Here is a 56,392-nt window from a genome sequence, read left to right as displayed (position 1 = left end):
CGCACTTTGGCACCGCCTTTGCATTCATAATCCCGCCAGCGTGTCACGCGTCAAGCGGATGGCGCTCTCACAAAAAATGAAACGCTGCCGGAAATGGACATCCCAGCGGCGAAAATAAGGTCACAAGGCAGTATGCGAATCTCAAATACGACACCTCCGCGCAGCGCGCGCGTGCCACGGGGAAGGCTGTGCCTGGCACTGGCGCTGGTTTTGCAGGGCCACGCCGCCATGGCGGCGGCCCCCGCCACGCAACGCGATGCCCTCATGGCCCAGGTCCGGGATGAGCGTGCCCAGGGGCACCGGGTGGACGCGCTGCGGCACCTTCAGGCCCTGCTCGACCAGTGGCCGGATGATCGCGAAGCGCGCGAGATGAATGTCACCTTGTTGTCCGAACTCGGCGCGACTACCCGCGCCAGGGAACTGGCGCCGGCCCTCCAGCCAACCCCGTCGAAGGCAGACCTGGCCCGGCTCGACGCCGACCACGCCGCCCATGAGATCCGCTGGGCCAACGGCGAACCGGCCAACCCGGCCATGCCCTACGCCGAAGCCGACCAGTCGGTGACCGACGCACGCCGGATCGCCGACGACCCCACGTTGCCGGCCGACCTGCGCCGCCGGGCGACCTTCGACCTGCTCGTCGCGCTCGACCAGGCCGGCAAGCCCGATGAAGCCATCCAGCGTTACGAAGCCTTGAAGAAGGACGGCGTGGACGTGCCCGCCTATGCCGAACGCGGCGTAGCCGACGCACTGCTGATCCGCCGCCGGCCCGCGGAGTCCGCCGAGGTTTACGAAGACAGCATCCGCAAAGACCCTGGCCCCTACGTAGCCACGGACAGCGAGCCGCGCATCGGCCTCATGTACGCGTACCAGGAATCGGGCCAGACCACGAAGGCGTTTGCGACCATCGACGAACTGGCTGCGAAGGAACAGCCGTGGGTGCGCGTGCCGGGCATCCGCCTGCCGATCCAGAACCCGCGCAAGCTCGACGCCGACCTCAATGCGGCCGTGCTGCGTAACTCCGTCGGCATGCCGCGCTCGGCCTACGACCAGCTCTCGGCGATGACCCGCGAAGCGCCGGCGAATTCCCAGATCCGCCGTGAGCTGGGCAACACCGAGCTGGCCCGTGGCTGGCCGCGCCGTGCCCTCGATGAATTCCACATCGCCAGCACGCTCGACGCCCGCGATGTGGATGCCCTCGTCGGCGAAGCCGAGGCCTACCGGGCGCTCTACGACTACGAACAGGTCGACGAGACCCTCGCCCAGGCCGAGGCCATCGCCGACCGTAACGGCCGCGTCGACCGCGCCGAGCGCTCCTGGGATCGCGAGAAAGGCTGGCAGTTCGACCTGAGCACCGAACAGGGCAAGGGCTCGAGCCCCGACTACGGCGACCGCGACGGCACCACCCAGGCCACCATCGCCAGCCCGCTGATCGCCGACCACTGGCGCGTCCTCGCGCTGGGGCGCTATTCCACGGCCGACCTGCCGGAAGGCGACGTGCGCCGTACGCGCGCCGGCGTGGGCATCCGCGGTTATCTGGAGGGCTTCACCGCCTACGTGCAGGCCCTGCCCTCGATGGATCGCTACGTCGGCAAGACCGCGCTGGAAACCGGCTTCGACTGGGCGCTTACCGACCACTGGGCGATCGCCGCGGATTACAGCACCGCCGGCGAAGACACCCCGCTGCGCGCGCAGTACTACGGCATCTCGGCAAAGACCCTGGATACCACGGTGACCTGGCGCGCCAGTGAACTCACCGAGGCCCGCCTCGGCGTGTCCCGCGACAAGTTCAGCGATGGCAACACGCGCACGGGCTGGCTCGGCTCCGTGATCCAGCGCCTGCACACCCAGCCCAACCTCACGATCGATGGCGGCGTGGAACTGGGTGGCTCGATGAATACCGATACCGACCGCCCGTACTTCAACCCGCGCCGCGACAACAGCTATGCCCTGACCGGTCGGCTGGAAAACGTGCTGGGCCAGTACTACGAGCGCGCCGTCACCGAGCGCATCGACGTGGCCGTGGGCCAGTACGCCGAGAAGGGCTACGCCACCGACTGGATGGCCACGGTGCGCTACGGCCAGACGATCCAGGCCCGCGAGGGGCTCCGCTTCGGCTGGGCCATCGGCTGGCACAACCAACCTTACGATGGCCGCCGCGAACACCGCGTCGTCCTCGACCTGACGCTCCATTGGGGAGAATGAAGTCCATGCGTCCGCTGTTGTCCAAGCTAGCCCTCGCCGGGCTGGCGCTGCTTGCGCCGGCCACCGCCGTGTTCGCGCAGGCGATCACCCCGGTGCACCCCAACCTCATCGTGCTGGCGTACCACGATGTCCGCGACGATGTTGGCCAGCTGGCTGACAAGGATCCGGACGCGACCAGCACCGACCACCTGGTGGCGCATTTCGAATGGCTGAAGGCGAACGGTTACCACCTGGTCTCCTTCGACCAGGTGCGCGATGCCGCGAAGAGCGGGAAGCCGCTGCCGCCCGACGCGGTGCTGCTCACCTTCGATGACAGCCTCGAGAGCTTCTACACGCGCGTCTATCCGCTGCTGCGTGCCTATAACTACCCTGCCCTCCAGGCGGTGGTCGGCTCGTGGATCGACATGCCCGAAGGCAAACGCATGCCGTACAACGGCAGCGACTGCGACCGCTCCTGCTTCCTCACCTGGGACCAGGTCGCGGAAATGCAGAAGTCGGGCCTGGTGGAAATCGCCTCGCACTCGTGGGGCCTGCACCAGGGCACCAACGGCAACCCGCAGGGCAACCAGATGCCCGCGGCCGCTTACCTCCAGTACGACAACGCGACAAACCGTTACGAAACCGAAGCCGAGTACGCCGCGCGCGTGCGGGCCGACCTGGCCAAGAGCGCCGATGAAATCGCAGCGCACACCGGCGTGCGCCCGCGCGCCATCGCCTGGCCGTACGGTTCGTTCACCCACGTCGGCCAGGATGTGGCCGCCAGTCTCGGCATGGATATCTCCTTCAGCCTGGGCGATGCCGTGCCATCGCTGGGCTCGGGCGGTACGATCCCGCGCCTGCTGGTGAGCGACAACGTCACGGCGAACCGCCTGGGCTGGCTCATGCGCCACCAGGCGCGTGTCGACCCCACGCGCGCCGTGCAGGTCGATCTCGATTACGTCTACGACGCCGACCCGGCCCAGCAGGATCGCAACCTCTCGAAGCTGCTTGACCGGATCAAGCGCATGCATCCCAGCCAGGTCTGGTTGCAGGCGTACGCCGACCCGGATGGCGACGGCGTGGCCAATGCCGTGTACTTCCCCAATCGCCACCTGCCGGTGCGCTCCGACCTGTTCTCGCGCGTGTCGTGGCAGCTACGCACCCGCGCCGGTGTCCGCGTCTACGCATGGATGCCGGTGCTGGCGTTCCGCTTCCCCGCCGGCAAGGACCTGCCGTCACTAGCCGGCGAGCCCGCCGCCGGTGGCGACCCGTTCCGTCTCGCACCGTACGATCCGAAGGTGCGCCAGATGATCGGTGATGTGTACGAAGACCTCGCGATGCACAGCAGCGAGGCCGGCGTGCTCTTCTCCGACGATGCCTTTATGCGCGATACCGACCGGCTCGGCCCGTGGGCGAAGAACAGCCCCGCGCAGAACACGCAGGCGCTGATCGATTTCACCCAGTACCTCGCCGCGCGCATGAAGAAGTGGCGCCCGCAGCTGCAGACCGCGCGCAACATCTATGCCCGCCCGGTCCTGCAGCCGAACGCCGAAGCATGGACGGCACAGAGCCTGCCCGCCTTCATCAAGGCCTATGACATGACCGCGATCATGGCCATGCCGCAGCTCGACCAGCAGACGGACCGCATCGGCTGGTACCGGAACCTGGTGGCGAAGGTGTTGGCCGAACCAGGCGCTACCGACCGCACGCTGTTCGAGTTCGCCACCTTCAACTGGCGCACGAAGAAGCGGATCGATGTCCGCGATATCAACGACCGCATCCGTGCGGTGCAGGCGGCGGGCGGGCGGCACCTCGGCTACTACCCCGACGATTTCCTGCACAACCATCCCGACCTGGAAGCGATCCGGCCGTACATCTCAGCGTCCGACTACCCCTATCCGGAGCCCGCCCGATGAACAACGGGGTCCTGCACTTCCTGTTGGAGTTCGCGTTCTACTACCCGCTGGCGATGTCGCTGGTGTGGATGAGCGGCGGCATCATCTATTACTTCCGCTGGGAGCGGAACGAGCCCTTGCGGATCAAGCCGCCGGAGCTCGCCGAATATCCGATGGTGACGCTGATCGTGCCCTGCCATAACGAGGGCGAGCAGGTGCGCGAGACGATCGCCCATCTCGCCTCGCAGCAGTGGCCGAACTTCGAGATCATCGCCATCAACGATGGCTCGACCGACGATACCGGCGCCCAGCTCGACCAGTTGCTCGACCAGTATCCGAAGCTGCGCGTCATCCATATGGCTTCGAACCAGGGCAAGGCCATGGGCTTGCGTGCCGCCGCGCTCGCCTCGAACGCCGATTTCCTGGTGTGCGTGGATGGCGATGCGCTGCTCGATGACTACGCCACGCACTGGATGGTCTCGCACATGCTGGATAGCCCGCGCGTGGCCGCGGTCACCGGCAATCCGCGCATCCGCAACCGCTCCACCCTGCTGGGCAAGCTGCAGGTCGGCGAGTTCTCGTCGATCATCGGCCTGATCAAGCGCGCGCAACGCGTGTACGGGCGCATCTTCACCGTGTCGGGCGTCATCGCCTGCTTCCGCAAGAGTGCCCTGCACGATGTCGGCTACTGGAGCACCGACATGGTCACGGAAGACATCGACGTGAGCTGGCGCCTGCAGATGCGTCATTGGGAAATCCGCTACGAGCCGAACGCCCTTTGCTGGATCCTGATGCCGGAAACCCTGCGTGGCCTGTGGAAGCAGCGCCTGCGCTGGGCCCAGGGCGGCTCGGAGGTCTTGCTGCGCTACACGAAGAAGCTGTTCAAGTGGCGCCAGCGTCGCATGTGGCCGGTGGCTTTCGAGTACTTCACCAGCCTGCTCTGGTCGTACACGATGGGCACCATCGTCACACTGTGGGCGTTGGGCCATTTCATCGAACTGCCGCGCTCGCTGTACATCGACACCTTGCTGCCGCAGTGGCATGGCGTGGTGCTCGGCATCATCTGCCTGCTGCAGTTCGGGATCAGCCTGCTGGTCGATCGGCGCTACGAGACGCGCATCGGCCGTAACTATTACTGGATGATCTGGTACCCGCTGGTGTACTGGGTCCTGAATACCGCCACGTCCATCGTGGCGCTGCCCAAGGCGATCATGAAGCGCAAGGGCACGCGCGCGGTGTGGGTCAGCCCGGATCGGGGACTGCGATGAAAGCCGAAGCCATTGTTATCCAGCGCCCGGAGCGGCAGAGCCACGCGCAAAAGGCCGTTTTCGGTGTGGTTACCGTCACGCTGTGGGTACTGTGGGCCTGCCTCTGGCTGCCCCTGGTCACGCTTGGCGCATGGGCGTACGGCATCCGTGATGCGCTCACCCATCTGCATCTCATGGACCCGATCACCGACGGCGGCGATATCCACATCGTGCTGATCGTCGCCATCGCCACGGCAGCGATCTTCAGCTCGTGGTCGGGCTATAACTACGCCCGCTTCGTCGGCAAGCAGAAGCGCCGGGGCAACAATCCAGTCGGCGTCGCCGAAACGGCGGCGAAGATTGGCGCGCATACCGAGGAAGCGATCCGCTTGCAGGGTAGCCGCCGCGCCGTCGTCAGCGTGGCCGACGATGGTTTCATGAGCCTGAAAGACGCTCGCTGAGCCACCACAGTTACATGACAGCGCGGTGCGACGAGATACCGTCGCACCGCGAACCGGGTCAGACCGCGGCGAGCAGGAATACGCCGAAGGCGGGGGCTTCCGAGATCCACTGCTGTTCAACCGACCACCCCGCCCGCGCCGCCAGCGCGGCGAACGACTCGGGCGTGAACTTGTGCGAGTTCTCGGTGTGGATCGTTTCACCGGCTTCAAAGGTGAAACGCTGGCCCGACACCGTCACCGTCTGCGCCACGCGGCTCTCCAGGTGCATCTCGATGCGTGATTTCTCCGCATTCCAGATCGCGCGGTGCTCGAAGGCGCCCACGTCGAAATCGCCGCCTAGCTCGCGGTTGATACGCACCAGGACATTCCGGTTGAACGCCGCCGTGATGCCCTCGGCATCGTCATAGGCCGCCAGCAAGGTATCGACCGGCTTGACCTGGTCGGCTCCCACGATGAAACGCGAGCCCGGGCCCAGCCGGCGACGTACCGCACGCAGCAAGGCCACGGCTTCGTCGGCCTCGAAGTTGCCGATCGTCGAACCAGGGAAGAAGGCGACGACCGGCTTATCCGCCAGTGCAACCGGTACCTCGATGCCGCGCGTGAAATCCGCTACCACCGGCACGATCGAGAGCGACGGATACGCCGCGCGCAACCGCTCTGCCGCGCCTTGCAAGGCATCGGGGCTGATATCAACGGGCACATAGGCAGACAGGCCCGGCGCCGCATCCAGCAGCAGGCGCGTCTTTTCGCTTGCACCACTGCCCAGCTCAAGCAGGACGGCGCCTTCCGGGATCGCCCCGGCGAGTGCCGGCGCAATCGAAGTAAGCAGCGCGGTCTCCGTACGCGTCGGGTAATACTCCTGCGTCTCGCAGATCGCCTCGAACAGCGCAGAGCCAGCGCCGTCGTAGAAGTACTTCGGTGAGAACGTTTTGCGCGGCGCGCCCAGGCCAGCGAGCGTATCGCGCAGGAAGGCCTGGCGCTCGTCATCGTCGTCCAGCGCGAGATCGCGCGCCAGGCGCAGGCCAGCAAACATCCAGCGCTGCCCAGGGCGGTAGAAATTACGGTATGACGGACGCGAATGCCCCGGCGGGGTCACCGACGCACCGCCGCGCAGCACCATCTGCCCGCTCATGAATTTACCGTTGTACTCGCCCACCGCATCGTCGCTCGCCTTGAAGCCCGGGTACGCCGTGTAGGCGCTGGCGGTCCACTGCCACGCGGTGTCGTACACCTGCTCGAGGTCATGCCGCGTGCGTACCGCATGTTCCCACTCGGCCTCGGTGGGCAAGCGAGCGCCGGCCCAGCGGGCGTAGGCGTCCGCTTCGTAGTAGCTCACGTGCACCACGGCGGCATCGGGATCCACCGGCTTCCAGCCACCGGGCGTCATGTGAAACCACGTATCGTCGTCGCGCTGCCAGTACAGCGGTGCCTCCCAGCCCTCGGCCTGGCACTGTGCCCAACCGTCGGAGAGCCACAGCTCGGCACGGCGGTAACCGCCCAGGGCCATGAACGCCAGCCACTGGCCATTGGTGACCAGCCGGTCAGCAAGCTGGAACGGCTCGAGCCATGCCGTGTGCCGTGGGCCCTCGTTATCGAACGCGAAGGGCTCATCGGTCGCGCCGATACGCACCGGGCCACCCGCGACATGCCGGTAGCGGCCTGCGGGACCGGCCTCGGCCGCAGGCCACGCCGGATCGAAGGCAGGCTTGAGCGGCGATTGCGCGAACAGGTGCTGCACATCCATCACCAGCAGTTCCTGATGTTGCTCCTCGTGGGCGAACCCAAGCTGCAGCAGCGCCTCGTGCTCGGCATCGAGCCCCGAAGCGATCAGGCGGCGCATATGCGTATCCACGTGGCGGCGGTAGGCGCGCACGCCCTCGATGCCCGGACGCGTCACGAGACCACGCGTGGGGCGCGGATGCCGGGGCCCCACGGCCTCGTAGTACGAGTTGAACAGGTAGCCGTAGACCGGATCGAACACGCTGTAGCCGGGCACGTTCGGCCCCAGCAGGAAGGTTTCGAAGAACCACGTGGTATGCGCGAGGTGCCATTTGGCCGGGCTGGCATCCGGCATGGACTGCACCTGCATGTCTTCGGGCTCAAGCGCGGCCACGAGGGCGTCGGTGCGCGCGCGGACCGCGTCATAGCGCTCGGCGAGGGTCTGCGCCGGCGCGCTCGTACAGGTCGCGATGGCCGCGGCGTTATCCGCGGCCAGGGATTCAAAAATGGCTTGCATGGGCAATGAACTCCGGTGGCTTAGTCGGGCGTGTGCTCGATCGTCACGCGGTCGGGGTAGAAGGCCAGGTGGCCCTCGATGGAGGCGACGTGCTCGCTGGGCGTCTCATACGTCCAGATCGCATTGATCGCGGCTTCGCTGTTGCCAGGCAGGCTGTAATACGAGGCCTCGCCCTTGTACGGACACCAGGTGGTGTGCTCGCTGCGGCGGAGGCTGGCCATGCTGGCGTCCCCACGCGGGATGTAGAGCACCGCGGGGTAGCTGGCCTCTTTCAGGCTCAGCGCATGGCGTGTATCGGCGATCACCTGGTCGCCAAAACGCACCACCACCCGGCCCTGGGCCGGCGTGATGGTGATCGGGTGGTCGGGGCCGGGGATCCTGACGGGACGGGAGGACATGTCACTCTCCTTCGTTGCGGATGGTACAGACAGACGATCGTGGGACCGCCGGCCGCCCATGCCAAGCCAACAGGCTGGAAAAGGTGAAATGTCTCGCAGGCACAGATGGCAGGATTGGACATTCCTGTCCCATGCGTAGCCCCTTTGCCCCGGGGTTTACGGCACTGGCCGGGTGAACCGATAGTGCGCCACGAGCCACTCCTGGCCACCGGCATAGCCAAACAGCTCGGCGCAGGCCATCCAGAACATGCGCCAGCGCTGGAACCACAGGCCTGCGGCGGACCCGTAGGCCTCGGCCAGCACGGCCATCACCGCGTCGCGCTGGCTATCCTGCCGGGCCAGCCAGTGGTTCGCGGTCCGCTGGTAGTGCGTGCCATCGAGCAGCCAGCGCCGCTCGATGCGCAGATCGTCCTGGAACCATAGCAGCGTATCCGCCGCCGGCATCAGGCCGCCCGTGAAGAAGTGCCGGGCCATCCAGTCGTTGTCGCCATTGGTATCGAACGGATACATCAGGGTGCGGTGGGCGAAGATATGCACGAACAGCTTGCCGCCCGGCTTCAACCAGTGGCTGATCCGGCCCAGCAGCGTCGCGTAGTTGCGCATGTGCTCGAACATTTCCACGGACACACAGCGATCGAAGTCCCCTTCGAGCAGGGCGAGCGTGTTCACGTCGGCGGTGATGACATGGACGTTGGTGATGTTCAACGCCGCGCAACGCGCCTCGATATGCCGCCGCTGCGGCGCGGAGTTCGATACCGCCGTGATCCGGGCCCGTGGAAAGCGCTGCGCCATCCACAGCGTGAGCGAACCCCAGCCGCAGCCCAGCTCAAGGATCGATTGCCCATCGGCGAGCTCCGCGCGCTCACCGTACAGCGCAAGCATCGCCTCTTCCGCCTCGTCCAGGCTCATGCCCGGCCGCGGGTAGTAGCAACTCGAATATTTCAGGCGGCTGCCAAGACAGAGGGTGAAGAATGCCGGTGGCAGCTCGTAATGCTGGCCATTGGCCGCGTCGGTATGCAGCGCGACCTCGCTGTGGCGCAGCTCATCGATCAACGCATGGAAGCGCGTGGCGGTGACCTCACCGCCGCCACGCCGTTCGTGCGCAAGCCGTTCCGCGCACAAGCCGCGGATGCCCATGCGCAACACGGCATCCGGCAACCAGCCGCGCTCGGCGAGGCCAAGCATGCCGGTGGCCGCGGTATTTTCCCGGGCATACGTGGCGTTATCTGCGATCGTCGTCATGCGTCCTCACGAGCTTGCCTTGGGGAACCACGGGAAAAACACCGGCGTATCGCGCTGGTAGCGGCGGTACTCCTCGCCGCGAGAGCGCAATGCCTGCGCCTCGGTGAGTGGCACGCCACTCACGTAACGTACGAACAGGTACATCAACAGCGGCCCCACCAGCGCCAGCCACACCAGGGCCGAGCCCGCCGCCAGGAACACGTAGGTGAACCAGTGCAGCCACTCGAAGAAGTAGTTGGGATGGCGTGAGTAACGCCACAAGCCCTCGCGGCAGGTCTTGCCCTTGTGGGCGGGGTCCGCCCGGAAACGCGAGAGCTGCCGGTCCGCCAGCGCTTCACCGCCCACGCTGACCAACCAGGTGACGACGGCCGCGATCGCCCACGCACCGGCGCCTTCGTCATTTGCCGCCACGGCGATGAACGGCACGGCGCAAAGCGCGACGAGAAACGCCTGGAACTGGAAGAATCCGAAGAACTTGCCCTGGTGCCCGCGCCAGTGCGCACGCAACTGCTGGTAACGCCCATCCTCCGGCTCGCCGCGCACGCGGCGCCATAGATGCAGCGCCAGGCGCAAACCCCACGCCCCGCCAAGCACGGCGAGCAGCACGCGGGTCGGCACCGAGCCCTGCCCCACCAGCGCCGTGAACACGGCGGCACCGGCCAAACCCGACGCCCATAACGCATCCACGATGCCTGCATTGCGCTCGCGCCGCTGCCAGGCCCAGCCACCCGCCATCACCCATGCGGCGGCCAGCCAGATGATGAGCAAGGTGTTCAGCGTGCTCATGGCGTCGCGCCCGGCTTGGCGAACAACAAGTGCGAGACGCCGATGGAGCGTTCCAGGAACCCGCCTTCGCAGTAGGCCAGATAGAACTCCCACAAGCGCAGGAAACGTTCGTCGAAGCCTTGCGCACGCACTTCACCGCGCGCGGCGAGAAAACGTTCGCGCCACGCGTGCAGGGTGCGCGCATACGACAGCCCGAAATCCTCCTGGCGCAGCAATGCCAGGTCGGTCGCCCGGGTCTTCGCTGCGAGCATGGCGTTGACCGACGGGATGAAGCTGCCCGGGAACACGTACCGCTTGATGAAATCGACCGCCTTCAGCGCCTGCGCGTAGCGGTGGTCTTCAATGGTGATCGCCTGCACCAGCGCCCGGCCACCCGGGCGCACCAGCGCGCCCAGCTTGGCGAACCAGGTATCGAGGTATTCAGCGCCGATCGCTTCCACCATCTCAATGGACACCAGCTTGTCGTACTGACCCTGCAGGTCGCGGTAATCCTCGAGCAGCAGCGTGATGCGATCGCCCAGCCCGGCTTCCGCCACGCGGGCGCTCGCCAGCGCATGCTGTTCGCGGGAGATGGTCGTGGTGGTCACGTGGCAACCGTAGTGGCGCGCCGCATGCAGTGCGAAGCCGCCCCAACCGGTGCCGATCTCAACGACCCGGTCACCGGGGCCTAGCTCGAGCCACTGGCACACGCGATCCAGCTTGCGCCGGGAGGCCGCCTCCAGCGTATCGTCCTCGCCGTCCCATAGCGCGGACGAATACATCAGGTCATCCGACAGGAACAGCGAGAAGAAGGCATTGCCCAGGTCGTAATGCGCGGCGATGTTGCGCCGGCTACCCTCGCGCGTATTACGCCGCAAGGCTCCCCACGCCTGCATCAGCCAGCCGCCGACACGGGCCATGCCGCCTTCCATGCCGTCGAGCAGGTCGCGGTTGCGTACCAGCAGGCGAATGAGGCCCACGAGATCATCGCAGCGCCACTGGCCATCCATGAAGGCTTCCCCTGCCCCCACGCTGCCGTTCGTCGCCACGGCGCGATAGAAGGCCAGATCGTTCACCGTGACGTGCACCGCGGCGGCATGCCCGGCTTCACCAAGCTCCACTCGCCCCAGCGCATCGGCCAGCACCAGGCGGCCGTGGCGCATGCCAGCCATGCGCGCCAGCAACTGCGCACGAAGGAAACGCAGGCCCCGCGTCGCCGCGACGGCCGTGGAATCAGGAACGACGACGCTCATGAAGACCCTTTGGCAAGGTGCCGGGATGATCGTGGACGGGATTGCGCTTTAGCCACAGACGCAACGCTTCAAGATGGATCGCGCCGACGACCTTCGCGGTCATCAGCGGGTAACGCCATAGCACGCGCGCCAGCGATGCCGCCGACAGCGGAAGACGTGCCAGGGCGAGGTGCGCATCGAACTCACGCTCGCCATCGCGCAGTACGTCCATATGCACGGCAAGCCGCTCACCGGGCGAGGTGAAGCGCCAGCGGTAGGTGCGATCCATCGGCATGAAGGGCGAGACGTGGAAGGTTTTCGGGAACTGCGCGTCGACCGCATGGGTCGCCCCCTCCGCAGCCGGCACGACATACGCGTGCCGCTCGCGCCACGGCGTGTTGGTGATCTCGGCAAGCACGGCCGCCAGGGTTTCCCCATCCGCCTCGTAGCAGTAGTAAAAGCTCACCGGGTTGAACACAAACCCGGCATAACGCAGATGGGTAAGCAGGCGCACCGGCCCCGCGGGACGGCGACCTAGCGACAACGCCACGCGGTCACGCACGGCATCGGCGAGGGGCACCTCGGGTGATCCGAAATAATCGGCACGGCGGAACTCGGCGAGGTTGCGCCCCCGCGACGACCAGAGCCAGCGCCCTTCAAACACCGCATCCAGCTCGTCAAGATCCAACCACAGCTGCGCCATGCGGTAGCGAAACGCATGCGGGTGCGGCGCGTGCCGGCTGTGGGTCACGACGCCTTCGTACACCGCGCTGGCGAAGCGCTCGCTCATGCCATCACCCCGCGCCGCACGGCGACACGATCGAAGTCGGCCGCCAGTTCCACGGCACTACGCATGCCATCCTCGTGGAAACCCCAGCCCCAGTAGGCGCCAGCGAACCAGGTACGGCGCACCCCCTGGATCTCCGCCCGGCGCGCCTGCGCGGCCACCGAAGCGTGCGAATACACCGGGTGGGCGTAATGTAGGCGACGCAACACTTTCGCCGGATCGATGGCGTGCGTGCGGTTCAACGTCACCACGAACGGCTCGGGCGAGCGGATGCCCTGTAGCAGGTTCATGCAGTAACTCACCGTGCAGGCCTCGCCGGGAGCGGCCGGCACCCACGCGTTCCACGCGGCCCAGGCCTTGCGCGAGCGCGGCAGCAACGTGGCGTCGGTGTGCAAGACGGTTTCGTTCGGCTGGTATGCCATGGCGCCCAGGATCTCGCGCTCGCGCGGATGCGCATCGCCCAGCAGCGCCAGGGCCTGGTCAGCGTGGCATGCCAGTACCACCTCGTCGAAGTGTTCGACGCCGCGATGGGTGGCGACATCGACCCTGTCGCCGTGCCGGTCGACCGAGAGCACGGGGGTGCCGAAGCATTCACGCACGCGCCCCTGCCAGCGGGCGCGTAGCGCGTCGACGTAGCGCGCGGAGCCACCGGCGACCACGCGCCACTCCGGCCGACCGGAGACCTGCAGCATGTGGTGGTTGGCCATGAAGCGCACGAGGTACTTTGCCGGGAAACGCAGGATGCCGGCCGAGGCCGACGACCACAGGGCGCAAGCCATCGGTACGAGGTGCTCGTCGCGGAACATCGCACCGTAACGGCCTTCGTCGAGATACTCACCCAGCGTTGGACCCTCGCCCTGGAGCGCCAGCAACGCGGGGGCCTCGCGGTAGAAGCGAAACAGATCGCGCAACATGCCGTGGAAGCGCGGCGACAGCAGGTTGCGCCGCTGGCAGAACAGCGTATTCAGCGAGGTGGCGTTGTATTCCAGCCCGGAGGCTTCGCTGCGCACGGCGAAGCTCATGGTGGTCGGCTGCGTGGCCACTTCCAGTTCGTCGAACAACGCCGTGAGCAACGGATAGTGCACGGGGTTATGCACGATGAACCCGGTGTCCACGGAGTATTCGTGGCCTTGCAACGTGACCCGATGCGTATCGACGTGCCCGCCCGGCCGGTCCGCCGCTTCAAACAAGGTCACCTCGTGGCTACGCGACAGCAACCACGCCGAGGCCAGCCCCGCGATACCCGAACCGATGACCGCGACGCGCATGCGCTAGTGCTCCATCTTCGCCCGCACCCAGGCGGGGACGGGCTTGAGCTCACTCACCAGGCCCAACCGTGCCATGAGCCACAGGCCATAAAAGGTCAGGTCCACCTCCCACCAGCGAAAACCCTGGCGTACCGTGCCGGGGAAGAAGTGATGGTTGTTGTGCCAGCCTTCGCCAAAGGTCAGCAACGCCAGCCAGACGTTGTTACGGCTATCGTCGTGGGTGCTGAACCGGCGCCGGCCAAAGCGGTGCGCGAGCGAGTTGATTGTCACCGTGGCGTGGAACAGCACGGTGGTGGAGATGAAGAAACCCCACACCAGCATCTGCCAGCCCGTCGTGCCCAGCCCCGGCGCCACGTGTTGCAACAAGGTACCCAACCCGAACAGCGCGATGGCCAGCAGGACCGGCACGGCGGTGTCATAGCGATCCAGCCAGCGCAGTTCCGGGTACACCGCGAAATCCGGTACGCGATCGAGCTGGGTGCGGAAGCCGCGCGGCGTAAGGAACCAGCCCGCATGGCTCCAGAGGAAACCATGCACACCCGGCGAATGCGGATCGAGCGCGGTATCGGCATGACGGTGGTGGTGGCGATGGTGCGCGGCCCACCACAACGGCCCCCGTTGCACACAGGCGGCCCCGATGACGGCGAAGATGAACTGCACGGCGCGCGATGTGCGGAACGTGCGATGTGAGAAGTAGCGGTGGTAGAAGCCGGTCAACGCGAACATGCGGATCGCATACAACGCCACCGCCACGCCTACCGCGACCGCCGACGTACCCGTCCAGATCACCGCCACGCAGGCCAGGTGCATCGCGACGAAGGGTGCCGCGCGCAGCCAGTCGATCCGGTCGTCGCGCGCGGTCTCCGCTGGCGCGCCGTCGGCGGTATCGAACCAGCGGCGCAGTGCGTTTAGCCGGGCAAGGGGGGAACGCATGGCTCGGTCGGCTCCGTGGATGGTCCATGACGTATACGGGCGAACCCCGCGAACGGATGCACGGCCCCGGCACTCAGCTGGGACACTTGGTCGCCAGCGGCGCCTTCAGCGCGTCGTCCAGGGCGCTCGCGGGCAGGTCCATCGTCCGGCCCGACGGCGGGAAGTCGATACTCACATCGGAGCTCTTGCCGCTCGCGTTGCGCACCGTACCCTTGCCCTCGTAACGCAGGATGCGGTGGTCGCCCGCGCCGTACGCCATGGCGATGGTCGGCGCGGCAAAGGCGTACCAGGCATCCAGCTTCATCGCCAGGTGACGCTGGCCCTGGGTGGTCTTGCCCCCGGTGATCTTCACGTCGTAGAAGCGGAACCGGCTCGGGACGAGGTACGGCACCGAGACGCCGGCATCGAGCGCATCCCAGTGCGAGCGAATATAGGTATCGAAGCCCGCATCGATGACCGCGCCCTTCGGGACATCGATGGTACGGGCCTCTTCGGCCGCCCCCGCGCGCTTGACCCGGATCTCGATCTGGTTACCCACCGCGCGGACGCTCTCATGGAAACTTTCACGCGCGTCTTCATAGGACATATCGGGCCGCACCGGGTCACTGCCCGACTGCAGCAGCTTTCGCGCGAACGGCGTGCCATCGGGGCACTGGTAGCTCACCACCTGCCGCGGGCCGTCCACGTAATGGATCTCCCGATACAGCACGGGGCCGCCACCGCGCGGCATGGCATCGCCGGCGAAGCGTTCCGCCGCATGGGCGGCCGGCAAGCCAAGGGCCAGCATCGCAAGGGCCAGGCGTTTCGTCGTCACAGGAAAAATCCTTTGGCAGGCGTGTCGCCCAGGAAGGGTACGGGACCGAGGGTGGCCCGGCGGCGGTCGCGTTTCCGTGACGGCCAATCGTGTTATAGAACACGAACCCGCTCGTTTACGACAGGGATTCCACGGATGCCAGCTACCTCCCCCGCTGAGCGGGATGCGCTGAACGACCTGCTACGGCGCACTGGCGCGCGTGATGAGCAGGCGTTTGCTTCGTTGTACAAGGCCACGTCACCGCGCCTCTTCGGTGTGTGCATGCGCCTGGCAGGCGACCCCGCGGAAGCCGACGACATCCTGCAGGAAGCGTTCGTCACCGTCTGGCGGCGAGCGTCAACCTTCGATCCCTCCCTGTCGAGCGCGCTCACCTGGCTCGTCACCGTCGTGCGCAACAAGGCGATCGACCGCCTGCGCCAGCGCCCCTCGGCCGCACACATCAGCGATGTGGCCTGGGACGCGATCGTGGACGAGCGCCCGGGGCCGGCCGCCGAGGCGGAAGCCGGCGAGGCCTACGGCAAGCTGCACGCCTGCCTCGATGAACTCGACGCCCAACAGCGTCGTTCGATCCGTGAAGCTTTCTTCGGCGGCGCTACGTATAACGAACTGGCGGACCGCGCCAGCGTGCCGCTTGGCACCATGAAGAGCTGGATCCGTCGCGGTCTTTTGCAACTGCGGGCTTGCCTCGGCGCATGAACACTTCAACCGACAACGATAAAGACCACCTGCGCTACGCCGAGTACGTGCTCGGCCTGCTCGATGCCGACGCGCGTGCCGCCGTGGCGCGCGAGGTCGCCGAGCAGCCGGAAGCCGCGGCCGCCGTCGGCCGATGGCAAGCATGGCTGAACCCGTTAGCCGTCGAACTGCCCGCGGTGGCGCCGCCGGCGGCTGCCTGGGAGGGCATCCGTAGCCGTCTGGGGCTCGGTGCCCAGGCCCGGCCGGGCCTGTGGGAAAGCCTGGCGCTGTGGCGCTGGCTGGGCGTCGGTGCCACCGCGGTCGCGGCCTGCCTGCTCGTGCTCACGCTGACCCGCCCCGGTCTTCCGGCACCGCCGACGGCGACGACGCCCGCCGTGCTCATGGTTTCCACCATCGCGCGCGATGACGGCGTGGCCTCGTGGACGGCCACCATGGACCCCGAGCGCGGCGAGTTGTTGCTGGTGCCGGCCACCCCCGAGCCCCTGGCCTCGGGGCGCGATACCGAACTGTGGCTTATCCCCGAAGGCGCACCGCCCATCGCGGTCGGCGTCTTCCCCGCGGCGCAGGGCAAACGTTTCGCCCTGCCTCGCGCCCTGGTCGATCGCCTCGGGCCGACGGCGGCCCTGGCGGTCTCGGTTGAACCGGCTGGCGGCTCGCCCACCGGCCAGCCCACCGGCCCAGTCATCGCCAAGGGTGCGATCCGCGCCGCGTGAGCCGCCTTCACATTTGTCTAGAAAGCGTCCGTAAGATATTGAGCGGCGTGCTCAACTTTCCGGCGCGCCCGCCGATATGACCATAGCGTTGCAGGCAGGGGGATGAAGCACGCCATGAAACTCGTCATCGCCGCGGCGGCTATCGTCGCGGCCCACGCGATCGCGCTGATGGTGACGCCCGCGGGCGGCATGGCGATCTCGTACGCGTTTTTCTTTGCCGTGGCGGTGGCGGCCATGGCCAGCACGGTGCTTGCCTGGCACCGTTCCGGTACCCCGCGCGATAAGCGCTGGCTGCTCCTGCTGGGCAGCCTGATGCTGTGGACGGTCGGCATGTCGCTGTCCGCGCGGCAGAACTACGTGATGGACAACACCAACCCCGCGCCCGGCGACAGCATGTTCTTCTACATCCTGTACGTGCTGCCGGTGCTCATCGCCGTGTCGTCGGCACCGGTGGCCGCGCGCAAGAAGTGGGCGCTGGCGATCGACCTCGTGCTGGCCGCGCTGCTCGGCGTGTTGTTCTACGTGCGCACGTTCTCCATCGTGTCGCTGGAAGGCGCCATGGGCCCGCAGCAGGCCGTGGACGTGGCGCACATGCTCGATTTCGAAAATGTCTGCCTGGCCGTGGCGGCGCTGTTGCGCTTCCTCGCCACCGACCGCGCCGACGACCACTACTTCTTCCGCGCGGTCATGGCGTTCTTCGTCTGCTACGCGGTCTCCGGCTACGCCTATAACCACTACATCGCGCTCGGCGGGCATCCGGATTTCGGCGACTCGCCGTGGGATGCGCTGCTCGAAGTGCCGTTCCTGGCGCTGTGCATCGCGACACTTTCGCGCAAGCCGCAGCGCCACTGGCACCCACCCGTGTACCTCATCCGTTTCGTGCAGAGCGCCAGCCCCACCTTCCTCGCGATGAGCGTGCTGGGCTTCGGGCTCATGGTGATCCCCGGCTACCCGTCGCTCGGTATCACCGGCGCCATCGCCGCGGTGGTCGGCATTGGCCTGCGTGGCACGCTGGCCCAGGTCGATCTGGTGGAAGAAGAGTTCCGCCTGTCGCGCAGCCGCGATGAGCTCGAAGGGCTGGTCTTCGTCGACAGCCTGACCGGGCTGGCCAACCGCCGCGCCCTGGATGAGCGGCTGCTGCGTGAGTGGCACCGCCCCGGCCAGCGCGAGCCGATCGCGCTGCTGATGATCGATGTCGACTACTTCAAGGAATACAACGACCGCTACGGCCACCTGGCCGGCGATGACTGCCTGCGTGCACTCGCTGCCACGCTCATGGCCCGCGGCCTGCGCGCCGGTGATTTCCTGGCCCGCTTCGGCGGCGAGGAATTCGCGGTGGTGGCGCCGGGCACACGCATGCCCGAGGCCCTGGCGCTCGCGGACGACCTGCGCAGCCACGTCGAGGCCCAGGCCATCTCGCACCCGCGCAGCCCTTATGGCGTGCTGACCATCACCATCGGTGTGGCGGCCATCCAGCCCAGCGCGGCCAGCGGCCCGCTCGAGCTGCTGAACGCCGCCGACCGCGCCCTCTACCAGGCCAAGCACGGCGGGCGTAACCGCGTTGGCGGGCTCGGCGATGCACGGATTGAACCTGCGGCACGCGCTGGTTAACCCCGTTTGCCGGGTTGCCCCGTTTCATCTGCATGTCCCCAAGGAGGCCATGCACGATGACCACGTTACGCGCCCCACTCTCCCTGCTGTTCGCTGGCCTCGTGGCCGCCGCCGGTACCGTTGGCGCCGAGTCGCCGCCCGCGCGGCATAGCTCGCACTCACTCATGCCTGCCGACGGGCCGAACTGCACCGATGTGCAGCCCATGGTGTATGGCTACGCGCCAGCGCCGATGCCGCGCCGCCCCATGCCCATCTCGCAGCGCAAGGTCGCATCGCCACCGCCCGCGCTGCCGGCACCGCCGATGGGAATCATTGAAGAAGCCGCACCAGTAGCGGTGGCTCCCGCACCCGCACCTCCGGCCCCACCTGCGCCGCCCGCCGACGTCTCGCAGAACCGCGCCGTCCCGCAAGCGATGATGGCGCCGATGCCGGTCGGATATACCGGCGGCGTTTACCAGCAACCGGTCGATACCAGCCGCTATGCACACCGTGACACCAACCCGGTGCACGAAGCCGCGACCGATCCGGTTTCCACCTTCAGCATCGATGTGGACACCGGCTCGTACACGAACGTGCGCCACCTGTTGAACGAAGGCCAGCTGCCGCAGGCCGATGCCGTGCGCAGCGAAGAATTCATCAACTACTTCAACTACGGCTACGCCGCACCGAAGGATCGTTCACGCCCCTTCAGCGTGACCACGGAGTTCTCGCCCTCGCCGTGGAACGCGAACCGCCAGCTGCTCCTCGTCGGTATCCAGGGCTACACGGTGCCTGCCAGCGAGATCCCGGCGGCGAACCTGGTGTTCCTGGTTGATGTGTCGGGCTCCATGAACGAGCCGGCGAAACTGCCCCTGCTCAAGGCCTCGCTGAAGCAGATCGTGCCGAAGCTGCGCGCGCAGGATCGCATCTCGCTGGTGACCTACGCCGGTGCTACCTGCGTGGCATTGCCCGCCACCCCGGGCGACCAGCACGCGAAGATCAATGCCGCGATCGATGCGCTTGGCGCGGGCGGTTCTACCAACGGCGCCGCCGGTATCGACCTGGCCTATGCGCAGGCCGCAAAAGGCTTCATCAAGGGCGGCGTGAACCGCGTGATCCTGGCCACCGATGGCGACTTCAATGTTGGCACCGTCGGCGTGCAGCAGCTTAAGGACCGTATCGCCGACAAGCGCCGCAGCGGTATCGCACTCACCACGCTCGGCTTCGGCGAGGGCAACTACAACGACGAGATGGCCGTAACGCTTGCCGATTGCGGTAACGGCAGCCACCACTATATCGACAGCCTCGAGGAAGGCCGCCGCGTGCTCGTCGACGAGATGTCGGCCACGCTGATGACGATCGCGAAGGACGTGAAGATCCAGGTCGAGTTCAACCCGGGCGTCGTGGCCGAGTACCGCCTGATCGGTTACGAAAAGCGCATGCTGGCTCGCGAGGACTTCAACAACGACGCGGTCGATGCGGGTGAAATCGGTGCGGGCGCCAATGTCACGGCGCTGTACGAAATCACGCTGAAGGGTGCGAAGGGTGCCGCGGTGGACCCGCTGCGTTACGGCAGCACCGCGGATGCGTCACCGGCGAAGGGCAACGAACTCGCTTTCCTGCGCCTGCGCTACAAGGCGCCCGACGGTGGTGCGAGCCAGCTGATCGAGCAGCCGCTCGCCGCAACCGTCACGCCGGCCAGCGAACGCCTGCGCTTCGCCGCTGCCGTGGCTGCCTTCGCTGACAACCTGCGTGGCGGCAGCCATAGCGAAGGCTTCGGCTACGACAAGGTCGCCGCGCTCGCCCGCGGCGCACTGGGCAAGGATGAAGGTGGTTACCGCGCAAGCATGGCGCGCCTGGCCGATCTGGCAGGCGGCATGCAGACGCCCGTAGCCGCGGGTACGCGCTGACCCGGGCTGCCATGACGCCGCCTTATGCCGTAACCTCGTCGGCCATGGATGCTCCCCTGGCCGACGATGCCTCGCTGATGTCCGCCTGGGCGGGCGGAGACGCGGCTGCGTTCAAGGTGCTGTACGCGCGGCACAAGGGCCCGCTGTACCGGTTCCTGCTGAAGACGGCGAAGGATCGCGCCGTGGCGGATGAGCTGTTCCAGGAAACGTGGGCGCGCGTCATCGCGGCGCGCGACCGCTACCGCCCCGAGGCGAAGTTCAGCACGTGGCTACTGCAGATCGCGCACAACCTCGCGATTGATGGCTTTCGCAAGCTGAAGCCGCTGGCGAGCAGCGATGAAGCCGACGCGGTGTTCGCCATGCAGGCTGCGCCCGAGCGCGAACAGCCCGATCACGCCTTGTCCGATTTCGAAGCGCGCCGGCGCATGCAGCAGGCGATCGACAGCCTGCCCGACGACCAGCGCGAGACGTTTGTGTTGCGCATGGAGTACGAACTTTCCCTGGAGGATATCGCCGCCATCACCGGCGTCGGCCGTGAGACCGCCAAGTCACGCCTGCGCTACGCCATGGCACGCATCAAGCAGTGGTTTGCCTGACCCTATGAACCCGAACCTGCCACCACCGAGCGACGACGAACTGCCCGACGAGCGCGAGCTCGCGGCGCTGTACGCACGCTTGCCGAAGACCGAGCCCGACGCCGCGCTCGACGCCGCCGTACTGGCCGCCGCCGAGCGCGCCACGCGCAGCACGGCCACGCCCGCGCGTCGCCGTTCCCGCTGGCCCGTCGCCCTCGGCTCCGCCGCCGTCCTCGTCCTCGCGGTAGGCGTCGGCCTGCACGTCCGCGACATCCCCATCCGCGACCCGGCCGCCGAACGCGCCGCCCAGCGCACGCCCTCCGCACCCACTGACGCCGCAACGCCGACCGCCGCTCCCGCCGCGGCCGCCAAGGCAGACGCAAACGCCGCACCGAACACCGCCCCTGTAGAAGCGCGCTTGCACGCGCCCCCCGAAGACGCAACCTCCAACGCCCGCGCCGAACACACCAAACCCCCCGTAGGAGCCCACCCTGTGGGCGACGCCTCTCGCGACACCCCCCAAGGCTACGCGTCCCACCCCACGTTCCGACGCCAACAGAAACTCGCACCACCGCGAAGCGCCCCGCCGCCGAGCCCACCCATGCCGTTACCGGCACCGGCGCCGCCCGCCCCACCCGCGCCCCCGGCGCCGCCCGCCGACATCGCTGCGGCGCCCATCGAAGCCGCCCCGGTCGCACAGACGGCGCAGGAGCCCATGCGCGCACCGACGCCGATCCCGCCGGACGCGATCTACAGCAATCCCAACGCCGCGCGGCCCAGCAACGCACCGGTCACCTCCGCGGCACCCACGGTGCAGCCGGCGCCGATGGTGCAACCGGCACCCATGGCACCCGTGGCACCCGCTCCGCTGCCCGAGCAGCAGCCAGCCCCGGTCGCACCGGCGGCGCCACCCGAACAACAGCCCGCTCCGGTAGCGCCGGTGGCGCAGGGCCTGATCACGGCAAAGCCGGTACCTACGGGCTTGCCACCTGACGATCGCGTCGGCGAAATCCGCCGCCTGCTGGACAACGGCAACCGCGCCGAAGCGCTGCGCAAGCTCGCCGAACTCCGCCGCCTGTATCCTGCGTACGACGTACCGCAAGACCTCCGCGACCTGAAACCTTGAGCACGCCGTTAGCCACCCTCGCCGCTCCGTTCCGCCACGAGGAAGAGATCAAGAAGAGCCGGTTCATCGCGCAAGCCGCGCCGGTGACGGCACCCGCGGATGCCCTGGCTTTCTTCCAGTCCGTCGGCGACCCCGGCGCCACGCATAACTGCTGGGCGTACCGCATCGGCGATGCCTACCGCTTCAACGACGACGGCGAACCTGGCGGTACGGCCGGCCGCCCGATCCTCGCCGCGATCGACGGCCAGGGCTGCGATCGCGTGGCCGTGGTCGTCACGCGCTGGTACGGCGGCATCAAGCTCGGCGCGGGTGGCCTCGTGCGTGCCTACGGCGGCAGCGCCGCAGAATGCCTGCGCCTTGCGCCCCGCGTACCAATCATCGCCACCGGACAGCTCACCCTGCGCGTCGACTTCGCCGACCTGGCACTCGTCACCGCCCGTATCCGCGAACTCGACGGCACCATCGACGAAGAACATTTCCTCGCCGACGGCGCCACCCTCATCGTCTCCGCGCCAGTAGACCAACTCAACGCCATCACCGTCCGTCTCGTCGACGCGACCCGCGGCCGCACCACCCCCAAGCCTCTCGACGCCTGACATACCCGACACCTACCGCGCTCCTACAAGAGCCGGTCCAATCGCAGGCGGTCGCGGTCGTCAGTGAGGCGGCGAAGAACGAACCGCACCGAGAGAATCGAACCGAGGCCGGCACCACCCGCCAGCAACAACATCAACACGATCTGATACGTCGCTGCCTGCAACGGGTCCATCCCGGCAAGCACCTGCCCCGTCATGATCCCCGGCATCGTGATAATCCCCGCCGCACTCATCTGGTTGATCAGCGGCACCATCGCCCTGCGCACCGCGTTCCGCTCCAGCGACACCGTCGCCTCGTGGAACGTGTGCCCCAGCATTAGCCGGGCTTCGATGGCAGGCGCCTCCAGCGCAACGCCCTCGAGCACCGCCGCCATACCGATACTCACCGAGTTCAGCACGTTGCCCAGCAGGATGCCTGCAATGGGCACCACGTAGCGCGGCGAGCCGCCGGCATCTGCGGGAAGCATCGCCACGAGGGCGAAGACGCAGGTCAACAGTGCAGGCACAGCCACACTGGCAAGGCTGGTGAGGTAGTGCCCGCTGCGCAGGCGCTTTTGCGGCCGGGCCGCCGCCTCGCGCGCGGCCGCCAGGGTCATCACACACACCAGCGCGCCCGTAACCCACACGCTATCCAGTGCGAACACCGCGCGGAGAACAAAGCCCAGTACCACCAACTGCAGCAACATGCGCACCGACGCGATCGCCAGCGCGCGATGGATCTGCAGGCGCATCGCCACGGATAGCACGCCGTCCAGCAACAGCACTGTCGCGGCGATGGCGATATCCGGCGCGTTCAACGACACCGTACTCATGGCCGCGCACGCTTCATGCGGAAACAAGCCTGCCTTGCTCGAGCTGGTAGCGCTGGCTCGCCATGCGTGCCGCCTGGGCAGGGTCGTGCGTCACCAGCACGAGGCTCGTCTCCTGCTGGCCCTGCGCCTCTCTCAAGCACGCTTCCATGGCCGCCGCCGTCGCCGCGTCCAGGCCGCTGGTGGGTTCATCGAGGAGAAGCACGGCCGGCGACTGCACAAGCGCACGCACCAGCGCCAGTCGTTGCCGCTCGCCGGTCGAGAGCCCCGCCACCGGCCGCTCCAGCACGTCGCCGGGCAAGCGCATGGCCGTGCATAGGCGCGTCGCCTCCACGTTCGTGCCTGCGGCAAAATGCTCGGCAACCCGCGGCGCCCACCACCCCGACGCCGCTGGCACATAGGCCACGCGCCGCCGCCACGCCGCAGCGGGCACGGCATCGCGCGAAGCGCCATTGAGCGCCACCCGCCCTTCACCTGGATCGAGATCCGCAAGCAAGCGCAGCAGAACCGTCTTCCCCGCGCCCGACACTCCCATGACGGCCATGCACTCGCCCCTTTCCAGCGCGAACGACACCGGCCCCACCCGGGGGCTGCTCAGCTGCTCGACCTGGAAGTACGCGGGACTCATGCGGCCATCAGAATGGAGCGGGCGCCTTAGCGCAACCTTGTTGCCCCTGCCATGCTGCCTGGCGCAGGCGAAAGGGACGCGAAAGATGCACATTCCGAAACTCGCGCAACGCGACTGGCAACCTGCTGCTCGCGGGTCCACAGGGGAAATCATGAAGACAGCAAGGAATGGCGCCGCGCTCGCGGTCGCTCTGGCGCTGTGTGCGCCTGCCGCCGCCACGACGGTCTCGCTCGACCAGATCACCACTTACTGCGAAGGACGTGCGCATGCCAATGCCATGGCGTACGACGCTCGTGACAGAGGCATCCCGCTGGATTCGGTCCTGAAGCAGATCAAGGCTACGGTTGACGACCGGGCCACTCGTGCTGAAACCATCCAAATCACCCAGGATGCATACGCCGCCACGGAGTTGTCCTCGTACGTCAATTTCCATGACGTAGAAATGAAACGCTGCGTCGCACAGAAGAAGCCCGAGCTACCGATGGATGACGCGGCACCCACCGTCCTGTGGCGAACGCCCGTGCGGTTTCCCATCGGCCGGAACGGGAACCCCCACCTGGGCACGGTGACGGTGGCCGTTCATCTGGGCACCGATTCAACGGTGACGGAAGCAAAGGTCGCGCGAAGCAGCGGCTTCCAGGACCTCGACCGCGCGGCCCGCCAGCAAGCAGAGCGCTGGGAGTATCGGACACGCATCGCCGGCGGCCAGTTCTACGAGTCGGATATGCTGGTCCCGTTCACCTTTGGTGGCAGCGGCGTCAGCCAGCCCATTCCGATGGGTATCGGTGCGTCACCCTAAGGAGCCACAAAAATGGGCGACTGGAGGCCAGTCGCCCATGCTTTATCCCGCTACCTGCGTGTGCCGCGAAGCTTAGCGATTCACCCAATGGCACTGCTGCACGGTGTGGTAGTGATGGTGGTGGTCGTACACGCGATGCGGCTTACAGACCTTATGGCGCGTGACGTGGTGCGGCGGCGGCCGGTGGTTATCGGCGTTGGCGGCAAACGGCGCCATGAAGGCAGCTCCCAGCACCAGGAGGCCAAGGAGTCGGTGACGGCGATGGGTAGCGCCTTCGGCGATGTGGGTGCGCATGGTGTTCTCCTTGGTGTGGTGGGCGACAACGTCGCCTTTCCGCAACGGTGAGTCAATAGAAAATGCGAGATGCCTTCGCAAGCGTTCATCAACGTCCAGTAGACGCGAAAAACCGTAATTTCTTTCGGCAAACGCGCGTCTCGACCCACCCCGCAGATTGAATACTGCACTGCCCACCCCCACCCGTTAGCCAATATCCGGAGGCAGGACCAGGAATGAGCGGCGAACGCAGGGCGAAATCACGGAATATCAGCGCACTGCGCAACCTCTGGCCCTTCATGCGGCCCCACAAGAGCCTGGTGGTCGGCTGGCTGATCTTCCTCGGCCTGTCCTCGGGCGCGTCGCTGGCCCTGCCCCCGGCCCTGCGTCACATCATCGATCGCGGCTTCCTGGCATCGAATGTCGCGACCATCAACGGCACCTTCCTTGCCCTGTTCGGGGTGGCGGTGGTGCTGGCCGTGGCGACGGCGGGCCGCTATTACTGCATCGCGCTGCTCGGCGAACGCTCGCTGGCCGCCCTGCGCTCGGCGCTGTACCGCCATGTCATGGGCCTGGATGTGGGCTTCTACGAGAGTACCCGCGTCGGCGAGCTGACCTCGCGCCTGGGCACGGATACCGAGGTGGTGCAGACCCTCGTGGGCTCGGGTATCTCGGTGGCGCTGCGAAGCGCCGTGATGCTGATCGGCTCGGCCGTGGCCATGGCCTGGACGAGCCCGCATCTGGCTGGCCTGACCGCCCTCGTCATCCCGGCGGTGATGTTGCCCATCCTCATCTTTGGCCGACGCGTGCAGAAGCTGTCCCGGCACAGCCAGGACCGTATCGCCGATGCGGCGGCCATCGCGAACGAAACGCTGAATGCCGCGCAGGCGGTGAAGGCGTATAACCGCGAGCCGATCGAAAGCCGCCGCTACGCCGACGCTATCGCGCTGGCTCTCGCCACCGCGCGCCGCCGTATCGGCATGCGCTCGCTTCTGACCGCCGCCGTGATCGTGCTGATTTTCGGCGCGATCACCCTGGTGCTGTGGAGCGGCGCGCGTGATGTGATTGCCGGCACGCTGGAGCCGGGCGTGCTCAGCCAGTTCGTGCTCTATGCCATTTTCGCGGCTGGCTCCGTGGCTGGCTTGTCGGAAGTCTGGGGCGATGTGCTCAGCGCCGCGGGTGCCATGGAACGCATCGGCGAGCTGTTCGCCGAGCAGCCGGTCATCCGCACGCCCGAAGCCCCTGAGCCGCTGCCCGTTCCGGTCACTGGCTCGCTGCATTTCGATCACGTGGAGTTCCGTTATCCGTCGCGGCCCGACGTTGCGGCGCTTTCGGATTTCACCCTGGATATCGCGCCTGGCGAAACCGTTGCGCTCGTCGGCCCTTCGGGCGCAGGCAAGAGCACCGTGTTCGGCCTGCTGCTGCGCTTCTACGATCCTAAATCGGGCGCCATCCGTTTCGATGGCGTGGACCTGAAGGCGCTCGCCCTGCCCGACCTGCGCGGCTCGATCGCGCTGGTTCCACAGGAGACGATCATCTTTGGCGGCAGCGCGGCGAACAACATCCGCTTCGGCCGCGAAGATGCCTCGGACGACGAAGTACGCGAGGCCGCGCGCCTGGCCGAGGCCGATGGTTTCCTCTCGGCCCTGCCGGAAGGCTACGACGCGGCGCTCGGTGAACGCGGCGTGCGCCTCTCCGGTGGCCAGAAGCAGCGTATCGCCATCGCCCGGGCGATCCTGCGCGATGCGCCGCTGCTGCTGCTCGACGAAGCCACCTCAGCACTGGATGCGCAATCCGAAGCGGCGATCCAGCAGGCGCTGGAGCGGCTGGAAAAGGGTCGCACCACCCTCGTGATCGCCCATCGCCTCGCGACCGTGCAGCGCGCGGATCGTATCGTGGTGATGGAGGCCGGGCGGATCGTGGCGCAGGGTACGCATGAGGAGCTGTTGGCGCAGGGCGGCCTTTACGCTGAGTTGGCGCGGCTGCAGTTCGTGGCCTGAGGTACCGTCGGATCGCGCGCAAGCGCGCTCCTATGAGGGGCCCTTGCCACCTCCTTGACGCCCCACCGCCTAGCGTCAGGGCATGGATAGCGACCTGCTGCTACCGCGTCCCGAGGGTCTGTACTGCCCGGCGGGCGACTTCTTCATCGACCCGATGCTCCCCGTGGCACGGGCAGTGGTGACGCATGCGCATGGCGACCATGCGCGTGCGGGTAGCGCGCTGTACCACGTCGCCAGCGCGGGCGCGGGCCTTATGCGCGAACGGCTCGGCGCGACGGCGACGATCCGCGCGTACGACTACGGCGAACGCTTCACCCTCGGCGACACCACGCTAAGCCTCCACCCCTCCGGCCATGTGCTCGGCGCGGCTCAGGTGCGCATCGAAGGGCGTGGCAAGGTCGCCGTGGTGTCCGGTGATTACAAGCGCGATCCCGACCCGACTTGCGCGCCGTTCGAACCGGTGCCCTGCGACGTCTTCGTCACCGAATCCACTTTCGGCCTCCCGATCTATCGCTGGCCGCCGATGTCCTCGGTGATCGACGAGCTGATGGCATGGTGGGCCGACTGCGCGGCACGCGGCATCCCTGCCGTGCTGTTCTGCTACGCGCTGGGCAAGGCGCAGCGCATCCTGGCCGAACTCGCCACACGCACCGACCGCACGGTCTACCTCCACGGCGCCATGGTTCGCCTCGTCGAGGATTACCGCGAAGCGGGTGTGCGCATGGTGCCGACGGAGGCCGTAAGCGAGACGGCTAAGGGTCGGGACTTTGCGGGCGAGCTGATCCTCGCCCCACCCTCTGCCGCGGGCTCACCGTGGATGAAGCGATTCGCGAAAGCCTCCACCGGCTTCGCGTCCGGCTGGATGCAGGTGCGTGGCGCACGTCGCCGCCGCGGTTACGATCGCGGCTTCATCGTCTCCGACCATGCCGACTGGTCGGGCCTCGTCCGCAGCGTTGAAGATTCGCATGCGAAGCGCATCTACGTGACGCATGGCGATGGCGAAGCCCTGATCCGCTACCTTCGCGAACGCGGCCACGATGCGCGCGCCTTGCGCTCCCTTGGCGTGATGCCCGATGAGCGCGCGAGCGAGGAAGGCGACTGATGCGGCGCTTCGCGGCCCTTTACGAAACACTGGACCGCACGGCCTCGACCACGGCCAAACGCGACGCGATGGCGGCGTATTTTGCCGGCGCACCTGCGGAGGACGCCGCGTGGGCCATCTACGTGCTGGGCGGCGGCAAGCTGAAGCGCACCGCCAGCTCCACCGAACTTCGCGCTGCGCTGGCGGCCGAGACCGGCTTCGCCGAATGGCTTATCGACGATAGTTACGCGCACGTGGGCGACCTCGCCGAGACCATCGCGCTGATGCTGCCCAACCACGAAGCCCAAGGTGACGACACGCCATTGCACGTGTGGATGGAAGCACGCCTGCCCTCGCTCGCGCGCCTCGATACGCTCGAACGCGTGGCGCAGCTGCGCGAATGGTGGCGTGACCTCTCGCCAGGCCAGGTGTTCCTCGTGAACAAGCTGCTCACCGGCTCGCTGCGTGTCGGCGTATCGCACCGGCTCGTCGTGCAGGCGATCGCGCAGTGGACGGCCTTGCCGACGGACCTCATCGCGCACCGGCTCAGCGGCACCTGGAAACCTTCGGCCGAAGCCTTCCGCGCCCTGGCCGGCGAAGAACGGCCCGACGAGCACGCGGGCGAACGCCCCTACCCGTTCTTCCTCGCCTCGCCCCTGGAGCAACCGGTGGAGGCCCTCGGCGATATCAGCGAATGGCTCGCTGAATGGAAGTGGGATGGCATCCGCGCCCAGCTCATGCGCCGCGGCGAGCAGGCGATCCTGTGGTCGCGCGGTGAGGAACGGCTCGATGGGCGGTTTCCCGAACTGGAGGCGGCGGCACAGGCGTTGCCGGATGGGTGTGTCGTGGATGGGGAGATCCTGGCTTGGGGCGAGGGTGAAGCGCATCCGATGTTGTTCGCCGCGTTGCAGAAGCGGATTGGCAAGTTGAAGCCGGGGCCCAAGCTGCTCGCGGGGACGCCGGTCAGGCTCATGGCGTATGACCTGCTGGAGCTTGGGGGAAAGGATTTGCGTGAGTTGCCATTGTGGGAGCGACGGGGGGCGCTGGTGGGTCTTCTCGAAAGATGTCGCCCACAGGGTGGGCTCCTACAGGTTTCGCCGGGTGTTGAGGCGAGTGGCTGGGACGACCTTGCCAGGGTGCGCGAGGCATCGCGTGAACGGCGTACTGAAGGGTTGATGATTAAGCGGCTTGATTCGCCGTACCGGGTCGGGCGCAAGCGTGGGGACTGGTGGAAGTGGAAGGTCGACCCGTACACGATCGATGCCGTGCTGCTTTACGCGCAACCGGGACACGGGCGGCGCTCGGGACTCTTCACCGATTACACCTTTGGCGTATGGGATGGCGAGACGCTGGTACCGGTAGCGAAGGCCTACTCCGGGCTGGACGATGCCGAGATCGGGAAGCTCGACCGCTGGATCCGCGCCAACACCATCGACCGCTTCGGGCCCGTGCGCTCGGTGACACCGACCCACGTTTTTGAACTGGCCTTTGAAGCCATCCAGGCCTCCGGCCGCCACAAGGCCGGCGTGGCCGTCCGCTTTCCGCGCATCCTGCGCTGGCGTACCGACCTCGCGATCCATGATGCCGACCGCCTCGACGACCTCCGCCGCCTGGCGCCGGGCTGAAGCACGCCTGGTGGCGTGGTTCGCCGAACAGGGACGCCGGCCGGCGCCGTTCCAGCGTGCTGCGTGGAAACACTGGGCGGCCGGACACCATGGCCTCATCCACGCACCTACGGGCACCGGCAAGACCCTTGCGGCCGCGGGTGGCCCGCTGATCGATGGCGTGCTGAACCCTGGCACCGGCCTGCGCCTGCTGTGGATCACCCCGCTACGCTCGCTCGCCACCGACACCACACAACACCTCTCGGCGGCCGTCGGAGCGATGGGACTGCCATGGCGCGTCCTGCGTCGCACGGGCGACAGCGGCAGCGCCGAGCGCGCGCGGTTGCGTCGTGGCGCCTGCGAGCTACTGGTCACCACACCGGAAAGCCTGGCACTACTCCTGAGCTACCCCGATGCCCGTGAACGCTTCGCCCGGTTGAGCGGCGTGGTCGTCGACGAGTGGCATGAGCTGGTCGGCAACAAGCGCGGCACGCTGCTGCAGCTTGGCATTACACGGCTACGCCGGTGGCAGCCCTCGGCCAGGATCTGGGGGCTTTCGGCCACGCTGGGCAATCTCGATGAAGCGATGCACGCACTGGCGGGCGATGGCGTGCTGGTCGGCGCCACTTCGAAGAAGCAGACCATCATCGAGACCGCCTTGCCCGAGGGCGGCGAACGCTTCCCGTGGGCCGGCCACCTTGGCCTGACCCAGTTGCCGCGCGTACTCAAGGCGGTGATGGAGGCGCGCAGCAGCCTGGTCTTCGCCAACACGCGCTCGCAGGCGGAGCTCTGGCACGAAGCGCTCGCCGCCGTCTGGCCCGAAGCACCTGAGACACTCGCGCTGCATCACGGCTCCATCGATCCCAAACTGCGTTTCGCCACGGAAGAAAGCCTGCGGGTGGGCGCGCTTCGCTGCGTGGTTGCCACGTCGAGCCTCGACCTCGGCGTCGACTTTTCCAGCGTCGAGCGCGTTATCCAGGTCGGCAGCCCGAAGAGCGTGGCACGCCTGCTGCAACGCGCCGGCCGCAGCGGTCACCAGCCAGGCATGCCTTCGCGCATCCTGTGCGTACCGACGCACCTGCTCGAACTGGCCGAAGTAGATGCCGCGCGGCGCGCGCTGCACGAAGGCCACCTCGAACCACGCCACCCCATGCGCGGCTGCCTGGACGTGCTTGCCCAGCACCTGATGACGATGGCCCTTGGGGGAGGTTTCACGGCCGACGAGGCCTACGCGGAAATCACCTCCGCGCTGGCTTACGCGCACCTCCCGCGCGAGCGCTTCGACGCCGTGCTGGCGTACCTCTGCACCGGCGGCACGGCGCTGGCGAGCTATCCGGAATACCACAAGCTCGTGGAAACGGCCGGGCACTACAGCGTGGAAAGCAGTCGCGTGGCGCGCATGCACCGCCTATCCATCGGCACGATCACCTCGGATGGCTCGCTACAGGTGCGCTACATGAAAGGCGCACGCCTGGGCACCGTCGAAGAAAGCTTCGTCTCGCGCCTGCGGCCCGGCGACCGCTTCCTGTTCGCGGGCCGGAACCTCGAGCTGGTCCGCGTCCGCGACATGACCGCCTACGTGCGGGCCGCACCGAACCGCCGTGGCGGCGTGCCGCGCTGGATGGGCGGGCGCCTGCCCTTGTCGGGCGAACTCTCCGACGCACTACGCCACGCACTCGCAGAACCCGATCCGCGCAGCCGCGAAATGCGCGCACTCGGCCCACTGCTCGCGATCCAGCGCACGCAGTCCGCCGTGCCGGCGCTCGGCGAAACGCTGTGCGAGCGCACCCGCACACGCGAAGGCGATTACCTGTTCGTTTTCCCCTTTGCCGGGCGGCTCGCCCATGAGGGACTCGCCGCCGTACTGGCATGGCGCCTCGCCCGGATCCAGCCCGGCGACTACGGCTACGCCGTGAACGACTATGGTCTGGCGATCACGGCCGCGCGCATGCCGCCGCTGGATGCCGAAACGATGCGCATGCTGCTGCATCCAGCCGGGCTGCGCACCGATATCCGCGCCAGCGTGAATCTCTCCGAGCTGGCCCGTCGCCAGTTCCGCGAGATCGCCCGCGTGGCGGGGCTCGTGTTCAACGGCTACCCCGCACAGGCCAAGACCCTGCGCCAGCTACAGGCTTCCAGCGGCCTGCTCTTCGATGTGCTCCGCCGGCACGATCCGGGCCACCCCTTGTTATGGCAAGCCGAGCGCGAAGTACTCGACCAACAACTCGACTTCACCCGCCTGCGCGCCTGCCTGCTCCGCATCGCCCGTTCGCAACTGCTCTGGCGGGAACCCAAACGTCTCAGCCCGCTCGCCTTCCCGCTCTGGGTGGAACGCCTGCGTGGCGGCATCGCCACGGACGACTGGAAGTCGCGCGTGGAACGCATGGTCGCCAGCCTCGAGGCCGGCGCAGCATGAGCACGCACGAGGTCACCATCGCCGGCGAGCAGCTGACCTTACACCCTGAGCGCGCGGTGTACTGGGCCGCACAACGCACCCTGCTGGTGTCCGACGTGCACTTCGGCAAGGGCGCTGTCTTTCGTCGCGCCGGTATTGCCGTGCCAAGCGGCGATACCGACGATGACCTGCGCCGGCTCGATGCGTTGCTCGCGACCTACGAAGCACAGCGGCTGGTGATCCTCGGCGATCTCGTCCACGGAGCAGCAACCGCACGAAGCGCATGGGTCGACGACGTTCGTGCATGGCGTGCGCGCCATGGCGCCGTCGACATCACGCTTGTCGCAGGAAATCACGATCGGCACTTTGATGTCGCCTCATTAGGCATCGCAGTGCAGCAGGATCGGCTCGCGATGCCGCCCTTCGTGCTCGTACATCACCCGCACGCGCATGTCGATGGCTACGTGCTCGCCGGCCACGTTCACCCGGGCGTCGTCATCCGCGATGGCTGGCGCAAGCATCGGCTGCCCGCGTTTGTGTTCGATCGCGCGGTGGGCATGCTGCCGGCGTTCGGCACGCTGACCGGCTTGCATGAGGTTCGGTCCGCGAGCGGTCGTCAGGTGTACGCCGCCACACCGGCAGGTGTCATTCCTGCGAACGTTGCAACAACGTCATAACGCAGCGATGGCATACTTTGCGGACAACGTTCAACAACACCACAAGGCAGGGAGTGGCACGGATGAAGAAGCAGTGGGTAGTGGGTTTGGCCGCGGTCGCGATGACGGGGTTGGCGTTGGCGGCAGGGCCCGGCGCAGCGCGCAAGCGCGCGGAGGCCAGCATGCTGGTGACGGGCGACATCATGGTCGCGCCCGACGGCAGCGTTACGGGCTACACGCTCGATAAGCAGGAGAAAATTCCGCAGGAGGTCACCGGCCTCGTTGCGCGCGCTGCTCCCAAATGGCGTTTCGAGCCAGTCATGCAGGATGGCCACGCCGTGGCGGCGAAGGCGCACATGAACATTCGCCTCGTCGCGCAGCACTCGACGGAGGATAGCGACACCTACGTGATCCACATCGCCAGCGCGAGCTTCGGCGATTACGGCGCGGGTGGTGAATCGATGACATACGCCTCGCGCACGCCACCGTCATACCCACGCGATGCCGCGACGGCTGGCGTACAGGGCACGGTGTACCTGCTGCTGCGCGTGGGCCGCGATGGCAAGGTGGCGGATGTCGCCGTCGAACAGGTGAACCTCGGTGTCGCCGGCTCCGATAACGAGCTGAAGGCATGGCGCAAGGTACTGTCCGCACCGGCGGCGCGCGTTGCGAAGGACTGGACGTTCAACCTGCCCACCAAGGGCGCGCATATGAACGATCCGGAATACGTGACCCGCGTTCCGGTCATATTCCGGCTCAACCGCAATGAACGGCCCGATGACCTCTACGGCACGTGGCAGGGTTACGTACCGGGTCCGAAGGAATCGATCACCTGGGCAAAGGACGACGGCAAAAGTGCCGACGCCCTTCCCGATAACGGCCTTTACCTGGTCAACAGTGGCCTGAAGCTGACCACGCCGCTCGACAACGGCTAGTGCTTCGGCTGGCGTTCGGTGGTCGAGGCTTCCACCAGCTCGATCGCCGTGACGCTATGGATCCAGCGTGCCGGGCGTGCATCGTCCGGCACCACCAGGCGGTACGGGCCGTCCTTCGCATCGAGCGGCTTACCTTCGTGCTTGTCGACCAGCACCACCTTGCGGCCGCCGAAATCCGGATCCAGCTCGGCCAGGCTGAAGACCACCTGGTAACCATCCGCCGCGGTGACGCGCACGAAATCGGTCAGCGCCTTCCCGCGTAATGCCGTGCCCACCGGCGCACCCTGCGCCCGCAACACGTCGATCAGGTTCACGCCCTGCCATGCGCTGGGCGCATCACCGTGCGCGCCAGCCTTCACTTCGACGCGCGGCAAGGCTGACGTCACCAGATCGACAGCCGCCTTTCCGGGCGCCGTGTAATGCACCGCATCGGCAGCGCACGCGCCACCCGCGACGACCAACCCCACCAAGCCGATGATCCACTTCACGATAACCCCCGATGCTCTCAGTTTCCGTCACGCGTCACGCCAAAGCCGCCACCAACGCCCGTACCGTATCCACATCCGTCCGCGTCTCCCCCGCGCCCATCCCCAACGGATCGGCCGGCGCACGCAGCATGGCCGACGGCAAGCGCCGCTTGGCCGAGGCATGGAACTCCCGCGCGCGGGTCAGATCACGCAAGGCCGCGACATTGCCCGGCTCGATGCCCGCACCGGGCATCACCGAAATACGCTGACCCGCCTGCGCGACCAGCCGAGCCAGACGGCCCGCGCCCGCTACAGCACCCGGCATCCCACCCGAGGTGAGTACCCGCTCGAAACCCAGCTCGATCAGAACTTCCAGCGCCGCCGCCTGATCTTCCACAAGATCGAACGCGCGATGGAAGGTCACGCCCATGCCTTGCGCCGCGTCGAGGAAACGCTCGCAAGCGTCGACGTCGATATCACCTTCCGGCGTGAGGGCACCGACCACCACACCATCACAGCCGAGTTCACGGCAATGCATGATGTCGTCGAGCATCGCTTCGATTTCGTGGTCGTCATAGACGAAATCACCCGCACGCGGACGGATGAGGACGTACAGCGGGATCTCGAGTCCCTCGCGCGCCAGCACGAGCGTGCCGTGCGAGGGCGTGACACCGCCCTCGTCCAGGCTGGCGCACAACTCCACGCGACCCGCGCCGCCTTCCTGCGCGGCGAACGCCGAAGCGGCGGAGTTGGCGGCGACTTCCAGCAGCGCCATGCTCAGTACGTGCTCTTGCCGGGGATTAGCGTGTCCTGCTTCTTCGCATCGCACACGGCGTACGAGAAGCCCTTCTGGATCGCCCACGCACCGACGTTGCCCTTCTTGTCCATGGCGAGGAAGCCCACCTGGAGATCCTTCGCCTCGGGCTTGCGGCGCAGGATACGCTCGACCGCTTCGCGGCAGGCATCCTCCGGCGAACGCCCCTGGCGCATCAGCTCCACCACGAGGAAGCTGCCAACGTTACGGATCACTTCTTCGCCCACGCCGGTGGAGGTGGCGCCGCCGACTTCGTTATCGACGTACAGGCCCGCACCGATGATCGGGCTGTCGCCCACGCGGCCGTGCAGCTTCCACGCCATACCGCTCGTGGTGCAGGCGCCGGAAAGGTTTCCCTTCGCGTCGATGGCCAGCATGCCGATGGTGTCGTGATTGGACGCATCGCCCGGCGTACCGCCCGGGCCAGCGTTATACGTTTTGACTTCGCTGTTGGCCTGCGGCTTGTACTTCGCCGTCTTCAGCCAGGCCTGCCATGCTTCACGGCTTTCGGGCGTGAGCAGCTCCTCGCGCGGGAAGCCCTGCTCGAGCGCGAATTGCAGCGCGCCATCGCCCACCAGCAGCACGTGCGGCGTGCGCTCCATGACGCGACGGGCCACGGAAATCGGGTGGGCGATGTGCTCGATGGCGGCCACCGCTCCGCAGTTGCCGTGCTCATCCATAATGCTGGCGTCGAGCGTGACCTTGCCATCGCGATCGGGGTAGCCCGCACGGCCGACGCTGTGGTTCTTCATATCGGCTTCGGGCACACGCACACCCTGCTCAACGGCGTCGAGCGAACGGCCGCCCGTGGAGAGCACCTTCCATGCCGCCTGGTTGGCCGGTACGCCGAAATCCCACGTGGAGCAGACGCGCGGCACCATGCCTGCGCCGCTAGCTGCCGGTGTCGGCGCCGCCTTGGCTACGCCACGCGCGGTTAGCGCTACGCCGGACGCAATCGTCGCGCCCTGGAGGAAACGTCTGCGATCCATGGAACCCCTCGGAAAACGACGCGCGAGCCGCGCCATCCCCGATACTCGCATGGCCCATGCGCACAAAACCACCACGACTGTCGTCATGGATGGCACGCACCAGCTCGCGACACCAGGCATCGTTGGCCTCGCGCTGGCGGGCATCGGCGAAACGCGAGGCCTGCGCGCCGACCAGTGCCAGCAGCGCGAGCATGGCAAGGACGAAGATCAGGATGCTGCCGCGCTGGCGGCCCGCGTTCATGGCGCGACCCACGCGCTGCGCGACCGGCTGGTTCCGTCGGCTAGCCACAGCTGGAGTTCCACGTGACGGATGGCGCCGGCGACCGGATGGAAGCCCTCGACCCGGCGAATGCGTTCGCCATCATGGCGATCGACCCAGACCTGCAGCGCCGACGCCCCGGGAAGCACGAGTTCGCAGTGTGCCGCGCCGCAGACCCGCAAGCCGCCGGCGCCCATGACCCATGCGTGCCCATGGGCGAGCAGAGCGACGCCGTGACCCTGGCCGACATGGGCGGCGCACCCGCGCTCCACGCGGCACACCGACCAGCCCTTGCCAGGCGAACGATCGGCGAGCACATCGCCCACCATGGCGTCGAGGACGTCGCCCGGCCCAGCCGCCTCCCGGGCCGCTGCGATGTCCCGGCGCACATGAAGCGTGACAGCAGTGGCGCCGGTGACCGCGCCAGCGGCGACGATCGCGGCCAGGGCCAGGCCGACGACGAGTTCGACAAGGGTCATGCCACGCGCGGTCATCGGGCCACGCCCCAGTCGAGCCACCCACCCGGCCAGCGGAGCCGGACCATGCACCACCCCTCGCTGCATCGCAGGCCACCACGGGCCTCTGGGCCGAACGCCCGGGCTGCGGCCACATCGAAACGAGCCAGGTCGTCACCCGCGGCGGCGCGAGATGAGCAGCCCTCGGAGCGGCACTGAATTCGTGCCGGAATCGCGTACTGATAGTCACCTGCGCGCACCCCTTCAGGGTTCGCCCGAAGGCGCGCCTCCATGTCCGTGACAACGGCGAGTGCCTTGAGCCGGGCACCGGCCTGGGCCGAGCGAGCGGAGGATTGCGCCACCCAGCTGGCGGAGGCGGAGGCGCCGATGGCGAAGACCGCCATGGCGGTGAGGGATTCGATGAGCGTAGCCATGGGCATAGCGTGCCCGTGGCGGAGGCGGCGCACAGCCAGCGCCGCCGGCGGCCGCGCGTAGGCGCCGCCCACAAAAAAAACCCCGCGACGGGCGCGGGGTTTTCGGTGGCTTAGCGCTCGCGATCAGGCTGCGATTTCGACGCCCGACGCCTGGGCACCCTTCGGGCCCGTCGTCACTTCGAACTTCACGCGCTGACCTTCCTGCAGGCTACGGAAGCCCTTGGAGTTGATCGCAGAAAAGTGGACGAACACGTCCTCCCCACCGTCCTCGGGCGCGATAAAACCGAAACCCTTGGCGTCGTTGAACCACTTGACCGTACCGAAACGCATTTGCGGAAACCTCTGGACATGGACTGGAAGCACCCGGATGGCGAGGCTTCCCCAGATCCCCTTGGCCTGCCCCCGCGGCGCGTGCGAAGTATCATCATGTTTTAGACCAAAGCGCAACTGGGACTCTTTCCCATATGCGGCCTGGGTCAGGCCAGCATGCGGCCCAGGATGGGGGCGACGTTCGCCGTGGCGGCGGCCAGATGGGCGAAGATCTCTTCGATGCTGATCTCGGCTTCGTCGCCTGCGCCGGCGGCGAAGTTGGCCACCAGGGCGAGACAGGCGAACTCGAGGTCCAGCTCGCGGGCGAGCGCAGCCTCGGGCATGCCGGTCATGCCGACCAGGTCGCAGCCGTCGCGCTTCATCCGGGCGATCTCCGCACGGGTTTCGAGGCGCGGGCCCTGGGTCACGCCGTGGACGCCGCCGTCGATGATGGCGAGGCCTTCGGCGCGGGCGGCAACCAGGATCGCCTGGCGCAGGCTTTCGGTGTACGGCTCGCTGAAATCGATGTGGCGAACTTCAGCGCCCTCCACATCGTTGAAGCTGGTGTAGCGGCCATGGGTGTAGTCGATGACCTGGTCGGGCACCACCAGCACGCGTGGGCCCATGTCATCGCGGATACCGCCCACGGCATTCACCGCCACGACCTTGCGTGCGCCCAGCGAATGCAGGGCCCACAGGTTGGCACGGTAGTTCACACGGTGCGGCGGCACGGTGTGGCTTTCGCCGTGGCGGGCCAGGAAGGCCAGGCGCTTGCCCTTGAAGTCGCCCACGACCACATCGCCCGAGGCCGGGCCGAACGGGGTTTCCACCGCGTGGCGCTGCGGGTTTTCCAGGCCTTCGAAGGCGTACAGGCCGCTGCCGCCGATAACGGCAAGATCGATGCTCACGGGGTCAATCCTTCAATGCGTAAATAGCCGGCAGGTTGCGCGCCTGCTCGTGGTAATCCATGCCGTAGCCGAAGACATAACGGTCCGGCAGGTCGACGCCGTTGAAGTCGGCCTGGATGCCTTCGGCGCGGCGGTCGTGCAGCTTGGTGCAGAGCACGGCCAGCAGCACGCGCTTCGCGCCCATCGCTTCGCACGCGTCGCGCACGGCCTTCAGGGTGTGGCCTTCATCGAGGATGTCGTCGACGAGCACCACGGTGCGATCCTTCAGCGGTACTTCCGGACGGCGCAGCCAGTGCAGGTCGCTGCCGCTGGTGGCACCGCGGTAGCGGGTGGCGTGCACGTAATCGAACTCGAGGTCGGTCTTCATGGCCAGCGCGAGCTGGCCCGCGAAGATCAGCGCGCCGTGCATCACGGTGAGGAACACCGGACGCTCACCCGCGAGCGCGGTATCGATCTCGCGGCCCATGCGGGCGATCTCGGTGTCGAGCTGCTCACGGGTGAACAGCACATCGGAGTTTGCGAGCGCGTGCTCGAGCGAAGCGGAAGCGGTCATGGGCGGATCAGGGCTCCAGGGCGGTCACGCGAGCAATGAAGCGCTCGCGCTGGGGATTGTCGACAAGGCCTTCCCAGGTCGACCCGATGGCGCCACGCAGGGGCGCGACACGCTCGGGCGGCGGCAGCCGGCGGCCCTTGACCGCGGCGATCGCTTCGGGAACCACATCGGGGAAACAGGCCAGCACGAGGTCGCAGCCGGCGTCGAGGTTGGCGTGCACGCGCGCGGCGATACCGCCGACACTGCCGGCTGCGGCCATGCTGATGTCATCGCCGAACACGCAACCGCGGAAGCCGAGTTCGCCGCGCAGGATCTCCTCGATCCACACGTGGGAATAACCGGCGGGCTGGTCGTCGACAGCGGTGTACTTCACGTGCGCGGCCATGACGGCTTCGGCACGCGCTTCGATACCGGCGACAAACGGCAGCAGGTCGGTGCGCAGGATCTCGTCCTTGCTCCGCGTATCGACGGCGATGGATTCGTGGGTGTCTTCGCTGACCGAGCCATGGCCCGGGAAATGCTTGAGCACGGCAGCCATGCCACCCAGGTGCATGCCACGGACATAGGCCTGGGTCAGCTCGGCCGCAATCACCGGATCGGCATGAAACGCGCGATCGCCAATGGCCTTGCTGCCACGATCGATATCGGCGACCGGGGCGAAGCTGAAATCCACGCCAATGGCGCGCATTTCGCTGGCCATGATCCAGGCGTGCTCTTCGGCGCGATCCACGGCTTCGCCCGGATCGGTGTCGTAGAGCTTGCCCAGCGCACGCAACGGCGGCAGACGGGTGAACCCGTCACGGAAGCGCTGAACGCGGCCGCCTTCCTGATCCACGCAGACGAGCAGATCGTCGCCACCTATCTCGCGGGCGGCATCGATCAGCGCGGTGACCTGCTCGCGCGATTCGAAATTGCGCGAAAAAAGGATGATGCCGGCCACGCCATGCGCGGTGAGCAAGGCATGCTCATGCGGCTTCAGCACCTTGCCTTCCAGACCGATCAGCAGCATCAGGCGTTCTCCTTCCCTTCCCGCTCGGCCGGCGTCCACGTGTTGAACGGACGATCGATCAGGTTGACGTTGTAGTAGCGGACCTGGTCGCTCACCTCGGCGCCCAACCAGCTGGGTACCGGGTAAGCGGCATCGGCCGCCTCGAGTTCGATCTCGGCCACCAGCAGACCCTGGTTGGCACCCGTGAACTCGTCGATTTCGAAGTGTGCCCCATCGAGCATGACATGGTGGCGAACCTTCTCGAGCACGCCATCGGCCAGGGTATCCAGCATGTGCCGGGCATCGGCCAGCGGAATCGGGTATTCGTATTCCTGCCGCTCGATGCCGAGCGTGGCCGATTTGATGTTCAGCCAGGCCTTTTCGCCCGAGATACGCACCCTGACCGAGGACTTCGCGTGACCCGCCGCGATGGCGCCCATGGCCACCAGGTAACCCTGGGCGATGGGCTCGCTACGCTCGACGAGCGCGCGCCAGCCATCGCCAGCGAGCAGGAACTTGCGTTCGATTTCGATACCCATGCGTCTTCCTTCCTCAGTCGCGCTCGAACAGCGCGATGGATTCCACGTGGGCGGTGTGCGGGAACATATCCATCACCCCGGCCGAGACCAGGCGGAAGCCATGCTTCTCGACGAGGATACCCGCGTCGCGGGCCAGCGAGCCCGGGTGGCACGAGACGTAGACGATGCGGTTGGTGCCCTTGCGCGGCAGGTATTCCAGGACCTTGTCGGCACCGGCGCGTGGCGGATCCAGCAGGAGCTTGTCCCAGGCCTGCTTCGCCCAGGGCTCGTTGCGCTGGTCTTCAAACAGGTTGGCGACGCGGAAACTCGCATTGGCCAGGCCATTGCGAGCGGCGTTTTCCGCGGCGCGCTGGACAAGGCCATGCTCGCCTTCGACACCCACGACTTCCGCGGCATGGCGGGCGATCGGGAGGGTGAAGTTGCCGAGGCCGCAGAACAGGTCGAGCACCTTGTCGGTCGACTGCAGGTCGAGCAGCTCGAGCGTGCGCGCCAGCATGCGCTGGTTCATGCCCGCGTTGACCTGGACGAAATCCAGCGGCAGGAAATCCAGCGTGACATTGTCGGCCGCGATGGCGAACGACAGGCGCGGCGATTCGGGCCACAGCGGCGCTACGGTGCTGTGATTGCCCGGCTGCAGGTAGATGGCAAAGCCGTGCTCCTGCGCGAACGCCGTGAGCTTGGCCCGATCGCCCTCGGTCAGCGGTGACAAATGGCGGAACACGAGGGCCACCGTGTCGTCACCGGCAGCGAATTCGATCTGCGGGATGTCACGCGCGGTGTCGAGGGTCTGGATCAGCGTGGCCAGCAGGCCCACCTTGGGGCCGATGGCCGGGTGGATCACTTCACACACGTCGATATCGGCGACGAAGCGCGGGTTGGATTCCTCGCGGAACCCGACCAGCACGCGATCCTTCTTGTTGACGAAACGCACCGAGAAGCGCCCCTTGCGGCGGTAGCTCCACGGCTGATCGGTGAGCGGCGCCAGCCAGCTTTCCGGCGTGACCTTGCCGATCCGTTCGAAGTTCTCGGCGAGCACGCGCTGCTTGGCGGCGATCTGCGCCTCCGGAGCCATGTGCTGGAGCGAGCAGCCGCTGCACTGGCCGAAGTGGCGGCATTTCGGCTCGACGCGATCGGGCGAGGCCTCGATGATCGATACCACTTCAGCATCGTCATAGTTACGGTGGCGCTTGCGGTACTTCAGCAACACCCGCTCGCCCGGGAGCGCGCCGGAGACAAAGGTGGCCTTGTTATCGATACGGGCGACGCCCCGGCCATCGTGGCTGAGGTCGGTGATGGTGGCTTCGATGTCGGTCATGCGCTCAAAAACTAAAAGCCCGGACAATCACGGTCCGGGCCGGGCTGGGAGGCGCCGCGCGGTTGAACAGCGCGGCGAGCGATCCTGGCGGAATGGGCCTTACTTGCGCTTCCAGGCGCCGGAGGCGTCCTGATAATACCAGCCCGAGGGGGCACGCTCGACCCAGCCTGCAGCGAAGGTCTTGCGGATCTGCGGCTCCCATTCGGGGTGGCCATTGGCCTTGGCGATCGCAGCGTAGAGCTGGTCGCGGTCGTTGTTCTCATCACGGACGGTGTTGGTCGCCTGCGAGCGCTGGTCGAGCGGGAGCGAACCGGCATCGCGGACGGCGACCAGGCCATTGGCGGTGAAGCCGACGGCACCGCCATCCATCAGGCCCTTCAACGGACCACTGAAGCGAGCCTTCATGCGGGCACGGATCGCATCGGTTTCCGGCGAGCGCACCTGGATATCCGGGCTCTCGGCGGCCATCGCCTGCGGAATGACCAGATCGAGCAACGAGGCCGAGGGCTGCTTGCCCGGGGCGGGCTTGGGTGCCGCGTCCTTGTCGCCGCCGGCCGGGGCGACGCCACTGCTGTCGAGGACGTTGCCGATGAACTGATCGGCGGCCTTCTGGGCCGCGGCCTCGGGGAAGTAGACGTTGATGGTGACGCAGCCGACGAGAGCAACGGCGGCAGCAAAGATCAGACCAATCAGTGGTTTGCGTGACATACTTGATTCCTTTTTGATGTTACGGCTACTGGATGGTCGGGCCGCCGCCCTGGGTCGCGGCCTGGAGGCGGCGGACCAGGGTGGGCCAATCGACTTCCCGCTGGTGGCCGACCACGGTAAGCCGCGGCAGGCCACTGCCTTCGACGATAGTGTAGCCATCCTTCGTGGCACCCAATCCGCCCATGCTGCACACATCACCCTTCAGCGTGCAGCTGAGGCCGATGCGGCGATAGCCGAACGTTTTGAACAGCTTGAGTACCGTGCCCTGCAGACCACCGGCGATACCGCCGCCACCGACCGAGGTGAGGTTGTTGACGGCTTTCTGGCTGATCCGGCCACCCTGGTCGGCGACCAGGCTGGCCTTGAACGCCGAGGGCTGCCAGGCCACGAGGCGCAGGTCATCGATGCCACCGTGCAGGCGGCCGGTGATGCTGCCGAAATCGAAAACCGAGGTCATCTTGGCGAGGTCGAGGTTGCGCAAGGCGATGTTGCCGGCAAGCACCGGGGCATCGCTGAACGGCCGCGTGAGGGTCATGCCGGTGATATCGACGAACCCGTCAAACACGTTCAACGACAGGCCACCACCAAGCTCGACGCGATCATCGACATAGCGTAGCGACGGAACCGCCCCGCCTAGCGTGCCACCGAACTCCGGCCAACCGACCGCACGGCAGAATGCGGCCATGTCGATCTGGGTCAGTGCGAGCGACGTTTGCAGGCGCTCACCGGACGCCGCGGCCGGCTTCCAGCCCAGCCCAAGCACGCGGAGATCGCCATCGAGCACGGGAATGGCCATCGGCTTCTCGAGCGAGAGCGTGCCGCCCTTGCTGCGCCAGTTGCCCTCGGCGGCGCCATTCGGAATGCGGTAGACCTGCAGGCTGCGCCAGCCGAGTTTCGTGGCCGGCCTGTCTTCGCTGGCGCTCCAGTCGAGTGAGCCGCGTAAGCCATTCACACCGAGGCGGCCGTCCGCCATGGCGAGGTCGAGGCCCTCGGTCTGGAAGGCGAAGGCGGTCGGCCCCTGGGCGCCGATGGCCGCATGCCCTGCGACCTCGCCGGTAGCCTTCAGGTTGTCGATGCCCCAGGTGCGCATGAGCCCCTTGCCATAGCGCTCGTACGCGGCCGGGAAGCGGGCGTTGAAACGATCGAGCCTGAGCTGGGCGAGATCGCCCTTCGCATTGAAGCCCAGCTCGCCTTCCAGCTGGAGCGCGTCGGGATCGATCAGGCGCAGGCGGCGGATGCCAAGCGCACCCTTCTGCGAACGCGCGGAGAGCGAAAGCTGGACGGCATGGTTCGGCAGATTCGCGTACAGCGGGCCAAGCAACCACTCGCCCGCGCGCAGTGCGGCATCGAGGTCGATCGTGGTGCCGTCCGCGTTGCTATCGAGGCCGAGGCGGCCCGACCCACTGATCTTCTGCCCGGCCAGCTTGCCCCCGGGGCTGTCGAAGCCCACGCCATCGAGCGCGAACTGGCCGGCGGCCTGCAGGCCGGTATCGAGCAGATCGAGGGCCAGGTCGGCATCGACCTTGCCGCTCGTGGGCCGGCCGGACCACACCGTGGAGAGCAGACCCTGCAACCAGCCGCTGGGGAGGTTCTTCAGGGTGATCTGGGCGTGGCTGACCTGATCGATGGGCATGGCCACTTCGGCCAGGATCTTGTCCTGGGTGATCGTCACCGCCAGCGTGTTCGCGGCTTCGTCGGCCACGATGCGTACCGCGGCATCGGTGAGGGCACCGCCGGGGGCACCTCGAAGCTTGACCCGGCCATCGAAGACCCAACGACCCAGTTCATCGCGATCCAGCTGCCCTTCCAACGCAAGGCCAAGCTTGCGCCAACCCATGGCAGGCACATCGGCTTTCTTCGCGGCAAGCCGCAGCTGGACGCCCTTTCCGTCGGCCTGGGGATCGAAATCGGCTTGCATGCCATTGAGTGAAAGGCCAGGCACCGTGAGGCTATCGGCCCCCACCGAGAGCCCCGCGTGGGCAGCCGCCCCCCAGGACATCGCGACCCAGGCGAGGAGGACAAATGCGAGGTGGCGGGTTGATACGCGGCGCATGCTGCTCCATTCTGCCAAACTCAGATGAACAACATGGAACGTTGGATGGAATCGAACCGCCCTCCCCCGCTTGACCGCGACCACCTTCGTAAGGTGCTGGTCGCCGACGACGACCCGTCCACCCGGCAGTTCCTCTCTGGCGCACTGGTGTCCCTGGGCTACAACGTGGCCCTCGCCGTCGACGGCGCCGACGCGCTCCGCCAGGCTCGCGCCACGCGATTCGACGCTTTGATCCTCGATTGCCGCATGCCGCATGGCGGGGCCATGGAGGTGTGGCGCGATTTGCTGGACAGCATCGATGCCGCCTCGGCCGGCGTGCCCGCCTTTGCGACGAGCGCCGAGATCTCGCCGTTATTGCGTAGCGATCTGGAGGCCGCCGGCTTTACCGGGGCCATCGAGAAGCCGTGCAAGATCGCTTCGCTCGGCCAGGCGCTGGATGCGGCGCTCGGCGTCGATCCACGCATGGCCGTGCTTAGCGACGAAGACGGGCTGGTAGCCTCGGGCGACGCCAATGTCCTGGGGGCGCTGCGTGACCTGCTACGCATCGAGCTGGTGCAGCTGCGCAACGAACTGCATGAGCTGGAGCACGATCCCGCCAGCCTGGTCGACCGGCTGCACCGCCTTCGTTCCGCCTGCGGCTTTTGCGGCGCGACCCGGCTGGGTGCGCAGGCGAAAGCGTTGCAGGGATTGGTCGTGGAGACACGAGGCACCGCGCCAGCGGTGATGGACCGGTTCCGGCGGGAACTTGAGGCGACTATCGCAGCGCTCGCTCCGTAGGGATCGCGAAGCGAAAGGACGGTTGCTACCGCAATACCCGCCACGCCTTCAGCTCGCCGCCACCGAGGTGGAAGGTAATCACCTGCCGCATCATCCGCCGCAAAGCGGCGAGACCCGCCTGATCCGGCGGGGTATCTGCCGCCAGCGCGAGCAGATCGGAGCCGCGTAATGCACGCGGATCACCCGGGCGCCCGGGCATGGCGCCCGATTCGGGATCGTAGAAATAGGAAGCGGATGGCGTGATGGGCTCGCCGTCCAGCGCGCCAAGATCGAGCTGCAACGCGTAACCCAGCGCATCGAGCATGTCGCGCTCGAAGCGGCGCAAGGTCCAGCCCAGGGGTTCGCCCGCGGCCATGCGCCGTAGCGTACGTTCGTAGTGATCGAACAACTCAGGATTCGGATCCTGGCGGCCCGTCAAACGCACGACCAGCTCGTTGAGATAGAGGCCGGCCAGCCCGGCGTCACCCGTTAACCGCAGCGGCGCACCCACGGGTTCGGCGGAACGCAGCGTGGCCAGCTCACCCTTCAGCAGCAGATCGAACTCAAGCCGCTGGAAGGGCTCGAGCTGCGCGCGTTGCAGGCGCGCGCGTTCGTTGCGCACGCCACGCGCGACCACGCCGATGCGGCCGTAGTCACGCGAGAGACATTCCACCAGCAGTGAGGTTTCGCGATACGGCCGCGCGTGCAGAACGAACGCAGGTTGCTGTTCGACACGCATGCGCGGCTCGCCAGGTAGCGCTTATTCGTAACCGAAGCGCTTGAGCAGGTTTTCGTCGTCGGCCCAGCCTTCGCGCACCTTCACCCAGAGCTTGAGGAATACCTTGCGCTCGAACATGTGCTCCATGGCCTTGCGCGCCGAGGTGCCGATGGCCTTGAGCTGCGCGCCACCGGCGCCGATCACGATGGCCTTCTGGCCATCGCGCTCCACCCAGATGACGGCATGCACTTCGGCCACGCCATCGGGGCGGTCGGAGAAGCCTTCGATCTCGACGGTGGTCGCGTACGGCAGCTCCTGGTCGAGACGCAGCATCAACTGCTCGCGGACCATCTCGGCAGCGAGGAAACGCTCGCTACGATCGGTGATCTCGTCTTCGCCATAAATGGCTTCCTGCTCGGGCAGGCGCTTGAGGATGCCCTTTTCCAGGCCCGCCAGGCCCTTCGACTTGAGTGCGCTGACGTAGTAGACGTCGTCGAACGGATGCTTCTGCATCAGGTCGGCGACGAACGGCAGCATGGCCGTCTTGTCTTTCTGCAGGTCCACCTTGTTGATGGCGAGCAGTTTCGGCATGTCCTGCTGCTCGCACAGCGCCTGGTACATGGCGGCGTCTTCGTCGGTCCACTTGCCGGCTTCGATCACCTGCACGGCGAGATCCACCTCGGTGACCGCCGCGCGCGCGGCGCGGTTCAGGCTGCGGTTCATGGCGCGCTTGCCGCCGCGGTGCAGGCCCGGGGTATCCACGTAGAGGATCTGGCCGTTCGGCTTGGTGGAAATGCCGAGAATGCGGTGACGGGTCGTCTGCGGGCGGTGGCTGACAATGGACAGGCGTACGCCGATCAGCGCATTGAGCAGCGTGGATTTGCCGACATTGGGCCGGCCCGCCAGGGCGACATAGCCGCAGCGGAAGTCGTCATCGACGAGGGTATCGTTATCTTCGAAATCGGTATCGTTCATGGTTTCTTTTCCAGCAGGCGCTGAAGCACGGCTTCAGCCGCATCCTGCTCGGCGGCACGCCGGCTGCCCGCGCTCCCTTCGGTGCGAATGGCTTCCGGTTCTTCAATGGTGCAGCTGACGTCGAAGATCTTGGCATGATCCTCGCCGTAGCTGTCGGTCAGTTCGTAGACGGGCAACGGCAGGCCCCTGCCCTGTAGCCACTCCTGCAGGCGCGTCTTGGCGTCCTTGCTGGAGCGCTTCAGTTCTCCCACGCGGGATGTGAAGAGCCTGCGCACGACCTGGCGGCAGGCATCATAGCCGTCATCCAGGTAAACGGCGGCCAGCATGGCCTCGAAGGCATCGGCCAGGATGGACTCACGGCGGAAACCGCCGCTCTTGAGTTCCCCCGGACCAAGCCGCAGACGGTCACCCAGATCGAGCTCGCGAGCGATCACGGCCAGCGCCTGCCCGTTGACCAGCTGGGAGCGAAGCCGGGAAAGCTCGCCCTCGCTGGCGTTGGGGTGCACCTCGTAAAGCAGTTCGGCCACCATCACGCCCAGGAGGGCGTCGCCGAGGAACTCCATCCGCTCGTTATTCGGCCGCCCGGCGCTGCGGTGGGTCAGCGCCAGGGTCGCGAGACCAGGATCACGAAAACGATGCGGGAATTCCACGGAACCTCATTACCCAGCGCTGGCGCTGCGGAGCTGCACCGATTTCTCGAAATGAAGCAGGAAATCGATGTTGTACATAAAAGGAATCTTCTTGTCGTAGGACACGTTCAGCGTGGGGGCGTTGTTCTGCCGCGTCACGGTGACGTCCTTCGGCTTGATCGTCGAATCATCGACGTACTGGAAGCTCATCTTGAAGGCGAGCTGGCGGCGCGCCTGCTCCACATCTTCGTTACCGCCCTCGGTGGCCATCTGGTTCATGGCCTTCACCACGCCCATGTACTCGATGTACGACGGCACCAGTTTCATGGCCATGAAGCCGAAGAAGCCCAGCACCGCGAGGACGATGACAAAACCGATGAGCGTGATGCCCGACTGCCTGGAATTCATAGTGTAACCCCGCCGCCTGGGCGGCTCCCCTGTGTGATTCGGATACCGAAGGGGCGCCGATGCGCCCCGGTGCGGAGATTACCTTGTCCGGGCCCGGGCGTAACGCCCCGGTACGTGACCGGGGCCACCGTTCGGGTCAATGGATGACCTTGCCCATGCGGGAGAAGTCGAACATGCCGCTAATGCCGTTATCGAACCCGCGCCAGGCCATCCAGACGAAGAACGCCTTGCCGACCAGGTTCTCTTCCGGCATGCAGCCCCACCAGCGGCTGTCGGTGCTGTTCATGCGGTTATCGCCCATGACGATGTAGCAGCCCTTCGGCACCTCCGAGGGGACCACGGCATTGGGGATATCCTGCGGCATGTTGTACGCCGGGGTGAGCGCGATCGTGTGGTTCACGCTGCCCAGGTGCTCGGTGTACAGCTTGGAACCGTAGGTCATCAGCAGATGGTCTTCCGGCTGTTTCACATCGCCCTTGTACGGGCCCAGCTCATCCATGGCGACGCGCTCGCCATTGATGTAGAGCTCGCTACCACGGGTTTCGATGCGGTCGCCCGGCACGCCGATGACGCGCTTGATCCAGTTCTCGCTAGGCACCGGCATGTTCGGGTCCTGGCAGGTCAGGTCGCCGCTGCGCACGATGTGGCCATTGCCATCCGGGCAACGGTAGCCCGGGAAGCGGAACACGACGACATCGCCGCGACGCGGCTCGCCGTTATCGATCAGCTTGTTGTTGAAGGCCGGCATGCGCAGGCCGTACGTGAACTTGTTGACCAGGATGAAATCACCCACGTCCAGGGTGGGCATCATCGAACCGGAGGGAATCCGGAACGGTTCGGCCACGAACGAGCGCAGGATCAGGACCACCAGGATGACCGGAAAGAGCGACCGGGCCCAGTCGACCGGCCACGGCTCGACCACCTCGGCGCCTTCGGCCTCGGCCCGGGCGCGGCGCGCCTTGGCCAGGAACAGCCAGTCAATCAGCCAGATGACGCCGAAAAGGACTGTCACCCCGAGCAGGAATGCCGAAAAATCGAATGCCGCCATGCCATCTCCGTTAGTCGTGTGAAGGACCCGGTGGGTCCATTCCGGCGCATCCGGCGCCGGGTTTCCATGGGTAATACGTCATGCCGCCGGGGCGGACCTTACTTGTCCACCTTCAGCACGGCAAGGAAGGCCTCCTGCGGGATCTCGACCGAGCCCACCTGCTTCATGCGCTTCTTGCCTTCCTTCTGCTTCTCGAGAAGCTTCTTCTTGCGCGAGACGTCGCCGCCGTAGCACTTGGCCAGCACGTTCTTGCGCAATGCCTTGACGGTGGAACGCGCAATGACGGCGGCGCCGATCGCGGCCTGGATCGCCACGTCGAACTGCTGGCGCGGGATCAGATCCTTCATGCGCTCGACCAGCTCGCGGCCACGGCGATCAGCGTGCGAGCGGTGCACGATAAGGCTCAAGGCATCGACGCGATCGCCGTTGATCAGGATATCGACGCGCACGAACGGGCCGGCATCGAAACGATCGAGGTGGTAATCCATGGAGGCATAACCACGCGACACGGACTTCAGGCGGTCGAAGAAATCGAGGACCACCTCGGCCAGCGGCAGCTCATAGGTGATCTGGACCTGGGTCGCCAGGTACTGGATCGAACGCTGCACGCCGCGCTTTTCTTCGCACAACTTGATGACGTTGCCGACGTATTCGGCCGGCGTGAGGATGTTGGCGAGGATGATCGGCTCGCGGATCTCGGCGATCATCTGCGGCGGCGGCAGCTTGGCCGGGTTATCCATGCTGAGCACGGTACCGTCGGTCTTGGCCACCTCGTACACCACGGTGGGTGCGGTGGTGATCAGGTCGAGGTCGTACTCGCGCTCGAGGCGCTCCTGCACGATCTCCATGTGCAGCATGCCAAGGAAGCCGCAGCGGAAGCCAAAGCCCATGGCTTCGGAGCTTTCCGGCTCGAAGAACATCGCGGCATCGTTGAGGCGCAGCTTGTCGAGCGCCTCGCGCAGGGCCGGGTAATCATCGGCCGAGACCGGGAACAGGCCCGCGAACACGCGCGGCTGCATGGTCTGGAAGCCCGGCAGCGGCTCCTCCGCCGGCTTGCCGGCGAGGGTGAGCGTATCGCCCACGGGGGCGCCGTGGACATCCTTGATGGACGCGTTGATCCAGCCCACCTCGCCCGCCGAAAGCTTTTCGAGCTTCTTGCGCTTGGGGGTGAACACACCGACGTCGTCGACCAGATGGGTGCGGCCGGTGGACATGACCAGGATCTTGTCGCCCGGCTTGATCTCGCCCTGCATGACGCGCACGAGCGACACCACGCCGAGGTAGTTATCGAACCACGAGTCGATGATGAGCGCCTGGAGCTTGTCCGTATCCCCCGGCTTCGGGGCCGGGATCTTGTGGATGATGGCCTCGAGCACTTCGATGACGTTCTGGCCGGTCTTGGCGCTGACCGGGATGGCATCGGACGCATCCAGGCCGATGACGGCCTCGATCTCGGCCTTGGCCTTGTCGATATCGGCCGTGGGCAGGTCGATCTTGTTGAGGACCGGGATGACTTCCAGGCCCTGCTCGATGGCGGTGTAGCAGTTGGCCACGGACTGGGCTTCGACACCCTGGGCCGCATCGACGACGAGGAGCGCGCCTTCGCACGCGGAGAGCGAGCGGCTCACCTCGTAGCTGAAGTCGACATGCCCGGGGGTATCGATGAAGTTGAGCTGGTAGGTCTTGCCATCGCGCGCCTTGTACGGCAACGACACCGACTGGGCCTTGATGGTGATGCCACGCTCACGCTCGATCGGGTTGTTGTCGAGGACCTGCGCTTCCATTTCGCGCTCGGACAAGCCGCCGCACAACTGGATGATGCGGTCGGCCAGGGTCGACTTACCGTGGTCGATGTGGGCAATGATGGAGAAGTTGCGGATGAGTTCCATGGAGCGCCGTGGTCACGTTCACCATCGCTCGCGGCGCGAACGACGCGCACCGGCCGCCTTGGCCGGTGCGAATCCAGCATTATCGCATGGCGGGCGCGGCCGCGCTCCTACTTGTCGCTCGGCACGGTGATACCCACGAACCGGGTGGCGTCGTCGCGTCGGACGAGCAACATGGCCGTATCGCCCTGTTTCAGGCCCTTCACCGCGTCGCGGAAGGCGCTGGCGCTGCCCACCCGCTTCTGGTTCACCATGAGGATGACATCGCCCGACTGCAGGCCCACGCCTGCGGCGGCACCGCCCGTCACCTTGCTGATGACCACGCCCTCGCCCGCCTTCAGGCCGAGGTCGGCCCGAGCCTGGGCATCGATATCCTCGACGGAAAGGCCCAGCGCGGCGGCCGTGCCACCGGCTGAAGCGCCTGCCGAGGCCGCGGCCAGGGCGTTCTTGTCGCGGGGAAGTTCACCCACCTTGACGTCCACCACCTGCTTCTTGCCATCCCGGAGGATCTCGACCTTGGCCATGGAGCCCGGCCGGGTGATGCCCACGAGGGGCGGCAGGTCGACGGATTGGGTGATCGGGGTGCCGTTGAAGCCCAGGATGACATCGCCCTGCTTCAGGCCCGCCTTGTCGGCGCCACTGCCCGGGGTGACCTGGGCCACCAGGGCACCGTTGGCGTCAGGCAGGTTGAGGTTTTTCACGAACTGGTCGACCGGCTGCACGGTAACGCCGAGCATGCCGCGCGAGACGTAGCCCTTTTCCTTGATCTGCTGGACCACGTTCATCGCCACATCGATGGGGATCGAGAACGACAGGCCCTGGTAGCCACCGGAGGTGGAGTAGATCTGCGAGTTCACACCGATCACCTGGCCCTGCAGGTTGAACAGCGGGCCACCGGAGTTGCCCCGGTTGATCGGCACATCGGTCTGGATGAACGAGGTATACGGCTGGTCAGCGCTGCCGAGGTTGCGGCCGACGGCGCTGATGATGCCGTGCGTGACCGTGGCATCCAGGCCAAACGGCGAGCCAATGGCGAGGGCCCACTGGCCCCGTTTAACGCCGCGCGAATCGCCGATGGTGACGGTCGGCAGCGCGCTGGCATCGACCTTTAGGAGCGCGATGTCGTACTGCGGGTCCTTGCCGACGACTTTGGCGGTGAACGTGCGCCGATCCTGCAGGCGGATCTTCACCTCGTCGGCGTTATCGACGACATGGTCATTGGTCAGCACATAACCATCAGCGGAAATGATGAAGCCGGAACCGAGCGACATCTGCTCACGCGGCTGCATGGGGACGCCCGGCATACCGAAGAAGCGGCGCAGCAGCTCATCCTGGTCGTCGGGCGCCATCTGGCTGCCACGGCCCGCGCCCTTCGATGCGGACTTACCGGATGACTTCGCTTCCACGTGAACCACCGCGGGAGCGTTTTTCTCGACGATGCCCGTGAAATCAGGCAGGGATTGGGCTTGCGCGCCGACGCTCGCGATAACGAGCGTGCCACCGATCAGCGCGCGTGCGTGCCAGGATGCCATGGGTGTTTCTCCTTTTCTTCAGGCATGGGCGCCCGTGCGGCGGCTTGGCCGCACGGGTGGGATAACAAGGGATGGGGGAGACCGGTGCGCCTGGGACGGCGGCGCACCGGGAAGCCGTCGCTTACTGCGCGGCGGCGGACTGGGGCTGCGCGTAGCGCGTGCCGTCCGGGCGCGTCATCAGCAACTGATACGGGCCGTGATTGGCATCGCGTGCCTGGGCGGCACGTACGCGCTGGATCTGGTAAGGCGTGGAACGCGGCAGATAAGCCGTCGCCGCGTCGTCGCTCGAGCTATCGAAAGCCGCCTTCTGGGTGAACTGCGAGGCAACGTTCCCACTCAGCCACTGCGGGGCCACCGGGGCATTCGCCGGTTCCGGCGACACGTCGGCGATCTCGGCGCCCGCCGACGTATCGGCCCGGTGCGCGACCGCCGGTGCCGCACCATGGTTGCCGGCTGGCTGGGACGCCATGAGGGCGGCGACCGCGACGCTGGCGGCGATGGCACCACCGGCGGACCAGTGCAGCCAGCGGCGCCGCGGGGCAACCGTCGTTGCGACGACGGACTGCTGCGCCTCGGCCTCGATAGCCGCCATGACGCGGTCGGCAAAACCTGCCGATACCGGCGGCGGCGACTCGCGGCGCAGGCCGTCACGGCCAGCGTGGTAGCGCGACCAGGCGTTCGCCAGGGCCGAATCGGCCTCGAGGCGGCGCAACAGGAAGCGGATCTCCTCCCGTGACAGCTCTCCATCCATACCGGCGGAGAGAATTTCCCGATTGGCTTCGCTCATGGGTTCTGGTCCTCGCGGTCGGACAACAACGGCCGCAATTTTTCATCGATGGCCTCGCGGGCCCTGAAGATACGCGAACGGACTGTCCCGATCGGACAATCCATGGCAGCGGCAATTTCCTCGTAACTCTTGCCTTCCACCTCGCGCAGGGTAATCGCGACCCGAAGTTCTTCGGGCAAGGCTTGGACAGTAGAAAACACCGTTTGTTCCACCTGCTCCCGCATCATTTCACGTTCGGGAGTGGCACTTTCATGCAGGCGGGTGGCACCGGGCACGTAAACCGCGTCCTCGGCGTCGATATCGCCCGTGGGCGGTCGCCGTCCCATGGCCACCAGATGGTTCTTGGCGGTGTTCACGGCGATCTTGTAAAGCCATGTATAAAAAGCACTTTCGCCCCGGAATGAGCCCAGCGCGCGCCACGCGCGCACAAAGGCCTCCTGGGCGATGTCCTCGCACTCCGTCCAGTCGTGGACGTAGCGGGAAATCAGGGCTACGACCTTGTGCTGATACTTGCGGACAAGCAAATCGAAGGCACGCCGGTCACCTTGCTGCACACGTTCGACAAGTGCTTGATCCAGTTCGTTTTCGCCCATCCGGGCCGTCTCCTCAACATCATTCGGTCCAGTCCGGGCGCAGGTGAGACCCGCCCGTGGGGCGCAAGTTCAATCATTCACGCTCCGCTAGAAAATATGCGGTTACGCCGGTGAACCTCAAGCGACTGTCAGGGCCATGCCTTCGGCCACGATGCGCTCGCGCTCGGCCAGGAGCTTGTCGAAGGTGGGCGTGGGGAGCGGGCGGCAGAAGAGATAGCCCTGCAACTCATCGCAGCCATTGGCCTTGAGGAACTGCAGGTGCTGCTCGACTTCGACGCCCTCGGCCACGACCCCGCGCTTCAACCGGTGGGCCATGTCGATCGTGGCGCGAACGATGGCCTCGTCGTCGGGATCGACGCCGATGTTGCGGACGAAACTCTGGTCGATCTTGATTCGGTCGGCCGGAAGGCGGCGCAGGTAATCGAGCGAAGCGGCGCCCGTACCGAAATCATCGATGGCGATCCGGCAGCCCATCGCATGCAGCGCGTCGAGTGTCTCGACCAGGTGCGGCACCGTCTTCACGCTGATGCTCTCGGTGACTTCCAGCTCGAGCAACGACGGATCAAGCCCGGTATCGTCCAGCGCCCGCTTCACCACGCCTGCGAGGTTGGATTGCATGAGCTGCACGGCGGAGAGGTTCACGCCCAGGCGCAAGCCCATGCCGTAACGGTCCTGCCAGGCCTTGGCCTGGGCGCACGCGGTACGCAGCACCCACTCACCGATAGGAACGATGAGGCCACTGGCTTCCGCCAGCGGAATGAAGAACCCGGGGCTGATCATCCCGAGATCGGGGTGCTCCCAGCGCACCAGCGCTTCCATACCCACGATATCTTCGCTGCCCGCGTCGACCTGCGGCTGGTAGAACACGCGCAGTTCGTTATTGCGCTCGGCGTGGCGCAGGCGCGCCTTCAGCTCACCCTGCTGTTGCTGGGCCGCGTCCACGCTGGCGGCGTACACCTGGTAGTTGTTGCGACCCAGGCTCTTCGCGCCGTACATCGCCTCATCGGCGTGCCGCAGCAGCAACTCGCCCTCGACCGCATCGTCGGGGAAGAAAGCGATACCCACCGACACCGTGGCCTGCAACTCGGAACCGTCGTCGAGGTGCAACGGCACTTCCATCGCCTGCACGATCTTCTCGGCGATGCGCAATACATCTTCGCGCTTGATGATGTGGCGCAGTACCAGCGTGAATTCGTCACCGGCGTAGCGCGCCACCGTGTCGGAGCCGCGCACGCTGGCACGGAGACGCCGCGCCACCGCGGAAAGCACCTGGTCACCCACGGCATGGCCCAGGGTCTCGTTGATCCCCTTGAAACGATCCAGATCCACCAGCAGCACGGCGAACAGTTCGCCCGTGCGCGACGCCTCGCGGATGGTGGTGTCCAGACGGTCATGGAACAGCAGGCGGTTGGGCAAGCCGGTCAGCGTGTCGACCAGGCCACGCTCACGCCCCTGGTCGCGCGCGCGGCGCAGTTCCAGCGCGGCACTGAAGCGCGCCGATGCGGCGCGCAGGGCCAGTTCGAAAACGCGGCCGTCGTTGCCCGCACGGCGGCGGCCAGCGAGCATGGCGCCGATCGGGCTGCGCCGCTCGTCGAGCAGCGGCAGGAACACAAAGGCGGTGAGCCCCAGCGCCTCGATCAGCGGATCGGCAGGCACTTCCGCGCGGCCATCACCCAGGCGCACGAGTGCCTCACCGCTGAGGCAGAGCTTCAGCAATGGCAGGTTGGGCGCCTCGGCCCACTCCACCTGACCGGGCCCGTTCCAGATGCGCGCGATGACCTCGGGGCCCTCTTCGCTTTCCGGCAGTGCCGACCAGATGCCTACCACGTCGAGATCGAGCGCATCGGCCAGCATGGCGGCCGCCTCGCCCAGCCCCTCGTCATCACTGGGACAGGCATCGAGCACGGAGAGCAGCGACAACGCACGCGCCGCGGAATCACCCGAGCGCATATCGCGGAACGCGACAGCGATGCGATGGCCGCCTTGCCCGTCGAGAAGGTGGCGGACATCGATCTCGCCCGGGATATCCCCGCCATCCGCCCTGTGCAGGACGCAGGCAAGGCTGTCGCCATCCGGTAGCGGCCACGCACTTCCGTCGGCCAGGCTGAAGACATCGCGCAGAAGCCGCCCATGGACGGGCGCATCATCCGCGCAAAGACGGAGCATGCCGGCGCCGGCATCCACGATGCAGCCATCGGCGGCCGCTGCGACCACCCAACCGGCGCCGGCATCGAACGCGAAGCGGAAGTCCGCTTTCAGATCCGGGGCCGCTGGCGGCGTGGTATCCACGGCAACCGCCATGCGCACGCGCTGGGCCAGTTCCGCGGCGATAGCGCTTTCGCGCAGCCAGGCGGAGCCATCATCCGGCGCGACCGCCAGTGGGCCATCGGGCACGAGATAGACCACGGGAATGTCGCGGTAAGC

55 protein-coding genes (1 of these 55 cut by a window edge) are annotated in these 56,392 nt (G+C 66.7%); 19 read left to right on the top strand and 36 right to left on the bottom strand.

Annotated elements, in window-relative coordinates:
- Positions 1 to 171: 171 nt before the first annotated feature.
- From pgaA to pgaD, 4 genes are read left to right on the top strand one after another with little or no spacing between them, the layout of a single operon-like run.
- A complete protein-coding gene (pgaA, locus tag L2Y96_RS09540; protein ID WP_247336099.1) occupies positions 172 to 2,202 on the top strand; it encodes a poly-beta-1,6 N-acetyl-D-glucosamine export porin PgaA in 2,031 nt (676 codons plus the stop codon).
- 5 nt (positions 2,203 to 2,207) lie between these two features.
- The gene (pgaB, locus tag L2Y96_RS09535) at positions 2,208 to 4,097 is read left to right on the top strand and encodes a poly-beta-1,6-N-acetyl-D-glucosamine N-deacetylase PgaB (protein ID WP_247336097.1); all 1,890 of its coding nucleotides are present in this window, start codon (positions 2,208 to 2,210) and stop codon (positions 4,095 to 4,097) included.
- A complete protein-coding gene (gene pgaC / locus L2Y96_RS09530; protein WP_247336094.1) occupies positions 4,094 to 5,344 on the top strand; it encodes a poly-beta-1,6-N-acetyl-D-glucosamine synthase in 1,251 nt (416 codons plus the stop codon). Before pgaB ends, pgaC begins: the two co-directional genes overlap by 4 nt.
- Positions 5,341 to 5,784 carry a poly-beta-1,6-N-acetyl-D-glucosamine biosynthesis protein PgaD gene (pgaD, locus tag L2Y96_RS09525; RefSeq protein WP_247336091.1) on the top strand — a complete coding sequence of 148 codons (444 nt, stop codon included), beginning with the start codon at positions 5,341 to 5,343 and terminating at the stop codon, positions 5,782 to 5,784. Before pgaC ends, pgaD begins: the two co-directional genes overlap by 4 nt.
- A 58-nt stretch (positions 5,785 to 5,842) precedes the next feature.
- Here pgaD and egtB read toward each other — a convergent pair whose 3' ends face one another.
- The 9 genes from egtB to L2Y96_RS09475 all read right to left on the bottom strand — a co-directional run bounded on the left by egtB (position 5,843) and on the right by L2Y96_RS09475 (position 15,459).
- Positions 5,843 to 8,020 carry an ergothioneine biosynthesis protein EgtB gene (gene egtB / locus L2Y96_RS23000; RefSeq protein WP_343218445.1) on the bottom strand — a complete coding sequence of 726 codons (2,178 nt, stop codon included), beginning with the start codon at positions 8,018 to 8,020 and terminating at the stop codon, positions 5,843 to 5,845.
- 20 nt (positions 8,021 to 8,040) lie between these two features.
- Positions 8,041 to 8,418, bottom strand: a complete 378-nt coding sequence (locus tag L2Y96_RS09510; protein ID WP_247336088.1) for a DUF427 domain-containing protein — start codon at positions 8,416 to 8,418, stop codon at positions 8,041 to 8,043.
- A gap of 156 nt (positions 8,419 to 8,574) precedes the next feature.
- Entirely contained in the window at positions 8,575 to 9,603 is a 1,029-nt protein-coding gene (locus L2Y96_RS09505; protein ID WP_247336994.1) for an SAM-dependent methyltransferase, read from the bottom strand.
- A gap of 63 nt (positions 9,604 to 9,666) precedes the next feature.
- Positions 9,667 to 10,437 (bottom strand): DUF1295 domain-containing protein, encoded by a 771-nt coding sequence (locus L2Y96_RS09500; protein ID WP_247336991.1) that lies wholly within the window; start codon positions 10,435 to 10,437, stop codon positions 9,667 to 9,669.
- Positions 10,438 to 10,442: 5 nt separating this feature from the next.
- The gene (locus L2Y96_RS09495; protein WP_247336085.1) at positions 10,443 to 11,678 is read right to left on the bottom strand and encodes an SAM-dependent methyltransferase; all 1,236 of its coding nucleotides are present in this window, start codon (positions 11,676 to 11,678) and stop codon (positions 10,443 to 10,445) included.
- Complete coding sequence (locus tag L2Y96_RS09490; protein ID WP_247336082.1) at positions 11,659 to 12,447, bottom strand: DUF1365 domain-containing protein; 789 nt, start codon at positions 12,445 to 12,447, stop codon at positions 11,659 to 11,661. Before L2Y96_RS09490 ends, L2Y96_RS09495 begins: the two co-directional genes overlap by 20 nt.
- Complete coding sequence (locus L2Y96_RS09485) at positions 12,444 to 13,712, bottom strand: NAD(P)/FAD-dependent oxidoreductase (protein WP_247336079.1); 1,269 nt, start codon at positions 13,710 to 13,712, stop codon at positions 12,444 to 12,446. Before L2Y96_RS09485 ends, L2Y96_RS09490 begins: the two co-directional genes overlap by 4 nt.
- Before the next feature lie 3 nt (positions 13,713 to 13,715).
- On the bottom strand, positions 13,716 to 14,645 hold the full coding sequence (locus L2Y96_RS09480; RefSeq protein WP_247336077.1) for an acyl-CoA desaturase: 930 nt from the start codon (positions 14,643 to 14,645) through the stop codon (positions 13,716 to 13,718).
- 73 nt (positions 14,646 to 14,718) lie between these two features.
- On the bottom strand, positions 14,719 to 15,459 hold the full coding sequence (locus L2Y96_RS09475) for a hypothetical protein (protein ID WP_247336074.1): 741 nt from the start codon (positions 15,457 to 15,459) through the stop codon (positions 14,719 to 14,721).
- A 135-nt stretch (positions 15,460 to 15,594) separates the two neighbouring features.
- Here L2Y96_RS09475 and L2Y96_RS09470 point away from each other — a divergent pair, with 135 nt between their 5' ends.
- From L2Y96_RS09470 to L2Y96_RS09440, 7 genes are all read left to right on the top strand, one after another.
- Complete coding sequence (locus L2Y96_RS09470) at positions 15,595 to 16,155, top strand: sigma-70 family RNA polymerase sigma factor (protein WP_247336071.1); 561 nt, start codon at positions 15,595 to 15,597, stop codon at positions 16,153 to 16,155.
- The gene (locus tag L2Y96_RS09465; protein ID WP_247336069.1) at positions 16,152 to 16,868 is read left to right on the top strand and encodes an anti-sigma factor; all 717 of its coding nucleotides are present in this window, start codon (positions 16,152 to 16,154) and stop codon (positions 16,866 to 16,868) included. Before L2Y96_RS09470 ends, L2Y96_RS09465 begins: the two co-directional genes overlap by 4 nt.
- Before the next feature lie 114 nt (positions 16,869 to 16,982).
- Positions 16,983 to 18,479 carry a GGDEF domain-containing protein gene (locus L2Y96_RS09460; protein ID WP_247336066.1) on the top strand — a complete coding sequence of 499 codons (1,497 nt, stop codon included), beginning with the start codon at positions 16,983 to 16,985 and terminating at the stop codon, positions 18,477 to 18,479.
- 56 nt (positions 18,480 to 18,535) lie between these two features.
- Positions 18,536 to 20,368, top strand: coding sequence for a vWA domain-containing protein (locus L2Y96_RS09455; RefSeq protein WP_247336063.1), 1,833 nt, complete (start codon positions 18,536 to 18,538; stop codon positions 20,366 to 20,368).
- Positions 20,369 to 20,412: 44 nt separating this feature from the next.
- Entirely contained in the window at positions 20,413 to 20,964 is a 552-nt protein-coding gene (locus L2Y96_RS09450; protein ID WP_247336988.1) for an RNA polymerase sigma factor, read from the top strand.
- 4 nt (positions 20,965 to 20,968) lie between these two features.
- Positions 20,969 to 22,069 carry a hypothetical protein gene (locus tag L2Y96_RS09445; protein WP_247337248.1) on the top strand — a complete coding sequence of 367 codons (1,101 nt, stop codon included), beginning with the start codon at positions 20,969 to 20,971 and terminating at the stop codon, positions 22,067 to 22,069.
- A complete protein-coding gene (locus L2Y96_RS09440; RefSeq protein ID WP_247336061.1) occupies positions 22,066 to 22,665 on the top strand; it encodes an IMPACT family protein in 600 nt (199 codons plus the stop codon). The genes L2Y96_RS09445 and L2Y96_RS09440 overlap by 4 nt, the downstream gene beginning before the upstream one ends.
- 23 nt (positions 22,666 to 22,688) lie before the next feature.
- On the opposite strand, the gene L2Y96_RS09435 is transcribed toward L2Y96_RS09440, so the two are convergent.
- Positions 22,689 to 23,477 carry an ABC transporter permease gene (locus L2Y96_RS09435; protein ID WP_247336059.1) on the bottom strand — a complete coding sequence of 263 codons (789 nt, stop codon included), beginning with the start codon at positions 23,475 to 23,477 and terminating at the stop codon, positions 22,689 to 22,691.
- A gap of 13 nt (positions 23,478 to 23,490) precedes the next feature.
- Positions 23,491 to 24,102, bottom strand: coding sequence for an ABC transporter ATP-binding protein (locus tag L2Y96_RS09430; RefSeq protein ID WP_247336057.1), 612 nt, complete (start codon positions 24,100 to 24,102; stop codon positions 23,491 to 23,493).
- Positions 24,103 to 24,253: 151 nt separating this feature from the next.
- Here L2Y96_RS09430 and L2Y96_RS09425 point away from each other — a divergent pair, with 151 nt between their 5' ends.
- Positions 24,254 to 24,901 (top strand): energy transducer TonB, encoded by a 648-nt coding sequence (locus L2Y96_RS09425; RefSeq protein WP_247336055.1) that lies wholly within the window; start codon positions 24,254 to 24,256, stop codon positions 24,899 to 24,901.
- 72 nt (positions 24,902 to 24,973) lie between these two features.
- On the opposite strand, the gene L2Y96_RS09420 is transcribed toward L2Y96_RS09425, so the two are convergent.
- A complete protein-coding gene (locus L2Y96_RS09420; RefSeq protein WP_247336053.1) occupies positions 24,974 to 25,195 on the bottom strand; it encodes a hypothetical protein in 222 nt (73 codons plus the stop codon).
- A 215-nt stretch (positions 25,196 to 25,410) separates the two neighbouring features.
- Between L2Y96_RS09420 and L2Y96_RS09415 the strand changes: the two genes are divergently transcribed.
- The 6 genes from L2Y96_RS09415 to L2Y96_RS09390 all read left to right on the top strand — a co-directional run bounded on the left by L2Y96_RS09415 (position 25,411) and on the right by L2Y96_RS09390 (position 33,845).
- Positions 25,411 to 27,174, top strand: coding sequence for an ABC transporter transmembrane domain-containing protein (locus L2Y96_RS09415; RefSeq protein WP_247336051.1), 1,764 nt, complete (start codon positions 25,411 to 25,413; stop codon positions 27,172 to 27,174).
- 82 nt (positions 27,175 to 27,256) lie between these two features.
- Positions 27,257 to 28,276, top strand: coding sequence for a ligase-associated DNA damage response exonuclease (locus L2Y96_RS09410; protein ID WP_247336049.1), 1,020 nt, complete (start codon positions 27,257 to 27,259; stop codon positions 28,274 to 28,276).
- Positions 28,276 to 29,880, top strand: coding sequence for an ATP-dependent DNA ligase (locus L2Y96_RS09405; RefSeq protein WP_247336047.1), 1,605 nt, complete (start codon positions 28,276 to 28,278; stop codon positions 29,878 to 29,880). Before L2Y96_RS09410 ends, L2Y96_RS09405 begins: the two co-directional genes overlap by 1 nt.
- A complete protein-coding gene (locus L2Y96_RS09400; RefSeq protein ID WP_247336985.1) occupies positions 29,837 to 32,275 on the top strand; it encodes a ligase-associated DNA damage response DEXH box helicase in 2,439 nt (812 codons plus the stop codon). Before L2Y96_RS09405 ends, L2Y96_RS09400 begins: the two co-directional genes overlap by 44 nt.
- A complete protein-coding gene (gene pdeM / locus L2Y96_RS09395; protein WP_247336045.1) occupies positions 32,272 to 32,931 on the top strand; it encodes a ligase-associated DNA damage response endonuclease PdeM in 660 nt (219 codons plus the stop codon). Before L2Y96_RS09400 ends, pdeM begins: the two co-directional genes overlap by 4 nt.
- Before the next feature lie 62 nt (positions 32,932 to 32,993).
- The gene (locus L2Y96_RS09390) at positions 32,994 to 33,845 is read left to right on the top strand and encodes an energy transducer TonB (protein ID WP_247336043.1); all 852 of its coding nucleotides are present in this window, start codon (positions 32,994 to 32,996) and stop codon (positions 33,843 to 33,845) included.
- Here the strand turns inward: L2Y96_RS09390 and L2Y96_RS09385 are convergent.
- From L2Y96_RS09385 to L2Y96_RS09320, 14 genes are all read right to left on the bottom strand, one after another.
- Positions 33,842 to 34,333: a molybdopterin-dependent oxidoreductase gene (locus L2Y96_RS09385; RefSeq protein ID WP_247336041.1), complete on the bottom strand. Its 492-nt coding sequence runs from the start codon at positions 34,331 to 34,333 to the stop codon at positions 33,842 to 33,844. The genes L2Y96_RS09390 and L2Y96_RS09385 overlap by 4 nt on opposite strands.
- Positions 34,334 to 34,367: 34 nt before the next feature.
- Positions 34,368 to 35,087: a copper homeostasis protein CutC gene (locus tag L2Y96_RS09380; protein WP_247336039.1), complete on the bottom strand. Its 720-nt coding sequence runs from the start codon at positions 35,085 to 35,087 to the stop codon at positions 34,368 to 34,370.
- A gap of 2 nt (positions 35,088 to 35,089) precedes the next feature.
- On the bottom strand, positions 35,090 to 36,115 hold the full coding sequence (locus L2Y96_RS09375) for a glycosylasparaginase (RefSeq protein ID WP_247336037.1): 1,026 nt from the start codon (positions 36,113 to 36,115) through the stop codon (positions 35,090 to 35,092).
- Entirely contained in the window at positions 36,018 to 36,356 is a 339-nt protein-coding gene (locus tag L2Y96_RS09370) for a hypothetical protein (protein WP_247336035.1), read from the bottom strand. The genes L2Y96_RS09375 and L2Y96_RS09370 overlap by 98 nt, the downstream gene beginning before the upstream one ends.
- Positions 36,353 to 36,853 (bottom strand): hypothetical protein, encoded by a 501-nt coding sequence (locus L2Y96_RS09365; protein WP_247336034.1) that lies wholly within the window; start codon positions 36,851 to 36,853, stop codon positions 36,353 to 36,355. Before L2Y96_RS09365 ends, L2Y96_RS09370 begins: the two co-directional genes overlap by 4 nt.
- Before the next feature lie 11 nt (positions 36,854 to 36,864).
- Positions 36,865 to 37,263 carry a prepilin-type N-terminal cleavage/methylation domain-containing protein gene (locus L2Y96_RS09360; RefSeq protein ID WP_247336021.1) on the bottom strand — a complete coding sequence of 133 codons (399 nt, stop codon included), beginning with the start codon at positions 37,261 to 37,263 and terminating at the stop codon, positions 36,865 to 36,867.
- A gap of 123 nt (positions 37,264 to 37,386) precedes the next feature.
- Positions 37,387 to 37,593 (bottom strand): cold-shock protein, encoded by a 207-nt coding sequence (locus tag L2Y96_RS09355; protein ID WP_036117760.1) that lies wholly within the window; start codon positions 37,591 to 37,593, stop codon positions 37,387 to 37,389.
- 146 nt (positions 37,594 to 37,739) lie between these two features.
- Complete coding sequence (locus L2Y96_RS09350; protein ID WP_247336018.1) at positions 37,740 to 38,480, bottom strand: S-methyl-5'-thioinosine phosphorylase; 741 nt, start codon at positions 38,478 to 38,480, stop codon at positions 37,740 to 37,742.
- 4 nt (positions 38,481 to 38,484) lie between these two features.
- Complete coding sequence (locus tag L2Y96_RS09345; RefSeq protein ID WP_247336016.1) at positions 38,485 to 39,033, bottom strand: hypoxanthine-guanine phosphoribosyltransferase; 549 nt, start codon at positions 39,031 to 39,033, stop codon at positions 38,485 to 38,487.
- A 7-nt stretch (positions 39,034 to 39,040) separates the two neighbouring features.
- Positions 39,041 to 40,042: a beta-N-acetylhexosaminidase gene (gene nagZ, locus L2Y96_RS09340; RefSeq protein ID WP_247336014.1), complete on the bottom strand. Its 1,002-nt coding sequence runs from the start codon at positions 40,040 to 40,042 to the stop codon at positions 39,041 to 39,043.
- Positions 40,042 to 40,560: a CYTH domain-containing protein gene (locus L2Y96_RS09335; RefSeq protein ID WP_247336011.1), complete on the bottom strand. Its 519-nt coding sequence runs from the start codon at positions 40,558 to 40,560 to the stop codon at positions 40,042 to 40,044. The genes nagZ and L2Y96_RS09335 overlap by 1 nt, the downstream gene beginning before the upstream one ends.
- 13 nt (positions 40,561 to 40,573) lie before the next feature.
- Entirely contained in the window at positions 40,574 to 41,875 is a 1,302-nt protein-coding gene (rlmD, locus tag L2Y96_RS09330) for a 23S rRNA (uracil(1939)-C(5))-methyltransferase RlmD (protein WP_247336008.1), read from the bottom strand.
- Positions 41,876 to 41,974: 99 nt separating this feature from the next.
- A complete protein-coding gene (locus L2Y96_RS09325; RefSeq protein WP_247336006.1) occupies positions 41,975 to 42,583 on the bottom strand; it encodes a YdbL family probable chaperone protein in 609 nt (202 codons plus the stop codon).
- Between the two features lie 25 nt (positions 42,584 to 42,608).
- Complete coding sequence (locus tag L2Y96_RS09320; RefSeq protein WP_247336005.1) at positions 42,609 to 44,636, bottom strand: hypothetical protein; 2,028 nt, start codon at positions 44,634 to 44,636, stop codon at positions 42,609 to 42,611.
- Positions 44,637 to 44,681: 45 nt separating this feature from the next.
- Between L2Y96_RS09320 and L2Y96_RS09315 the strand changes: the two genes are divergently transcribed.
- Complete coding sequence (locus L2Y96_RS09315; RefSeq protein ID WP_247336003.1) at positions 44,682 to 45,413, top strand: response regulator; 732 nt, start codon at positions 44,682 to 44,684, stop codon at positions 45,411 to 45,413.
- Between the two features lie 25 nt (positions 45,414 to 45,438).
- Here L2Y96_RS09315 and recO read toward each other — a convergent pair whose 3' ends face one another.
- From recO to L2Y96_RS09265, 10 genes are all read right to left on the bottom strand, one after another.
- Complete coding sequence (gene recO, locus L2Y96_RS09310; RefSeq protein ID WP_247336001.1) at positions 45,439 to 46,131, bottom strand: DNA repair protein RecO; 693 nt, start codon at positions 46,129 to 46,131, stop codon at positions 45,439 to 45,441.
- 21 nt (positions 46,132 to 46,152) lie between these two features.
- Positions 46,153 to 47,085 (bottom strand): GTPase Era, encoded by a 933-nt coding sequence (era, locus tag L2Y96_RS09305; RefSeq protein WP_247335999.1) that lies wholly within the window; start codon positions 47,083 to 47,085, stop codon positions 46,153 to 46,155.
- Positions 47,082 to 47,735: a ribonuclease III gene (gene rnc / locus L2Y96_RS09300; protein ID WP_247335997.1), complete on the bottom strand. Its 654-nt coding sequence runs from the start codon at positions 47,733 to 47,735 to the stop codon at positions 47,082 to 47,084. Before rnc ends, era begins: the two co-directional genes overlap by 4 nt.
- Positions 47,736 to 47,744: 9 nt before the next feature.
- Complete coding sequence (locus tag L2Y96_RS09295; protein ID WP_247335995.1) at positions 47,745 to 48,122, bottom strand: DUF4845 domain-containing protein; 378 nt, start codon at positions 48,120 to 48,122, stop codon at positions 47,745 to 47,747.
- A gap of 136 nt (positions 48,123 to 48,258) precedes the next feature.
- Positions 48,259 to 49,170, bottom strand: a complete 912-nt coding sequence (gene lepB / locus L2Y96_RS09290) for a signal peptidase I (protein ID WP_247335994.1) — start codon at positions 49,168 to 49,170, stop codon at positions 48,259 to 48,261.
- Between the two features lie 98 nt (positions 49,171 to 49,268).
- Positions 49,269 to 51,059 (bottom strand): translation elongation factor 4, encoded by a 1,791-nt coding sequence (gene lepA, locus L2Y96_RS09285; protein ID WP_247335992.1) that lies wholly within the window; start codon positions 51,057 to 51,059, stop codon positions 49,269 to 49,271.
- A gap of 107 nt (positions 51,060 to 51,166) precedes the next feature.
- Positions 51,167 to 52,588 carry a Do family serine endopeptidase gene (locus L2Y96_RS09280; RefSeq protein WP_247335989.1) on the bottom strand — a complete coding sequence of 474 codons (1,422 nt, stop codon included), beginning with the start codon at positions 52,586 to 52,588 and terminating at the stop codon, positions 51,167 to 51,169.
- A 121-nt stretch (positions 52,589 to 52,709) separates the two neighbouring features.
- Positions 52,710 to 53,375, bottom strand: a complete 666-nt coding sequence (locus L2Y96_RS09275; protein WP_247335986.1) for a sigma-E factor negative regulatory protein — start codon at positions 53,373 to 53,375, stop codon at positions 52,710 to 52,712.
- A complete protein-coding gene (gene rpoE / locus L2Y96_RS09270; protein ID WP_247335984.1) occupies positions 53,372 to 53,968 on the bottom strand; it encodes an RNA polymerase sigma factor RpoE in 597 nt (198 codons plus the stop codon). The genes L2Y96_RS09275 and rpoE overlap by 4 nt, the downstream gene beginning before the upstream one ends.
- Positions 53,969 to 54,085: 117 nt before the next feature.
- Positions 54,086 to 56,392: the 3' portion of a putative bifunctional diguanylate cyclase/phosphodiesterase gene (locus L2Y96_RS09265; RefSeq protein WP_247335982.1), read on the bottom strand. 234 nt of this gene lie beyond the right edge of the window; 2,307 of the gene's 2,541 nt are visible here — the last part of the coding sequence; its start codon lies beyond the right edge, outside the window; its stop codon occupies positions 54,086 to 54,088.

Source organism: Luteibacter aegosomaticola, assembly GCF_023078475.1.
Classification (GTDB): Bacteria; Pseudomonadota; Gammaproteobacteria; order Xanthomonadales; family Rhodanobacteraceae; genus Luteibacter; species Luteibacter aegosomaticola.
This window is presented reverse-complemented; position numbering and strand designations above follow the sequence as displayed.

Bases quoted from the DNA above. Each gene is read 5' to 3' on its own strand.
- L2Y96_RS09460 (WP_247336066.1), top strand. From the start codon at position 16,983: ATGAAACTCGTCATCGCCGCGGCGGCTATCGTCGCGGCCCACGCGATC.
- L2Y96_RS09420 (WP_247336053.1), bottom strand. From the start codon at position 25,195: ATGCGCACCCACATCGCCGAAGGCGCTACCCATCGCCGTCACCGACTC.
- rpoE (WP_247335984.1), bottom strand. From the start codon at position 53,968: ATGGGCGAAAACGAACTGGATCAAGCACTTGTCGAACGTGTGCAGCAA.
- L2Y96_RS09345 (WP_247336016.1), bottom strand. From the start codon at position 39,033: ATGACCGCTTCCGCTTCGCTCGAGCACGCGCTCGCAAACTCCGATGTG.
- L2Y96_RS09510 (WP_247336088.1), bottom strand. From the start codon at position 8,418: ATGTCCTCCCGTCCCGTCAGGATCCCCGGCCCCGACCACCCGATCACC.
- L2Y96_RS09405 (WP_247336047.1), top strand. From the start codon at position 28,276: ATGCGGCGCTTCGCGGCCCTTTACGAAACACTGGACCGCACGGCCTCG.
- recO (WP_247336001.1), bottom strand. From the start codon at position 46,131: ATGCGTGTCGAACAGCAACCTGCGTTCGTTCTGCACGCGCGGCCGTAT.
- L2Y96_RS09480 (WP_247336077.1), bottom strand. From the start codon at position 14,645: ATGCGTTCCCCCCTTGCCCGGCTAAACGCACTGCGCCGCTGGTTCGAT.
- L2Y96_RS09360 (WP_247336021.1), bottom strand. From the start codon at position 37,263: ATGGCTACGCTCATCGAATCCCTCACCGCCATGGCGGTCTTCGCCATC.
- pdeM (WP_247336045.1), top strand. From the start codon at position 32,272: ATGAGCACGCACGAGGTCACCATCGCCGGCGAGCAGCTGACCTTACAC.
- nagZ (WP_247336014.1), bottom strand. From the start codon at position 40,042: ATGCTGCTGATCGGTCTGGAAGGCAAGGTGCTGAAGCCGCATGAGCAT.
- L2Y96_RS09275 (WP_247335986.1), bottom strand. From the start codon at position 53,375: ATGAGCGAAGCCAATCGGGAAATTCTCTCCGCCGGTATGGATGGAGAG.
- L2Y96_RS09485 (WP_247336079.1), bottom strand. From the start codon at position 13,712: ATGCGCGTCGCGGTCATCGGTTCGGGTATCGCGGGGCTGGCCTCGGCG.
- egtB (WP_343218445.1), bottom strand. From the start codon at position 8,020: ATGCAAGCCATTTTTGAATCCCTGGCCGCGGATAACGCCGCGGCCATC.
- L2Y96_RS09295 (WP_247335995.1), bottom strand. From the start codon at position 48,122: ATGAATTCCAGGCAGTCGGGCATCACGCTCATCGGTTTTGTCATCGTC.
- L2Y96_RS09505 (WP_247336994.1), bottom strand. From the start codon at position 9,603: ATGCTTGGCCTCGCCGAGCGCGGCTGGTTGCCGGATGCCGTGTTGCGC.
- L2Y96_RS09495 (WP_247336085.1), bottom strand. From the start codon at position 11,678: ATGAGCGTCGTCGTTCCTGATTCCACGGCCGTCGCGGCGACGCGGGGC.
- L2Y96_RS09415 (WP_247336051.1), top strand. From the start codon at position 25,411: ATGAGCGGCGAACGCAGGGCGAAATCACGGAATATCAGCGCACTGCGC.
- L2Y96_RS09470 (WP_247336071.1), top strand. From the start codon at position 15,595: ATGCCAGCTACCTCCCCCGCTGAGCGGGATGCGCTGAACGACCTGCTA.
- L2Y96_RS09450 (WP_247336988.1), top strand. From the start codon at position 20,413: ATGGATGCTCCCCTGGCCGACGATGCCTCGCTGATGTCCGCCTGGGCG.
- pgaD (WP_247336091.1), top strand. From the start codon at position 5,341: ATGAAAGCCGAAGCCATTGTTATCCAGCGCCCGGAGCGGCAGAGCCAC.
- L2Y96_RS09370 (WP_247336035.1), bottom strand. From the start codon at position 36,356: ATGAACGCGGGCCGCCAGCGCGGCAGCATCCTGATCTTCGTCCTTGCC.
- era (WP_247335999.1), bottom strand. From the start codon at position 47,085: ATGAACGATACCGATTTCGAAGATAACGATACCCTCGTCGATGACGAC.
- L2Y96_RS09410 (WP_247336049.1), top strand. From the start codon at position 27,257: ATGGATAGCGACCTGCTGCTACCGCGTCCCGAGGGTCTGTACTGCCCG.
- lepA (WP_247335992.1), bottom strand. From the start codon at position 51,059: ATGGAACTCATCCGCAACTTCTCCATCATTGCCCACATCGACCACGGT.
- L2Y96_RS09335 (WP_247336011.1), bottom strand. From the start codon at position 40,560: ATGGGTATCGAAATCGAACGCAAGTTCCTGCTCGCTGGCGATGGCTGG.
- L2Y96_RS09320 (WP_247336005.1), bottom strand. From the start codon at position 44,636: ATGCGCCGCGTATCAACCCGCCACCTCGCATTTGTCCTCCTCGCCTGG.
- L2Y96_RS09435 (WP_247336059.1), bottom strand. From the start codon at position 23,477: ATGAGTACGGTGTCGTTGAACGCGCCGGATATCGCCATCGCCGCGACA.
- L2Y96_RS09325 (WP_247336006.1), bottom strand. From the start codon at position 42,583: ATGTCACGCAAACCACTGATTGGTCTGATCTTTGCTGCCGCCGTTGCT.
- L2Y96_RS09390 (WP_247336043.1), top strand. From the start codon at position 32,994: ATGAAGAAGCAGTGGGTAGTGGGTTTGGCCGCGGTCGCGATGACGGGG.
- L2Y96_RS09445 (WP_247337248.1), top strand. From the start codon at position 20,969: ATGAACCCGAACCTGCCACCACCGAGCGACGACGAACTGCCCGACGAG.
- L2Y96_RS09425 (WP_247336055.1), top strand. From the start codon at position 24,254: ATGAAGACAGCAAGGAATGGCGCCGCGCTCGCGGTCGCTCTGGCGCTG.
- L2Y96_RS09455 (WP_247336063.1), top strand. From the start codon at position 18,536: ATGACCACGTTACGCGCCCCACTCTCCCTGCTGTTCGCTGGCCTCGTG.
- L2Y96_RS09430 (WP_247336057.1), bottom strand. From the start codon at position 24,102: ATGAGTCCCGCGTACTTCCAGGTCGAGCAGCTGAGCAGCCCCCGGGTG.
- L2Y96_RS09490 (WP_247336082.1), bottom strand. From the start codon at position 12,447: ATGAGCGAGCGCTTCGCCAGCGCGGTGTACGAAGGCGTCGTGACCCAC.
- L2Y96_RS09315 (WP_247336003.1), top strand. From the start codon at position 44,682: ATGGAATCGAACCGCCCTCCCCCGCTTGACCGCGACCACCTTCGTAAG.
- rlmD (WP_247336008.1), bottom strand. From the start codon at position 41,875: ATGACCGACATCGAAGCCACCATCACCGACCTCAGCCACGATGGCCGG.
- L2Y96_RS09365 (WP_247336034.1), bottom strand. From the start codon at position 36,853: ATGACCCTTGTCGAACTCGTCGTCGGCCTGGCCCTGGCCGCGATCGTC.
- L2Y96_RS09280 (WP_247335989.1), bottom strand. From the start codon at position 52,588: ATGGCATCCTGGCACGCACGCGCGCTGATCGGTGGCACGCTCGTTATC.
- L2Y96_RS09375 (WP_247336037.1), bottom strand. From the start codon at position 36,115: ATGGATCGCAGACGTTTCCTCCAGGGCGCGACGATTGCGTCCGGCGTA.
- pgaB (WP_247336097.1), top strand. From the start codon at position 2,208: ATGCGTCCGCTGTTGTCCAAGCTAGCCCTCGCCGGGCTGGCGCTGCTT.
- L2Y96_RS09465 (WP_247336069.1), top strand. From the start codon at position 16,152: ATGAACACTTCAACCGACAACGATAAAGACCACCTGCGCTACGCCGAG.
- lepB (WP_247335994.1), bottom strand. From the start codon at position 49,170: ATGGCGGCATTCGATTTTTCGGCATTCCTGCTCGGGGTGACAGTCCTT.
- L2Y96_RS09400 (WP_247336985.1), top strand. From the start codon at position 29,837: ATGCCGACCGCCTCGACGACCTCCGCCGCCTGGCGCCGGGCTGAAGCA.
- L2Y96_RS09380 (WP_247336039.1), bottom strand. From the start codon at position 35,087: ATGGCGCTGCTGGAAGTCGCCGCCAACTCCGCCGCTTCGGCGTTCGCC.
- L2Y96_RS09355 (WP_036117760.1), bottom strand. From the start codon at position 37,593: ATGCGTTTCGGTACGGTCAAGTGGTTCAACGACGCCAAGGGTTTCGGT.
- pgaC (WP_247336094.1), top strand. From the start codon at position 4,094: ATGAACAACGGGGTCCTGCACTTCCTGTTGGAGTTCGCGTTCTACTAC.